This window comes from Lysinibacillus parviboronicapiens (assembly GCF_003049575.1).
GTDB classification, from domain to species: domain Bacteria; phylum Bacillota; class Bacilli; order Bacillales_A; family Planococcaceae; genus Lysinibacillus; species Lysinibacillus parviboronicapiens.
Genome location: NZ_PYWI01000007.1, coordinates 1 through 57671, shown reverse-complemented (window position 1 = coordinate 57671; position 57671 = coordinate 1). Strand labels below are relative to the sequence as shown.

At 38.2% G+C, this 57671-nt stretch carries 56 protein-coding genes and 1 rRNA gene; 34 read left to right on the top strand and 23 right to left on the bottom strand.

What is annotated here, in order from left to right:
- Nucleotides 1-52 precede the first annotated feature (52 nt).
- Entirely contained in the window at nucleotides 53-289 is a 237-nt protein-coding gene (locus C9J35_RS08345) for a YuzB family protein (RefSeq protein ID WP_054767608.1), read from the bottom strand.
- Between the two features lie 175 nt (nucleotides 290-464).
- Between C9J35_RS08345 and C9J35_RS08340 the strand changes: the two genes are divergently transcribed.
- A complete protein-coding gene (locus tag C9J35_RS08340; protein WP_054767609.1) occupies nucleotides 465-1532 on the top strand; it encodes an NAD(P)/FAD-dependent oxidoreductase in 1068 nt (355 codons plus the stop codon).
- A 75-nt stretch (nucleotides 1533-1607) separates the two neighbouring features.
- On the opposite strand, the gene C9J35_RS08335 is transcribed toward C9J35_RS08340, so the two are convergent.
- Nucleotides 1608-1943 (bottom strand): YuzD family protein, encoded by a 336-nt coding sequence (locus C9J35_RS08335; protein ID WP_054767610.1) that lies wholly within the window; start codon nucleotides 1941-1943, stop codon nucleotides 1608-1610.
- A gap of 84 nt (nucleotides 1944-2027) precedes the next feature.
- Here C9J35_RS08335 and C9J35_RS08330 point away from each other — a divergent pair, with 84 nt between their 5' ends.
- Nucleotides 2028-2264, top strand: a complete 237-nt coding sequence (locus C9J35_RS08330) for a NifU family protein (protein ID WP_024364841.1) — start codon at nucleotides 2028-2030, stop codon at nucleotides 2262-2264.
- A gap of 45 nt (nucleotides 2265-2309) precedes the next feature.
- Here the strand turns inward: C9J35_RS08330 and C9J35_RS08325 are convergent, their stop codons facing one another.
- Nucleotides 2310-3002: a DUF2225 domain-containing protein gene (locus tag C9J35_RS08325; protein ID WP_107924145.1), complete on the bottom strand. Its 693-nt coding sequence runs from the start codon at nucleotides 3000-3002 to the stop codon at nucleotides 2310-2312.
- 184 nt (nucleotides 3003-3186) lie between these two features.
- On the opposite strand from C9J35_RS08325, the gene C9J35_RS08320 reads away from it, so the two are divergent.
- Together C9J35_RS08320 and C9J35_RS08315 are read left to right on the top strand one after the other, a co-directional pair.
- Entirely contained in the window at nucleotides 3187-3561 is a 375-nt protein-coding gene (locus tag C9J35_RS08320; RefSeq protein ID WP_107924144.1) for a HesB/IscA family protein, read from the top strand.
- A gap of 521 nt (nucleotides 3562-4082) precedes the next feature.
- Entirely contained in the window at nucleotides 4083-5168 is a 1086-nt protein-coding gene (locus tag C9J35_RS08315; protein WP_107924143.1) for an SH3 domain-containing protein, read from the top strand.
- A 391-nt stretch (nucleotides 5169-5559) separates the two neighbouring features.
- Here the strand turns inward: C9J35_RS08315 and C9J35_RS08310 are convergent, their stop codons facing one another.
- Nucleotides 5560-6051, bottom strand: a complete 492-nt coding sequence (locus C9J35_RS08310; RefSeq protein WP_167395936.1) for a CarD family transcriptional regulator — start codon at nucleotides 6049-6051, stop codon at nucleotides 5560-5562.
- 144 nt (nucleotides 6052-6195) lie between these two features.
- Here C9J35_RS08310 and C9J35_RS08305 point away from each other — a divergent pair, with 144 nt between their 5' ends.
- The 6 genes from C9J35_RS08305 to C9J35_RS08280 all read left to right on the top strand — a co-directional run bounded on the left by C9J35_RS08305 (nucleotide 6196) and on the right by C9J35_RS08280 (nucleotide 12455).
- Nucleotides 6196-6654 carry a MarR family winged helix-turn-helix transcriptional regulator gene (locus C9J35_RS08305; protein WP_107924141.1) on the top strand — a complete coding sequence of 153 codons (459 nt, stop codon included), beginning with the start codon at nucleotides 6196-6198 and terminating at the stop codon, nucleotides 6652-6654.
- Nucleotides 6655-6919: 265 nt separating this feature from the next.
- Entirely contained in the window at nucleotides 6920-7417 is a 498-nt protein-coding gene (locus tag C9J35_RS08300; RefSeq protein ID WP_107924140.1) for an NUDIX hydrolase, read from the top strand.
- A 24-nt stretch (nucleotides 7418-7441) separates the two neighbouring features.
- Nucleotides 7442-9193: a sensor histidine kinase gene (locus C9J35_RS08295; RefSeq protein WP_107924139.1), complete on the top strand. Its 1752-nt coding sequence runs from the start codon at nucleotides 7442-7444 to the stop codon at nucleotides 9191-9193.
- 4 nt (nucleotides 9194-9197) lie between these two features.
- Nucleotides 9198-9944 carry a LytR/AlgR family response regulator transcription factor gene (locus C9J35_RS08290; protein ID WP_107924138.1) on the top strand — a complete coding sequence of 249 codons (747 nt, stop codon included), beginning with the start codon at nucleotides 9198-9200 and terminating at the stop codon, nucleotides 9942-9944.
- A gap of 118 nt (nucleotides 9945-10062) precedes the next feature.
- Nucleotides 10063-11856: a carbon starvation protein CstA gene (gene cstA, locus C9J35_RS08285; RefSeq protein ID WP_107924137.1), complete on the top strand. Its 1794-nt coding sequence runs from the start codon at nucleotides 10063-10065 to the stop codon at nucleotides 11854-11856.
- Nucleotides 11857-12125: 269 nt separating this feature from the next.
- Nucleotides 12126-12455 carry a YuiB family protein gene (locus C9J35_RS08280; RefSeq protein WP_010857490.1) on the top strand — a complete coding sequence of 110 codons (330 nt, stop codon included), beginning with the start codon at nucleotides 12126-12128 and terminating at the stop codon, nucleotides 12453-12455.
- An 89-nt stretch (nucleotides 12456-12544) separates the two neighbouring features.
- On the opposite strand, the gene C9J35_RS08275 is transcribed toward C9J35_RS08280, so the two are convergent.
- Nucleotides 12545-13027, bottom strand: a complete 483-nt coding sequence (locus C9J35_RS08275) for a divergent PAP2 family protein (RefSeq protein WP_107924136.1) — start codon at nucleotides 13025-13027, stop codon at nucleotides 12545-12547.
- A gap of 125 nt (nucleotides 13028-13152) precedes the next feature.
- Between C9J35_RS08275 and C9J35_RS08270 the strand changes: the two genes are divergently transcribed.
- The 7 genes from C9J35_RS08270 (at nucleotide 13153) to cysI (ending at nucleotide 20455) form a co-directional block, all read left to right on the top strand.
- Nucleotides 13153-14661: a leucyl aminopeptidase gene (locus tag C9J35_RS08270; protein ID WP_107924135.1), complete on the top strand. Its 1509-nt coding sequence runs from the start codon at nucleotides 13153-13155 to the stop codon at nucleotides 14659-14661.
- A gap of 67 nt (nucleotides 14662-14728) precedes the next feature.
- Nucleotides 14729-14941 (top strand): uroporphyrin-III methyltransferase, encoded by a 213-nt coding sequence (locus C9J35_RS08265; protein WP_107924134.1) that lies wholly within the window; start codon nucleotides 14729-14731, stop codon nucleotides 14939-14941.
- A 270-nt stretch (nucleotides 14942-15211) separates the two neighbouring features.
- Nucleotides 15212-15988 (top strand): uroporphyrinogen-III C-methyltransferase, encoded by a 777-nt coding sequence (cobA, locus tag C9J35_RS08260; RefSeq protein ID WP_107924133.1) that lies wholly within the window; start codon nucleotides 15212-15214, stop codon nucleotides 15986-15988.
- Between the two features lie 12 nt (nucleotides 15989-16000).
- A complete protein-coding gene (locus C9J35_RS08255; RefSeq protein ID WP_107924132.1) occupies nucleotides 16001-16723 on the top strand; it encodes a sirohydrochlorin chelatase in 723 nt (240 codons plus the stop codon).
- A gap of 23 nt (nucleotides 16724-16746) precedes the next feature.
- Nucleotides 16747-16896 carry a YezD family protein gene (locus tag C9J35_RS08250; protein ID WP_107924131.1) on the top strand — a complete coding sequence of 50 codons (150 nt, stop codon included), beginning with the start codon at nucleotides 16747-16749 and terminating at the stop codon, nucleotides 16894-16896.
- Between the two features lie 30 nt (nucleotides 16897-16926).
- Complete coding sequence (locus tag C9J35_RS08245) at nucleotides 16927-18717, top strand: assimilatory sulfite reductase (NADPH) flavoprotein subunit (RefSeq protein ID WP_107924130.1); 1791 nt, start codon at nucleotides 16927-16929, stop codon at nucleotides 18715-18717.
- 16 nt (nucleotides 18718-18733) lie between these two features.
- On the top strand, nucleotides 18734-20455 hold the full coding sequence (gene cysI, locus C9J35_RS08240; protein WP_107924129.1) for an assimilatory sulfite reductase (NADPH) hemoprotein subunit: 1722 nt from the start codon (nucleotides 18734-18736) through the stop codon (nucleotides 20453-20455).
- 330 nt (nucleotides 20456-20785) lie between these two features.
- Here the strand turns inward: cysI and C9J35_RS08235 are convergent, their stop codons facing one another.
- From C9J35_RS08235 to C9J35_RS08220, 4 genes are read right to left on the bottom strand one after another with little or no spacing between them, the layout of a single operon-like run.
- Complete coding sequence (locus C9J35_RS08235; protein WP_107924128.1) at nucleotides 20786-21856, bottom strand: sulfate/molybdate ABC transporter ATP-binding protein; 1071 nt, start codon at nucleotides 21854-21856, stop codon at nucleotides 20786-20788.
- Between the two features lie 16 nt (nucleotides 21857-21872).
- Nucleotides 21873-22748 carry a sulfate ABC transporter permease subunit CysW gene (cysW, locus tag C9J35_RS08230; protein ID WP_107924127.1) on the bottom strand — a complete coding sequence of 292 codons (876 nt, stop codon included), beginning with the start codon at nucleotides 22746-22748 and terminating at the stop codon, nucleotides 21873-21875.
- A 12-nt stretch (nucleotides 22749-22760) separates the two neighbouring features.
- The gene (gene cysT / locus C9J35_RS08225; RefSeq protein ID WP_107924126.1) at nucleotides 22761-23594 is read right to left on the bottom strand and encodes a sulfate ABC transporter permease subunit CysT; all 834 of its coding nucleotides are present in this window, start codon (nucleotides 23592-23594) and stop codon (nucleotides 22761-22763) included.
- A gap of 11 nt (nucleotides 23595-23605) precedes the next feature.
- On the bottom strand, nucleotides 23606-24658 hold the full coding sequence (locus tag C9J35_RS08220; protein ID WP_107924125.1) for a sulfate ABC transporter substrate-binding protein: 1053 nt from the start codon (nucleotides 24656-24658) through the stop codon (nucleotides 23606-23608).
- 865 nt (nucleotides 24659-25523) lie between these two features.
- Here C9J35_RS08220 and C9J35_RS08215 point away from each other — a divergent pair.
- The 4 genes from C9J35_RS08215 to cysC are packed head-to-tail and all read left to right on the top strand — an operon-like array spanning nucleotide 25524 to nucleotide 29073.
- Nucleotides 25524-26225, top strand: a complete 702-nt coding sequence (locus C9J35_RS08215) for a phosphoadenylyl-sulfate reductase (protein ID WP_107924124.1) — start codon at nucleotides 25524-25526, stop codon at nucleotides 26223-26225.
- 12 nt (nucleotides 26226-26237) lie between these two features.
- Entirely contained in the window at nucleotides 26238-27302 is a 1065-nt protein-coding gene (cysP, locus tag C9J35_RS08210; protein WP_107924123.1) for a sulfate permease, read from the top strand.
- A gap of 41 nt (nucleotides 27303-27343) precedes the next feature.
- The gene (gene sat / locus C9J35_RS08205) at nucleotides 27344-28483 is read left to right on the top strand and encodes a sulfate adenylyltransferase (RefSeq protein WP_107924122.1); all 1140 of its coding nucleotides are present in this window, start codon (nucleotides 27344-27346) and stop codon (nucleotides 28481-28483) included.
- Nucleotides 28480-29073, top strand: a complete 594-nt coding sequence (gene cysC, locus C9J35_RS08200) for an adenylyl-sulfate kinase (RefSeq protein WP_107924121.1) — start codon at nucleotides 28480-28482, stop codon at nucleotides 29071-29073. Before sat ends, cysC begins: the two co-directional genes overlap by 4 nt.
- A 75-nt stretch (nucleotides 29074-29148) precedes the next feature.
- Here the strand turns inward: cysC and mnhG are convergent, their stop codons facing one another.
- Genes mnhG through C9J35_RS08165 form a run of 7 tightly spaced genes read right to left on the bottom strand, consistent with a single transcriptional unit; the run spans nucleotide 29149 to nucleotide 34907 of the window.
- Nucleotides 29149-29517 (bottom strand): monovalent cation/H(+) antiporter subunit G, encoded by a 369-nt coding sequence (gene mnhG / locus C9J35_RS08195; RefSeq protein ID WP_054767615.1) that lies wholly within the window; start codon nucleotides 29515-29517, stop codon nucleotides 29149-29151.
- Nucleotides 29501-29782, bottom strand: a complete 282-nt coding sequence (locus C9J35_RS08190) for a Na(+)/H(+) antiporter subunit F1 (protein WP_054767616.1) — start codon at nucleotides 29780-29782, stop codon at nucleotides 29501-29503. The genes mnhG and C9J35_RS08190 overlap by 17 nt, the downstream gene beginning before the upstream one ends.
- On the bottom strand, nucleotides 29779-30258 hold the full coding sequence (locus C9J35_RS08185; protein ID WP_107924120.1) for a Na+/H+ antiporter subunit E: 480 nt from the start codon (nucleotides 30256-30258) through the stop codon (nucleotides 29779-29781). The genes C9J35_RS08190 and C9J35_RS08185 overlap by 4 nt, the downstream gene beginning before the upstream one ends.
- 4 nt (nucleotides 30259-30262) lie before the next feature.
- Nucleotides 30263-31750, bottom strand: coding sequence for a Na+/H+ antiporter subunit D (locus tag C9J35_RS08180; protein ID WP_107924119.1), 1488 nt, complete (start codon nucleotides 31748-31750; stop codon nucleotides 30263-30265).
- Nucleotides 31743-32084, bottom strand: a complete 342-nt coding sequence (locus C9J35_RS08175) for a Na(+)/H(+) antiporter subunit C (RefSeq protein ID WP_010857512.1) — start codon at nucleotides 32082-32084, stop codon at nucleotides 31743-31745. Before C9J35_RS08175 ends, C9J35_RS08180 begins: the two co-directional genes overlap by 8 nt.
- Nucleotides 32084-32506 carry a Na(+)/H(+) antiporter subunit B gene (locus tag C9J35_RS08170; protein WP_054767617.1) on the bottom strand — a complete coding sequence of 141 codons (423 nt, stop codon included), beginning with the start codon at nucleotides 32504-32506 and terminating at the stop codon, nucleotides 32084-32086. Before C9J35_RS08170 ends, C9J35_RS08175 begins: the two co-directional genes overlap by 1 nt.
- The gene (locus tag C9J35_RS08165) at nucleotides 32493-34907 is read right to left on the bottom strand and encodes a Na+/H+ antiporter subunit A (RefSeq protein ID WP_107924118.1); all 2415 of its coding nucleotides are present in this window, start codon (nucleotides 34905-34907) and stop codon (nucleotides 32493-32495) included. Before C9J35_RS08165 ends, C9J35_RS08170 begins: the two co-directional genes overlap by 14 nt.
- A gap of 155 nt (nucleotides 34908-35062) precedes the next feature.
- On the opposite strand from C9J35_RS08165, the gene C9J35_RS08160 reads away from it, so the two are divergent.
- A complete protein-coding gene (locus C9J35_RS08160; protein ID WP_054767618.1) occupies nucleotides 35063-35626 on the top strand; it encodes a DUF5366 family protein in 564 nt (187 codons plus the stop codon).
- A gap of 132 nt (nucleotides 35627-35758) precedes the next feature.
- On the opposite strand, the gene C9J35_RS08155 is transcribed toward C9J35_RS08160, so the two are convergent.
- Complete coding sequence (locus C9J35_RS08155; protein WP_107924117.1) at nucleotides 35759-37609, bottom strand: transglycosylase domain-containing protein; 1851 nt, start codon at nucleotides 37607-37609, stop codon at nucleotides 35759-35761.
- Nucleotides 37610-37911: 302 nt separating this feature from the next.
- Between C9J35_RS08155 and C9J35_RS08150 the strand changes: the two genes are divergently transcribed.
- Both C9J35_RS08150 and C9J35_RS08145 read left to right on the top strand, forming a co-directional pair.
- Nucleotides 37912-38499, top strand: coding sequence for a peptidylprolyl isomerase (locus C9J35_RS08150; RefSeq protein ID WP_107924116.1), 588 nt, complete (start codon nucleotides 37912-37914; stop codon nucleotides 38497-38499).
- A 24-nt stretch (nucleotides 38500-38523) separates the two neighbouring features.
- Nucleotides 38524-38736 carry a hypothetical protein gene (locus C9J35_RS08145; protein ID WP_107924115.1) on the top strand — a complete coding sequence of 71 codons (213 nt, stop codon included), beginning with the start codon at nucleotides 38524-38526 and terminating at the stop codon, nucleotides 38734-38736.
- A gap of 311 nt (nucleotides 38737-39047) precedes the next feature.
- Here C9J35_RS08145 and C9J35_RS08140 read toward each other — a convergent pair whose 3' ends face one another.
- Complete coding sequence (locus tag C9J35_RS08140; RefSeq protein ID WP_054767620.1) at nucleotides 39048-40481, bottom strand: magnesium transporter CorA family protein; 1434 nt, start codon at nucleotides 40479-40481, stop codon at nucleotides 39048-39050.
- 303 nt (nucleotides 40482-40784) lie between these two features.
- Nucleotides 40785-41954, bottom strand: a complete 1170-nt coding sequence (locus tag C9J35_RS08130) for a MalY/PatB family protein (RefSeq protein WP_107924114.1) — start codon at nucleotides 41952-41954, stop codon at nucleotides 40785-40787.
- 72 nt (nucleotides 41955-42026) lie between these two features.
- Between C9J35_RS08130 and C9J35_RS08125 the strand changes: the two genes are divergently transcribed.
- Nucleotides 42027-42287, top strand: coding sequence for a DUF1871 family protein (locus C9J35_RS08125; RefSeq protein WP_107924113.1), 261 nt, complete (start codon nucleotides 42027-42029; stop codon nucleotides 42285-42287).
- 93 nt (nucleotides 42288-42380) lie between these two features.
- Here the strand turns inward: C9J35_RS08125 and C9J35_RS08120 are convergent, their stop codons facing one another.
- On the bottom strand, nucleotides 42381-43718 hold the full coding sequence (locus tag C9J35_RS08120) for a sodium-dependent transporter (protein WP_107924112.1): 1338 nt from the start codon (nucleotides 43716-43718) through the stop codon (nucleotides 42381-42383).
- 289 nt (nucleotides 43719-44007) lie between these two features.
- Between C9J35_RS08120 and C9J35_RS08115 the strand changes: the two genes are divergently transcribed.
- The 3 genes from C9J35_RS08115 (at nucleotide 44008) to yugI (ending at nucleotide 46652) form a co-directional block, all read left to right on the top strand.
- Nucleotides 44008-44556 carry an RNA polymerase sigma factor gene (locus C9J35_RS08115; protein ID WP_054767623.1) on the top strand — a complete coding sequence of 183 codons (549 nt, stop codon included), beginning with the start codon at nucleotides 44008-44010 and terminating at the stop codon, nucleotides 44554-44556.
- Nucleotides 44549-46186, top strand: coding sequence for a hypothetical protein (locus tag C9J35_RS08110; RefSeq protein ID WP_107924111.1), 1638 nt, complete (start codon nucleotides 44549-44551; stop codon nucleotides 46184-46186). Before C9J35_RS08115 ends, C9J35_RS08110 begins: the two co-directional genes overlap by 8 nt.
- A gap of 88 nt (nucleotides 46187-46274) precedes the next feature.
- On the top strand, nucleotides 46275-46652 hold the full coding sequence (gene yugI / locus C9J35_RS08105; protein ID WP_107924110.1) for a S1 domain-containing post-transcriptional regulator GSP13: 378 nt from the start codon (nucleotides 46275-46277) through the stop codon (nucleotides 46650-46652).
- A gap of 94 nt (nucleotides 46653-46746) precedes the next feature.
- Here the strand turns inward: yugI and C9J35_RS08100 are convergent, their stop codons facing one another.
- Nucleotides 46747-48054 carry an AAA-type ATPase lid domain-containing protein gene (locus C9J35_RS08100; RefSeq protein ID WP_107924109.1) on the bottom strand — a complete coding sequence of 436 codons (1308 nt, stop codon included), beginning with the start codon at nucleotides 48052-48054 and terminating at the stop codon, nucleotides 46747-46749.
- 148 nt (nucleotides 48055-48202) lie between these two features.
- Here C9J35_RS08100 and pruA point away from each other — a divergent pair, with 148 nt between their 5' ends.
- The 4 genes from pruA (at nucleotide 48203) to C9J35_RS08080 (ending at nucleotide 53828) form a co-directional block, all read left to right on the top strand.
- A complete protein-coding gene (gene pruA, locus C9J35_RS08095) occupies nucleotides 48203-49747 on the top strand; it encodes an L-glutamate gamma-semialdehyde dehydrogenase (protein WP_054767627.1) in 1545 nt (514 codons plus the stop codon).
- Nucleotides 49748-49874: 127 nt separating this feature from the next.
- The gene (locus C9J35_RS08090) at nucleotides 49875-51068 is read left to right on the top strand and encodes an ornithine--oxo-acid transaminase (protein ID WP_107924108.1); all 1194 of its coding nucleotides are present in this window, start codon (nucleotides 49875-49877) and stop codon (nucleotides 51066-51068) included.
- A gap of 83 nt (nucleotides 51069-51151) precedes the next feature.
- Nucleotides 51152-52396, top strand: a complete 1245-nt coding sequence (locus C9J35_RS08085) for a Glu/Leu/Phe/Val family dehydrogenase (RefSeq protein ID WP_107924107.1) — start codon at nucleotides 51152-51154, stop codon at nucleotides 52394-52396.
- A 268-nt stretch (nucleotides 52397-52664) separates the two neighbouring features.
- Nucleotides 52665-53828, top strand: a complete 1164-nt coding sequence (locus C9J35_RS08080; RefSeq protein WP_107924106.1) for an iron-containing alcohol dehydrogenase — start codon at nucleotides 52665-52667, stop codon at nucleotides 53826-53828.
- A 457-nt stretch (nucleotides 53829-54285) separates the two neighbouring features.
- Here the strand turns inward: C9J35_RS08080 and C9J35_RS08075 are convergent, their stop codons facing one another.
- Nucleotides 54286-55278: a cation diffusion facilitator family transporter gene (locus C9J35_RS08075; RefSeq protein WP_107924105.1), complete on the bottom strand. Its 993-nt coding sequence runs from the start codon at nucleotides 55276-55278 to the stop codon at nucleotides 54286-54288.
- Between the two features lie 15 nt (nucleotides 55279-55293).
- Nucleotides 55294-56016 carry an MgtC/SapB family protein gene (locus C9J35_RS08070; protein WP_107924104.1) on the bottom strand — a complete coding sequence of 241 codons (723 nt, stop codon included), beginning with the start codon at nucleotides 56014-56016 and terminating at the stop codon, nucleotides 55294-55296.
- Nucleotides 56017-56150: 134 nt separating this feature from the next.
- Between C9J35_RS08070 and C9J35_RS08065 the strand changes: the two genes are divergently transcribed.
- On the top strand, nucleotides 56151-57050 hold the full coding sequence (locus C9J35_RS08065; RefSeq protein WP_107924103.1) for a DMT family transporter: 900 nt from the start codon (nucleotides 56151-56153) through the stop codon (nucleotides 57048-57050).
- A gap of 273 nt (nucleotides 57051-57323) precedes the next feature.
- A 16S ribosomal RNA gene (locus tag C9J35_RS08060) occupies nucleotides 57324-57671 on the top strand; the annotation flags it as partial.

Below are 57671 nucleotides of genomic sequence, written 5' to 3'. Positions count from 1 at the left end.
CGACATAACATCCTTTTTCTATGTTTAAAAGAATTGATTTTAGTAAATAAAATTACCATAATGGATTTTCTTCGATAAATTGATAAATGGCTTTTGTTAGCTCTTGCGGAGAATCAGCCTCTACTAATTCACCATTAACGATGGCGTAAAAGGATTCTGAGCACTTGGTGCAATAACTAAGACAGCCATATTCCAAAACGTCGATATTTGGGTCGCGTTCGAGTATTTCATAGGTTTCTTGTGAGCCATTTGCTAAATTACTTACACAAAATTCAACCATAGGATTCATACGTGTCACCTCACCATTGTAATGCTACTCGCTTTTGAAACGTTCGTCAACGATTGATTTTGTGAAAACTTTCACAAATTTGCATTCTTATATTGTGAAACATCTCACAATCGGTTATACTCGTTTGTGGATACTTTGTGAACAATTATTATTCGTGATATAAAAGGAGACTATTATGGGGAAATTAGTACTTTTAGGTGGCGGCTATGGCAATATGCGTGTCATGCTTCGTCTATTACCAAATAACTTACCTTTAGACACGGAAATCGTGCTAGTAGACCGAGCACCTTTCCATAGTTTAAAAACAGAATTTTATGCATTGGCAGCAGGGACATCGACAGACAAAGAAATTCGTGTAAGCTTCCCAGAGCATGAACGTTTAACGGCTGTATATGGAGAAGTCGTTGACATCAATCGTGCAGAAAAAGTAGTCCTACTAGAAGATGGGCAACGAATTGAATATGATGATTTAGTCATTGGACTAGGCTGTGAAGATAAATATCATGATGTACCAGGTGCAGAAGAGTACACTTATAGCATTCAAACAATGGCAAAATCACGTGCAACATTCCAAGCGCTTTGTGGTTTACCAGCAGGTTCTACAGTCGGTATTGTCGGTGCTGGTTTAAGTGGTATTGAGCTTGCTAGTGAGCTACGTGAAAGTCGAGCAGATTTAAAAGTGAAACTATTTGACCGCGGTCAACGTATTTTAAAGGACTTCCCAGAGAAGCTAAGTAAGTACGTAAAAGATTGGTTTATCAAGCATAATGTAGATGTAATCGCAAATTCTAATATTACGAAAGTGGAACCAGGTAAAATTTTCAATCATGAAGATGAAATTCCACTTGATGCAGTAGTTTGGACAGCTGGAGTACAGCCTGTGAAAATTGTACGTGATTTAGATGTTGAAAAGGATCGTCAAGGACGTCCAATCGTAACACAATACTTTAATGTGCTTGATGATGAGCATGTATATGTTGTAGGGGATTGTGCCTCTTCAGAGTTTTCTCCAAGTGCACAATTAGCTGAGGAACAAGCGGAACAAATCGTTAAAGTACTGCGTATGCGTTGGAAGGGCGAGCATTTACCAGAGAAAATGCCGGATATTAAATTAAAAGGATTCATGGGCTCTCTAGGTAAAAAACAAGGATTTGCTTATTTAGCAGATACAACTGTTACTGGACGTATCGCGCGATTGATGAAATCGGGATTATTATGGATGTATAAATATCAAAACGATTAATCACACAGTGGAAATACTGCCATTGGAAAAGGGATTGATTCAAAGGTTAACTTTGAACAATCCCTTTCAAATTGGTTAAACAGTTTCGTCTGGCGTGAAGCCTAAATCTTCGAGTGCAGTAAAGACGGGTTTTAATTGCACATAGCCTTCTCCTACGACTTCATTATTAATAAGGACAAGTGGATAGAAAAATTCATCTTCTTGGATACGCGTTGCGTAATCTTGGTCACGTTCATTCTCAATTGGGCCTTCTATATCGACATAGCGAATATCATATGCTTGGTTTGGATATTTACGATCAATCGCAGCTTGTAGCCATTCATATGTATCTTTAGAAGATGGAGCATTGACACAGCTTGCGCAAATGACAGCTGTACCATAAATTTCGATAATCGGTTTTGTGTATTCCATAGTATTTCTACTCCCCCGTGATTCAATATTGGATTTTTTCTGTTGCTAACATTATAATCATTATAAGGAAAGGAGTCGAGACAAATGGCAGAAGCAACAATTAACGACCAAGTTCAAGAAGTATTAGATAAATTACGTCCATTCTTACTACGTGACGGTGGAGACTGTGAATTAGTAGATGTAGAGGATGGCGTTGTAAAATTACGTTTATTAGGAGCCTGCGGTAGTTGCCCAAGTTCTACGATTACACTAAAAGCAGGTATTGAACGTGCATTATTAGAAGAAGTACCAGGTATCATTGAAGTAGAACAAGTATTCTAATGATGATTAAAAAGTTCTAGCCGATAAGGCTAGAACTTTTTAAGTTTATACTTGTCGCGCTTGTTCTTTTTCTTTACGAATAACGGCCCATTGCTCTTTAGCCATATCGATAACCTTTGCTTCGCCACCAGTGCTTTGCTTTTCGATAACTCTTGAAAAGAAGCGTGTCGCATTTTCTAAATCACCAATGCGTCGGGATAATTCTGCAATCATATACATAATACGTACATCGGACATTTGCGTAGAGCTATAATCCTCAGTAGAATAAGATTCCATATAATGGTCTCGGGAAATTTTCATAAAACGTTGCTCTTGCCCTTCATTTTTTAGCGAACGATACAGCCATGCAAGACGCAATGCAAGACCTGCTGTTGCAACGAATCTTTCTTTTTTTATGGTCCCGCAAAGAAAGGCTAGTTTATAAGCTTGAATTGCTTGGAATACGGTGCGTTCCCCTTTAAAATCATGATGTACCCATTTTTCGGTAATTTGACGACGAATATCATCTTGTACGCCAGGTGCGAAATATCTGGTAAAGTCTTCTGTAAACGAGAAGCCACAATGCTCACAGACCAATACATTGTAGTATAGGGCATTGACATTATCTGCATAAATCGGGTGGAAGTCAGTGTCGGTATGATCTACCTTTATGAATTTAGAGCGTACTTTTAATGTTGGAAATTCTTTCTTACAATTAAGACATTGGATTTTTTTTTCGTAATACGGTGAAATCTCCATAATTTATACCTCTTTCATCGACGTTATTATAACTATTATACCAATTCATTTGTTATGTACATGAATAAAAAATACTAATTAAGTGAATAAAAAGGGAATATTGCTAAAAATACACTTGAAGCTGAATGTTTGTCATACAATGGTCAAAATTGATATGATAATGGATAAGAAAGAAGGTGAAGGGATGACAAGTTTAAAGCAAGTAATAGAAGTGACTGAAGCGGCAGTCTTTCATATTAATGAAATGATGGAGCATAATGAAGAGCAAGGTTCTTTTTTACGCGTCGTTGTGAATGGTGGCGGATGTAGTGGCCTATCGTACGGTATGCATTTCGATAAAGAGAAAAAAGATGAGGATTTCGAAGATGTACAGCATGGTTTAACTATTCTTGTTACCCGCGAAGATGCGCCTATTTTAACGGGAACGAAAATTGACTATAAACAATCGCTTATGGGCGGCGGGTTCACCATCGATAATCCAAATGCTATCGCATCGTGTGGCTGTGGCACAAGCTTTAAAGCGGCAAAACGTGAAGGTACGCCTGAGGTTTGTGATTGATTGAATATTTTGGGAATATTGAATTAGGGTCGTAAAACAGTAGAAATTGGTGTGTAAACAATCCTGAAAATGTGTAAACACAACCCTAAAATGATGTATTTAGGATTGTAGTTACTAAGCCTTTTTGATTTGTATGTTGCGAAAACATATCAAATTGAGGAGGCTTTTTTTGTATGGTTTTAAAAAAGAAGAAATGAACAGCTATCGGTAAGGTGGCAATGGAGAAGGAATATCCAAAGATTTTTTCTAGCTCTATATTTTAGAAGAAAACAGTTCTTGAAAGATAAGAATCCCCGGCGAATGTCACGGATTTAGAAGAGGATTTTTTCGAGCGAGTTCGAAAAAATCCAGACACATTCTTTATATGCGCCTCAGCAGCAATTATGCTGAGGCGTAATTGTTACCATTATATGTTTTATTGGTCATTACAAACTTAAAATTTAGTAATAGATATTATGGAAATATATACAGTCAATAGGATAAATGGTAGAATAGTGAAAATATATAAGGGGGTAAATTGATTGAATATACTCAAGAAATGGTTTGTTGCAGTTTTTGTACTCGTGATGCTATTTAGCATACAGCACCAAGTAGCAGATGCGGCTGATTATCGAACAGTGAAGGTTGTAAGTGGCTCAACCTTGCTTGTGAGAGAGTCGCCGAATGATACAGCCAATTCCATTGGTAATCTAGCTAAGGATGAATTTGTAATAGAGTTTTCTTCTTCAAATGGTTGGTCTCACATTCAAGCAGGAGATGTAAAGGGATATGTTACTTCTTCTTTTTTAAGTATTCCACCTTCCACCATTAAAATCGCAAAATCTAAAAGTGGTCTTGTTGTGAAATCTGAGCCATCTCCTTCAGCGCCAACATTAGCTACATTAAAGTATAATATGATTGTGGAAGACTATGGATCAGTAGGGAATGGTTGGTCATTTGTGCAATATGGCAATGTGGTAGGCTATGTTAAATCCGATTTTATTGGGCAGGCTAAAACAACGACAAAGTACGTTAATACTGGTAGTGGGGTTATTGTTCGAAATATTGCTAGTCAATCTGGAGCTTCAGTAGGCTCATTAAGTAATGGTACACAGGTAACTGTACATGCTACATTAGTAGGTTGGTCTTATGTGACCGCTGGCGATATCAAAGGATACGTAGTAGATGCATTTTTATCCACAAAGAAACCTGTTGTGCCTTTCAATAATATTAACTTTAAATTGACTATTCGTGATGTAGAGAAAAATGAAAAATCAAAGTTAATACAAAAACTTCAAGATGGTAGAGAGACTTATTTAATCTATGAAACAACAAAATATGGCTATTCAGCAGAGTTGACATACATTTTTTTGGGTGGGCAATTAGAGTATATTAGCTATGATTTTCTTCCTGAACAAGATAGTTATCACACATGGGATCAAATGTCTACTTTACATGACCGACTACATAGACAAGGGGTTACAGAATTTGGTAATTACTATCAATTTACCTATACAAAATATAGCAGTTTACATTCAAACTGGGAAAAGAATGGCTACACAGCTTTGATCACTGTGAATGATGACAATCTTTATACATCAGCAAGATTAACGTATTATCGTAAATAAAATTTCGCTCTAAATGAACACTTTCTAACAAGTACATAGAGATTTGTGTGCACTGCTTGAATAGTTGGAAGGACTTTATACTTGATGAACTTGATTTGAAGACGTAGAGAGCAGAGCATTAAACCGTTTCATATTAAAGGGTACATGTAAGAGAGACAAAGAGTAGCTAATGAGGTCAGCGATACGATAAGCAACAACCTCGCTTCCAATATCTTGTTGATAAGAATTTATTGATGAACCAGATAATCCTATGAGGAGAATAAAGAATCTCAAAGAAGAAGAAAACGGTAGCAGGTACGCCATAGGTCTGGTTATATTGACTATGAAAAGAAGCCACGATGATTTCTTGAGAGAAACAGTCGTGGCTTCTTTATGTACCGTCAATAAATTGTTAATTAAGTTGTGTTAATACATATTCATAAATTTCATCTGATGGTTTATCGAGGGCAATGGAGAATTCGGAAAATATAATTTCTTGTAAAGATTGAAGTAATTTTTCTTCTTGATTTGGGAATTTTTTATCGTTTGCCTCATATTCTAACTTTTTACGAAGCAAAGTGTTTAAGAGGTTTGCTTGTTTTTGTCTATCGCCGGTTTTAATGATTTCTACATGGAATCTCATGCGATGAGTGTTTTGTTCAATCCACTCCACGCCGGGAGACGTAAACGAATGTAAAATTTCAATTGCTTCTTCTTTTTCAATAATATTTCTAAGCTGTTTTTTTGCATTGTTAGTAGGGGTACGAATTGTTAATTTTAAATCGTTGAATGGTTGTAAAACGTAATAAGTTTTTGTAATGTCGCTAAAGGTTTGTTCACAAATATCTTCAATTGAACAAAGTCCATGTGATGAATAAATGACTACATCGCCAACATTGTACATGTATATTCCCTCCATCAAACATTATTGTCAACTAAGTTGACTAAATTAATTGTAAGCAATTAAATGACTTTTGTCAACTTAGTTGACGAATGTGCTTTTTTTTTGTATAGTGATTACGAAAAATATGGAATGAAGGTGAACTAGTTGAAGGACGAATTGCAAAATCGAGATGTAATTGATTTGTTGAGCGAACGTCACGAAGTACTTCGACGACTTGCTGAAGATAAGTGGAATCATAATCATAATATTTATATCTCTAATTCAGAATGGTGTATTTTGGGGAGGATTTATAAGAATCAACCGACGATTTCGGAAGTAACGAAAGACGTTGATTTTTCTCGACAAGCCACGCATAAATTTATAAAAAGTTTAGAAGCAAAAGGCTTGGTGGAGGTTAGCAATGCCGAGCATAGTAAAAAACACAAAGTGATACGTATGACGGAATTTGGTGAAGTTTGCTATGAGAAAAATGAGCATTATAAATCGGAAATCGAACAGCAACTGGTCGACACAATTGGAGAAGAACAAGTGACAAACTTAAAAAATATACTAAACCTTAATTGGAGTATTGAGCATTTAGAAGCGAAACATCCAATTGCTTAGTCTTGCATTGTGTTTTGGTACCGCTCTCGAATGAAGTCTAACTATAAATTAGTGTGGGTAAGAAAAAGGTATACATAATAATGCGCTATTTTTAGTTGGTTGACATCATGCTGCTATAGAAAAATTTAAAAGTCTCTGTCGTTTTTACGGTAGAGGCTTTTTAGTGTGGAAAGGAGTATGAAACATTAAATATCTAATAATTCAAAATTAACGCTTCAAACACTAGAAAATGAAAAGTTATAATAAGGACATAGAGGTGAAGGATATGAAGAAAGATAGAGGAAAAGTTTGGCTAGGGGTAGCGGGGGTCACTGTTAATCAGCTTGGACAATGGCTTGTTGTTAAAAAAGCATATAGTGGTTTACATGGACGTTGGTCATTACCTGCTGGTTTTGTCAATGCAGGTGAAACAATTGATGAAGCAATTGTACGAGAAATAAAAGAAGAGACTGGGATCGACTGTTTAGTATCGGGCTTAATTGGTTTCCGAACAGGAGTCATCCGAAATGACATCAGTGATAATATGGCCATTTTTTATTGTAGGATGAGTGATGAGCAACAAGCATTATGTATTCAGGAAAATGAATTGCTAGAAGCGAAATGGCTGTATCCAAAAGAGCTTGCACAAGATGAAATGACTTCTGTGATGCTGAGGGAAATGGTGTTCAATCAATTTGAAAAACATCGACTGGACGCGATAGAGGGTATTAATCCAGGAGATGTATTTGGTTACTCATCCTATAAATTGTTCTTTAAAAAGTAAATGCGATAGCGGAGGGGACCTATGATGGAACTTTTTTTGTTTATGTTGGAGCGGGTAGGGCTGATTATCGTCTTTGCCTTTTTAATGTCAAGGTGGCGACTCTTCAGAGATATGCTATTCCAAGAACAAGGATTGAAAGAAAAAATATGGCTTGTCCTTATTTTCAGCGCATTGAGTGTCGTTAGCAGTTATACGGGTATCAAAATCGAAAGTGGTACAATTCATCCACTAAATCAGATGATACATAGTACTATAAATGCGGAAGAAGCCATTGCGAATACCAGACTAATTGGTGTTGCGATTGCTGGAATATTTGGAGGGCCCTTTGTTGGCGTCTGTGTGGGTATTATTGCTGGAGTTCATCGAATTACACTTGGCGGTTTTACTGCGATTGCCTGCGGTGTCTCAACAATATTAGCCGGATTCATCACAGGTGGTTTAAGTCAGCAGTTAAAAATCCGTCAAACTTTCTCCTATAAAAAAGCTGTTATGATAGGGATTTGCGCAGAAACCCTGCAAATGATTGTTATTTTAGCCATCGCAAGGCCATTTGAACAGGCATTACAATTAGTTTCGTTAATTGCGATGCCCATGATTATGATGAATGCTTTTGGAATTTTTATATTTTTTATGATTATTAAAACGTTTATTGACGAGGAAGAGCGTACAAAGGCATTACAAACACATCAAGCCTTTTCGATTGCACAACTTACAATTGAGCATTTTCGCAAAGGTTTAAATGAAGAATCGTGCCAAACGGTTGCAGAAATTATCAAAAGAGAGATAAAGGTCGATGCAGTCGCCATTACGGACACCAATGGAATTTTAGCGCATGTGGGTGTCGGTGAAGACCACCATTTAATACATCGTGAAATCATGACGTCGCTTACGAAGCGGGTTTTAGTAGAGGGGCATATTATTACAGCTACATCTGCAAAAGAAATCCATTGCCCACATCACGACTGTCCGTTAAATGCAGCAATCGTATTACCATTAAAAGTACAGCAACACACGGTAGGCACGTTAAAGCTCTATTTTATGAATGCAACTTCTTTAACAGGAGTTAAGAAGGAGCTAGCAGAAGGACTAAGTCGACTATTCTCATCACAGCTTGAATATGCTGAAATTGAAAGACAGAGGAAATTATTAAAGGATGCTGAAATTAAAGCACTTCAAGCACAAGTACATCCACACTTTTTCTTTAATAGCCTCAACACGATTTCAAGCTTAATTCGTACAGATGCAAATGAAGCGAGAGCATTACTGTTAAAACTTAGCACATTTTTCAGAAGTAATTTACAAGGAGCGCGTCAAATGCTCATCCCGTTAAAAAATGAAATTGACCATATTGAAGCTTATTTGGCGATTGAGCAGACCAGATTTCCTAATCGCTATAATGTGCAATTTCAAGTAGATGCGTCACTTTTCGATGTGCACATTCCCCCATTTACCTTACAGCCACTTGTTGAAAACGCAATTTACCATGCTTTTAAAAATCGCAAGGAAGGCAAAATTTTTGTGCAGGTACAACGAGTCGATAATAAACTCTTACTATTAACTGAGGATAATGGTTGTGGTATGAGAAAAGAGCAGGTTAAACAGCTAGGAAAAAGCATTATGCAATCTGAGCAAGGAACAGGTACTGCCTTGTGGAATATTTATCAGCGTATACATGAAATTTATGGAAAAGAAGCAGATTTTCAAATTTTAAGTACGTTAGACGTGGGGACGAAGATTAAAATTCAACTACCTTTAAAAGCTACAAGATGGGAGTAGACACATGTTAAATGTATTTATTGTAGATGATGAACCTTTAGCAAGAGCTGAATTACGTTATTTACTAGACCAAACCAAGCTAGTGCATATCACAGGAGAAGCCGATAATATAGAAGAATTATTAAAGAATTCTCAGTTTGGACAAATAGACTGTGTATTTTTAGATATTGAGCTAGGTGTTGAAAATGGTCTAGAGTTAGCAAAAAAACTTGAGCAAATCGTACATAAGCCTGAAATTATTTTTGCAACGGCCTATGACGAGTTTGCATTACAGGCATTTGAAGTGAACGCATTCGATTATATATTAAAGCCTTTTGAAGCAGAGCGTGTACAACATGCAATGGAAAGGTTAATGGCAAAAAGAAATGCCACCCAAGCCAAAACAATGGAAGCGTTAAAGTATTTGCAATTAGACAAGCTTGATAAGCTGACAGTGTATGTAAACGATCGAATTTTACTCATTAAAATACAGGAAATTTTGTATTGTACTTCTGAAGATAGTAAGACCATTATTGTCACTGACAACGGCAGTTATTTTGCCTCCGAATCATTAGTGGCGCTTGAGAAAAAGCTTGCTTTAAAAGGTTTTGTACGCGTGCATCGTGCGTTTATCGTCAATTTAGAGCATATTGTGGAGCTAGAGCCTTGGAGTAGTTCTAAATATAATTTGATTTTGCATAATAGGCATTCTATTCCAGTGAGTCGGCTATACATGAAGGATGTACGTAAGATTTTTGATTTAACAAAGTAGTTGCATTTCAACCGAAGAATATATCCTTTCAACTTTAATTTCTGACATTTCAGTGAATTTAACGAATATTTGTTTATTTCATTTGCTATGATGTGAAAAAAGTAAAAGGAGTGATTTGATGAATGCGATTACAATTGTAATTGGCTCCATTTGTGTACTGATGATTAGCTATCGTTTGTATGGCATATTCTTTACTAAGAAAGTATTAAAAATTACAGATGATACACCCACCCCAGCGCACACTATGGAGGATGGTAAAGACTATGTGCCGACGAATAAATGGGTAACATTTGGACATCATTTTGCGGCAATTGCTGCAGCAGGCCCGTTAGTAGGACCGATTTTAGCAGCACAGTTTGGTTATTTACCAGGACTACTTTGGTTATTGATTGGTGCAGTGATTGGTGGTGCAGTACATGATGCTGTTGTGTTATTTGCCTCTATGCGCCATGGTGGTAAATCATTATCTGAAGTAATGAAAGAGGAGTTAGGTCCTGTCGCAGGTTTTTGTACAGGACTGGCCATGCTATTTATTATTACGATTACAATGGCTGGGTTATCAATGGTTGTCCTTGGAGCGTTAGAACGCAATCCTTGGGGAACTTTTGCGGTAGGGATTACGATTCCGATAGCGATGCTAGTCGGTATCGCCTATCGAAAAACCGGAAATCTACTTGTCACGTCAACGGTTGGCTTTATATTGCTCATGATTGGTGTATTTATGGGCCCAATGATTCAAGGGACAGCCTTAGGTGATTTTTTAACATTTGATCGTGATATTTTAGCTATTATTCTACCTATCTATGCATTTTTTGCGGCGGCTTTACCTGTGTGGCTATTATTAGCGCCGCGTGATTATTTAAGTAGCTTTATGAAAATCGGCGTATTTATTGCTTTAATCATCGGTGTTTTCTTCGTAAATCCAATGATTCAATTCCCGCCAATTACAGAGTTTATCCATGGGGGTGGTCCTGTCATTGCAGGTCCAGTGTGGCCATTCGTCTCAATTACTATTGCTTGTGGCGCGATTTCGGGTTTCCATGCCTTCGTTGGTTCAGGGACAACACCCAAAATGATTAATCGTTGGGAAGATATTCGTATCGTTGGTTTTGGTGCGATGTTAGTAGAATCCTTAGTAGGAGTCATGGCATTAATTGCTGCAACAGCTCTTCATCCTGCAGATTATTTTGCTATAAATTCAGCACCAGCTGTCTTTGCAACATTAGGTATGGAAACAGTACATTTACAAACATTAGCGCAGAGCATAGGAATGGATTTAGAGGGGCGAACAGGTGGTGCAGTGACCCTTGCTGTTGGGATGACTGATATTTTTACAGGTATTCCTTGGTTCGCAGAAATGTCCTCTTTTTTCTATCAGTTTGTCATTATGTTTGAAGCGGTCTTTATTTTAACAGCCATTGATGCGGGGACACGTGTAGCACGTTACTTAATTCAAGATTTTGGTGGCAATGTTTATAAGCCGTTAAAACGTACAGATTGGATTCCTGGTACAATTGTCGCGAGTGCATTAGCATGCTTTATGTGGGGGTACTTATTGTATTCTGGGGATATTAGCTCCATTTGGGTTTTATTTGGTGTGTCAAATCAGTTAATGGCATCAATTGGTTTAGTATGTGGTGTAACAATAGTGTTAAAAGTGGCAGACAAGCGAATATATGCGCTAACATGCTTTATTCCATTAGCTTATTTATATGTCACTGTCAATGTAGCAGGTTATTGGATGATTAAGAACGTTTATTGGAATTCGGCAGCTGCTGGTTACAATGTGCTAAATGGTGTATTGTCAATCATTATGCTGATTCTAGGTTTAATAATTGTTATTACGGCCATCAAAAAGTGGGCAGAACTTTGGAAATCGCCAAGGTTCTTATTAACGCAAACTTCATCCTAATTATAGAATAAGGCTATTGAAAACTAGTTTTGTACTAGTTTTCAGTAGCCTTTTGTTGAGATGCATGGCCATAAGCTTACATTTTGGCGTTATGGATAAGCTTGTTTTATGTGAGCAAAAAACAGTGGAATAAAATTAAACATCTTATAATGCCCGAAATCTTCTTCCTCATTTTAAATATGACAAACAAGCGAAATCAAGGACTTGTTCATTGAAAGCATTGTTGTTATCAGGTAAACTAATGAGAGGAAAATGGAGGTTATACATAGATGGATGGTCCAGTTTCATTAGTACAGTTAATCATTTCAATTGTGTTATTTTTCGTCATGTTTTTTGGTATCGGATTCTTATTGAATATGTTACTGCGTATGACATGGTTAATGGCGGTTGTGTATCCAATTGTAGTTGTCTTTATTGTAGATGATGTAAGCTTTTTAGATTATATTTTCAAACCAGGTACGGCATTTCCAGCCCTTTTAGATAAATTGCAAGCACTACAAGTTGTAGATATTTCAATTTTAACAGGTGGATTTGCAGGTGCAATTGTCGCAGGGATTGTGATGATTTTTTTACGTAAAAATGGCTATCGCATGTTTTAACGTTATTTAATTGCGCAACCGAGCCCTAATTATGTCAAGGCAAAAACAAGAAAGGAGTTGACTCGAAAATTGAGTTAACTCCTTTTTCTTTATTGAATGAATTGATAGATGATGATGGCAATCAAAATACCAGTTAGTGCCCCGAAAAATACCTCACTACGCTTGTGTCCAAGTAATGTTTTTAACTCTTCCATTTTTTCTTGTCCATCCATTTGTGGCCATTCTTTAATATCTCGTATCAGTGTTTCAAAATCTTTGCGGAGTTGATTAAGGACTACAGCGTGTTGACCAGCTTGATAGCGAACACCGCTAGCGTCATACATGACGATAAATGAAAACATGGCGGCAACAGCAAAAACAGGAGAGTTGAGCCCAGCTTCGTAGGCAATAGAGGTTGTTAGCCCTGTGACGGATGCGGAGTGTGAACTAGGCATTCCCCCAGTTGACGTAAAAAGGCCCCATTTAATTTGTTTTGTCATTAAAAAATGAATAGGAATTTTTACAAATTGTGCAAAGAGAACACAAAAAAGGGCGACCAGTAAAGGGGTATTTTGAAGTATACTCACACACATCACAACCTTCGCTTAATAGTACATTTATTATAACATTCATTATTTTCTAAAAGAAGAAATAGCCAAATATTACGCTCTTTTTTGAAAGTTAGGTATAATGGAAATATTGAAATGGAGGAATTGATATGCATATTGTAAAAGAAGCAAAAACATTTGAAACGATTTCTACTGAAGTACTGGTTGTAGGGGTCACAAAACATCGTGAACAAATGCAGGATTGGACAAACTTTTCAACATTTTATGGAGCATCACTAGACACTTGGTTAAGTGTAGGAGACGTATCAACAGAGCTGAAAAAAATTACTAAATTACCATTCGTCAAGGAGCACACAAAGCTAAAACGAATTTTATTTGTTGGGTTAGACGAGCGTAAAAACTTAACAGAAAGCGATTTACGTACTGCATTTGGTTTAGTGGGTAAAGAGCTGCGCGCTTTAAAAGTAAAAGAATATTCTATCTGGCTTGAGTCTTTTACAACAGATACTATTTCTGTAACAGATGTTGCGTTTTTAGCTGGTGAAGGTACAGGACTTGGTTACTATGCAATTCCTCATTATAAAACAACTTCTAATGAAGTAGATCGTCGTATAGATGCAGTTCATCTTGTAACAGCAGCAGAAGATATAGATGTGGTTGTTGCTAGCTATGAAGTAGGTATTATTTATGCAGATGCTGTAAATGAAGCACGTAGTTTAATTAATCTACCGCCTAATTTATTAACAGCAATAGACCTAGCAAATTATGCAGAGTCACTAGCTGCTGAATATGATTTTGAGGTTGAAATTTTAGATAAAGCGCAATTAGAGGAGCTTGGTATGGGTGGTATTTTAAGCGTGAATCAAGGTTCAGTTGAAGAACCTCGTTTAATCACTTTAAAATATAAAGCAACCGATGATTTTGCTGATCCAATAGGTCTTGTTGGTAAAGGTGTTACATATGATACAGGTGGCTATTCTTTAAAACCAAAAGATTCAATGGTCGGGATGAAGGGTGATATGGGAGGTGCAGCTGCAGTCCTTGGTGCTATGAAAATTATTGGCGAATTACGCCCTAATAAAAACGTAGTAGCGGTGATTGGTTCTACTGACAACATGGTATCAGGTCTTGCCTTTAAACCAGATGACGTCATTACGATGTATAGTGGTAAAACGGTAGAGGTATTAAATACAGATGCAGAGGGACGTTTAGTACTTGCAGATGCTACTACCTATGCCAAACAGCAAGGTGCTACAGCATTGATTGATGTGGCAACATTAACGGGTGGTGTGATTACAGCGCTTGGTATGGATAAAACCGGTGCACTAGCTAATGATGATGAATTTTTTGCTGCTTTCATGGAAGCTGCTCAGGAAACAGATGAATTTGTATGGCGTATGCCGTTAACAGAAAGTGATAAAAAACGTATTCGTAAGTCAGATGTTGCAGATTTAAATAACTCACCAGGCCGTGACGGTCACATGATTTTCGGTGGAGGTTTTGTTGGTGAGTTTGTCGGTGATACACCTTGGATTCATTTAGACATTGCAGGAACATCAGATGCGGTGGCTACACATGATTTAGGACCAAAAGGTGGTACAGGTGTAATGGTACGTACATTGGCTAACTTTGTGCAACGTCTAGGAGAAGAAAAATAAGGTAGGCAATAAACACGTGGGTTATGTTCCCTCTTTACATAAGATAGAGTAAAAAGGGAGGTAGCATATGCGAAATTTCGGAGGATATCCAGGGGGCTTTGGGGGTTTCTTATTGCCGTTTGGTGCGCCATTTTTTGGAGGGTTTTTAGGAAGTTTAATTGGCTCACAATTTAATCAGTATCCTTACTATCCATATTATCCAAACTATCGTCCATATCCACCACGTCCACCATATTTTCGACCTGGTCCACCATTCCCACGTTATGGAAGGCCATATTAACTCAATATGACAGACGTAATAAGTAATCAACCAGTTATCGATAATGAATCGGTGACTGGTTGTTTTTTATGAAGGACAATTAGCAAGTACTAAATTAACTGTTGACAGAATATACTAAATTATTTATTATTCTTATTATATTACTAAGAATTAAATGCGAAGCTGACTAGCAAACTAGAGGCTCCTATTATTCACGGCATTGCTATGCCCATGGATGATATGGGCCTCTTTTCTTTCTCAACGAAGAATGCAGAAAAAGGAGGGGATTAAGTGGTAAAAGTTCATATTGTAGGAGCAGGACCTGGAGATGTTGACCTCATTACAGTAAAAGGACTACGTTGCATTGAAACAGCAGATATCATTTTGTATGACCGACTCATTAATAAGGAGTTGCTAACATATGCCAAAAAGGGTGCCAAACTGATTTTTTGTGGCAAGTTACCTAGTCGACATGCCATGATTCAAGAGCAAATCAATCGTGCACTAGTTAACTATGCCCAACAAGGCTTGAATGTAATCAGATTAAAGGGTGGTGACCCATTCGTTTTTGGAAGAGGTGCTGAGGAAGCAGAGGTGCTTGCACAGCATAACATACCGTTTGAAATTGTACCGGGTATCACCTCTGGTATTGCAGCACCAGCTTATGCAGGAATTCCTGTTACACATCGTGACTTAAGTTCAAGTTTTGCGATGGTTACTGGGCATATGCAAGAAGGTAAGGATGATAGCATTCAGTGGGAAAGCTTAGCAAAGGGTATTGATACGATTGCGATTTACATGGGGGTTGGTAATCTACCTTACATTCGTCAGCAATTGCTCAAATACGGCCGAGAAGAAAAAACACCCGTCGCACTTATTCAGTGGGGAACATTTGCGCAGCAAAAAACTGTAACAGGTACTTTGGCGAATATTGAAGAGGTAGTCAAAAAGGAAAACATTCAAAATCCTAGCATAATTGTTGTCGGGGAAGTGGTGACACTGCGTGAAAAAATTCAATGGTTGGAAAATGTTAAGCCAGAACCCCTAATAGAAGAAATATCTGTGTAAGGAAGTGTTTTCATGCAGGCAATTTTATATATTGCACATGGTAGTCGGGTTAAGGCTGGTGTGGAGCAAGCCGTTGCATTTCTTCAGCGAGTGCAACAGGAAATTGAACTACCGATTCAAGAAATTTGTTTTTTAGAATTAGCTGAACCAACAATTGCTGAAGGTATAGAGTGCTGTATCCAACGTGGAGCAACAGCCATTGCCATCATGCCAATTTTATTATTAGCCGCCCAGCATGCAAAGCACGATATTCCTCTAGAAATAGAACAAGCAAAAATACAATATCCTACTGTAAGGTTTACATACGGTAAGCCACTCGGTGTACACGAACTATTGATAGACACGTTACAAGCACGCATTTTAGATACTCACTACACTACTGATCAAGCAAATGTTTTACTCATAGGACGTGGTAGTAGTGATCCTGCAGTGAAGCTCGATTTAGCAAAAATCGCGACAAGATTGCGTGATAAATATGCATATGTAGCAGTAGATACGTGTTTTTTATATGGAACGGGTCCGACCTTTGAAGAGTGGTTACAGCAAAAGCAAGATAACGACAACCGTGTTTTTATTGTGCCTTATTTATTGTTTACAGGCATCTTACGTCAGAGTATTACAAAGCGTTTGGTGAGTTATGAGGAAAAGAACATTATTTTATGTGAAAGCCTTGGCTATGACGACAATGTAAAGAAAGCTTTAGTGGAACGTATTCATGAATTATTACAACTTTAAAATTTAAAGGAAGGTGTTTCGTAATGGTAGATAAGAGGACGGAAAATATAAATCTAGCATTAGATAATGTCCGACAAATTTTAAATACTGTGAACCACGGATCGATTACATTGATTGTACAAAATTCCTATGTGGTCCAAATTGAAAAGAAAGAAAAAATACGTCTTAGATAACTTTTAAAATAATACGCGAGGTGGCAAAGTTTGAAACTGCAAGTAATAAATAGTCCATTTAGTGAGGAGCAGGTAAAGCTATTAAATGAGCTTCTTCCTAAATTAACAGTAGAACAGAAAATCTGGTTAAATGGTTATTTAAGTGCATCACAAGCAGCCGTAAATGCAGTTGTAGAGGAAGCACCACTAACAGTAACACCAACTACTAAAGCAGTAACCGTTTTATATGGTTCACAAACAGGTAATAGTCAGGGTTTAGCTGAGAAATACGCAGCAATATTAAAAGAAAATGATGTGGAAGTAACCATCTCTTCCCTAGCGAGTTTTAAACCAAATAATTTAAAGAAAACAACGAATCTATTACTCGTTGTTAGTACACATGGCGAGGGAGAGCCACCAGATCAAGCGATTCAGTTTTATGATTTTCTGTATAGTAAGCGAGCACCAAAATTACAACATCTTCATTATTCAGTGCTGGCATTAGGGGATAGTTCCTATGAATATTTCTGTAAAACAGGTAAGGATTTTGATGAGCAGTTCGAGAAGTTAGGAGCAACACGTATCGCTCCACGTACAGATTGCGACTTAGATTATGATGAACCGGCTGCTCAATGGTTCACAGCTGTACAAGAGGCCTTACTTCGAAGTACAGCTACAGCAACTATAACTAACAATGGTGAAGTAGATGTAAAGGGAGCTAAATCTTCTTATTCTCGTAAAAATCCTTTTTATGCAGAAGTATTAGAAATTCTAAATCTTAATGGACGTGGTTCGAACAAAGAAACATATCATGTGGAGCTTGCTATTGAAGGAGCTGACTTTCATTTTGAACCTGGAGATAGTATTGGAATTCAGCCGGAGAATGATGAATCCTTAGTAGATGCTTTGTTGACAGCACTGCAATTAGAGGGGCAATCAAAAGTAACTGTATTGGAAGAATCATTAACCTTAAAAGAAGCATTACAGAAAAAGCTAGAAATTACAGTTTTATCGAAACCTTTATTACAAAAAATTGCTGCTTTTACAGTAAGTGAGGATTTTGATGCTTTACTTAAAGATGATACAGCATGGAAGAGCTATGTAAAAGGCCGTGATTTACTAGATATTGCCGAAGATTACGCACCGTTTTCATGGGATGCACAGCAATTTGTTTCGTTGTTACGCAAAATTCCTGCGCGCCTTTATTCAATTGCTAGCAGCCAGAAGGCAAATAGTGATGAGGTACATTTAACGATTGGCAAGGTTAGCTATGAAAACAATGGTCGAACACGACTTGGGGTATGTTCAGGCAGTATTGCTGAGCGAATTCAGGTTGGTGACCCATTGCCAATTTATGTTCATAAAAACCCGAATTTTAGATTGCCAGAGCAAGAGGAAACACCAATTATTATGATTGGTGCAGGCACAGGGATTGCCCCTTACCGTGCATTTTTAGAGGAACGCGAGGAATTAGGCTTAGAGGGTAAATCATGGCTATTCTTTGGCGATCAACATTTTGTAACCGATTTTCTGTACCAAACAGATTGGCAACGCTGGTTGGCTTCAGGGACATTAACAAAAATGAATGTAGCTTTTTCTCGTGATACGGATAAAAAAGTTTATGTTCAGCATAAAATCGAGGAAAATGCAGAGACCTTCTATAAGTGGCTTGAGCAAGGCGCTGTAATCTATGTGTGCGGCGATAAAAAATCAATGGCGTCGGATGTTGATCGGACAATACTTCACATTATTGAACAGCAAGGGCAAAAAACGGCTGAAGAAGCAAAAGCCTTTGTAAAAGAGTTAAAACAACAAAAACGCTATCAACGTGACGTTTATTAATCAAGGAGCGATAAGAATGACGAAAAAAATTGTATTGCCACCGCAACTCGGTACACCTAGTGATGTTGAACGTATTAAAACGGAAAGTAATTATTTACGTGGTTCGCTTGAACGGACAATGAATGATCCATTAAGTTCAGGAATTCCTGAAGATGATAATCGCCTGATGAAATTCCATGGTAGTTACTTACAAGATGACCGCGATCTGCGAAATGAACGGCAACGTCAAAAACTTGAGCCAGCCTATCAATTCATGGTGCGCGTCCGTGCCCCTGGAGGCGCAGCAACACCAGCACAGTGGCTTGTAATGGATGAAATGGCAAGGAAGTATGGTAATGGATCGTTGAAATTAACTACACGACAAGCATTCCAAGTGCACGGTATTTTGAAATGGAATGTCAAAAAATATATGCAGGAAATCAATGATGTACTCCTGGATTCTCTCGCTGCGTGTGGGGATGTCAATCGAAATGTCATGTGTAATGTCAATCCAAATCAATCAGCATTACATGAAGAAATTTACAATTGGTCCGCAAAACTTAGTGAGCATTTACTGCCAAGAACACGTGCGTATCATGAATTGTGGTTAGATGGTGAAAAGATAATTGATAGCCAGGACGAAGAGGTTGAGCCGATTTATGGAGCACAATACTTACCGCGTAAATTTAAAATCGGTATCGCTATCCCACCGAGTAACGATGTAGATGTTTACTCGCAAGATATTGGTTTAATCGCAATTGTTGAACAAGACAAACTAGTAGGCTTTAACGTAGCAGTCGGCGGAGGCATGGGGATGACGCATGGGGATCAGGAAACATATCCTCAACTTGCTCGTGTCATAGGATTTATCACGCCTGATAAGCTATTGGAAACAGCAGAGAAAATTATTACGATTCAACGTGATTATGGAAATCGTTCCGTGCGTAAAAACGCGCGCTTTAAATACACAATTGATGCCAGAGGACTTGAGTGGTTTACGACGGAATTACATCGTCGCCTTGGTTGGGAAATGCAACAGGCGCGCTCGTTTACCTTTGAACGTACAGGTGATGAATTCGGCTGGATTAAAGGGGCAGACGGCAACTGGCATTACACATTATTCATACAAAATGGACGCATTAAAGATTTTGAGGATTATCAGCTGTTAACAGGCTTACGCGAAATTGCAAAAGTGCATACAGGTGATTTCCGTTTAACGCCTAATCAGAATTTAATGATTGGTAATGTAGCACCACAGAAAAAGAAAAAAATTGCAGCCCTTATTGAGGAGTATCAGCTAACAGATGGCGCATACTACTCAGCGTTACGCCGCAATTCAATTGCCTGTGTTTCTTTACCAACTTGTGGTCTAGCGATGGCGGAGGCAGAACGTTATTTACCTGCACTCATTACGAAGATTGATACTATTATCGATGAAGCTGGTCTACATGACACAGAAATCGTCATACGTATGTCTGGCTGTCCTAATGGCTGCTCGCGTGCAGCAATGGGGGAAATAGGCTTTATCGGTAAAGGACCCGGAAAGTATAATATGTACCTAGGTGCAAGTTTTACTGGTAATCGTTTAAACAAGATTTATCGTGAAAATATCGGAGAAGAAGAAATTTTAGCAGAGCTTCGTCCAATACTTTTACATTATGCGAAAGAGCGTGTGCAAGGCGAGCATTTCGGTGATTTCGTTATTCGACTAGGCTATGTAGAAGCAGTATTTGACGGGCAACAATTCCATAATAGTTAAGATAAACATTAAAAGACTATGCAAAAAATATTATTTTTTTGCGTAGTCTTTTGTGTTTGCATGAGAATGAAACTAAGTTGAAATCCTTTTCGTAGTCTTCTGTATTTCGTAAGCGTGGAAAAAGGGAAACGTTGGCCACAGGAAAAGTACGGAAACCCAGCAGATGGGCGGCGAAAATCGTCATGTCTATGAGCGCTAGCTGCACAAATGCGGTGAGCTGGTAAGCAACGTAGCACACACCGATACAGCTTCGTTCATTCCCGTAATAAATGAAAAGGAACTTTCCCCTATGAAAAATAGTAAATTTAGATTTAGGTAGCCCCTTATTTATTAAATCGAGAAATCCTCTGGGATAAATACTTTTAATTCCTTTGGTTTTACAAATACTTCATCACCAACCTTGAGCTGAAGTGTATGGTATTGTTCTTTTGAAAGTTCCGCCTCTAAATATTCATCCACATCCTTACGCCGTAACTCAATCTGCACGATTGGCCCCAGTAAATGAATATGGCTTACTTTGGCAGGAACAGTCCCCGATACAGCTGTTTTTTCAATTTGAATATTGTGTGGACGGACGTATCCAACTGCATCCTCTTGCGTATGAGCATATGAGTCAGGGACAGCAATAGTAAATTCGCCATGTGTCAAGTGACCGTTATGTAAACGTCCCTTAAAAAGATTGACATTCCCTAAAAAATCATAGACGAATGGACTCTTTGGATGTGTGTATACTTCATCTGGACTACCGATTTGCTCGATTTGACCATTATTCATCACGACGATGCGATCAGCCACATCAAGCGCTTCTTCTTGGTCATGTGTCACAAAAATACTTGTAATGTGGAACTCATCATGAAGCTTTCGCAACCATCGCCGTAGCTCTTTACGCACCTTGGCATCGAGTGCGCCGAATGGCTCATCTAATAGCAATACCTTGGGCTCGACTGCAAGGGCTCTGGCAAGTGCTACACGCTGACGTTGTCCACCAGACAGCTGTGTTGGATAACGCTCTGCAAAATTTTCAAGCTTTACAAGTTGCAGTAGTTCCATTACTTTATCCTTTATCTTTTCCTTCGAAGGCCTTGTTTTCCGCGGACGTACCTTAAGTCCATAAGCAACATTATTAAACACTGTCATATGGCGAAATAGTGCGTAATGTTGGAACACAAATCCAACATTACGCTCCTTTGGATGGCGATTTGTAATGGTTTGACCGTCAAACAAAATGTCGCCGCCATCAGAGGCTTCAAGCCCTGCTATAACTCGCAGTAGTGAAGTTTTACCAGAGCCAGAAGGGCCAAGTAATGCGATTAGCTCTCCCGATTGAATATCGATGGATACATCCTTTAAAGCTTGAAAAGAACCGAATCTTTTAGAAACATTTTGAATTTGAATGCTCATGCAGGTAATTCCCCCATTAAACTGATTTTGATTTCCAAGCGACGATATCTTTGATAATGAGTGTTAAAATTGCAATCACACTCATGAGCGAAGCAACGGCAAAAGCTGCCGAGAATTGATATTCATTGTATAAAATTTCAATATGGAGCGGCATCGTATTCGTCATGCCACGAATATGGCCAGAGACAACGGAAACAGCGCCGAATTCTCCAATGGCACGTGCGTTACATAATATCAGGCCATAAAATAATCCCCATTTAATATTTGGTAGTGTGACATACCAAAATGTTTTAAAGCCATTTGCACCGAGTGAGATAGACGCTTCCTCTTCGGATGTTCCCTGTGCCTGCATGAGTGGAATGAGCTCTCTAGCAACAAAGGGTAAAGTTACAAAAATCGTAGCCAGCACAATACCGGGCAATGCGAAAACAATTTTGATGTCATTAGCAAAAAGCCAATCACCGAACAAACCTTGTGCTCCGAACAATAAAATAAAGACGAGGCCTGCAATAACAGGGGACACTGCGAACGGTAAATCAACAAGTGTCAGCAGAAGATTTTTCCCTTTAAAATTGAATTTTGTCAGTGCCCAAGCAGCCATTACACCAAAAATTGCATTTAAGGGAACCGCTATAGTGACAACGATTAAAGTCAGTTTGATAGCGGATAAAGCATCTGCATGCGTTATGGCCGCGAAATACACGGCCGCTCCTTTTTGAAAGGCAGTAATAAAAATTGACACGAGCGGCAACACGATAAAAAAAGCTAAAAAGGCTAATGCAATAAATGTCAAACTGTAGCGTATAAAACGTGGTTCTTGTAAGGCAGCAGACGTCGAAGCGACCGCATTTTTGGGAGGAGTGGCCTGCTCATTTGAGGTAGATTGTTCCATTAAAAAACCCTCCTAATGTACAAAGCGACGATTTGCCAGCCATTGTATCAGATTAATGGTGAATAATAGGACGAAGGAAGTGACAAGCATCACGACTGCAATAGAAGTAGCACCTGCATAATCATATTGTTCAAGCTTCGTCATAATGATTAATGGTGTAATTTCGGTTTTCATTGGCATATTTCCGGCGATAAACACAACCGATCCATATTCCCCTAAAGCACGTGCAAAGGCTAACGAAAAGCCTGTTAATATTGCAGGTAAAAGTTCTGGGAAAATAACTTTAATAAATGTTTGAAGACGTGTGGCGCCGAGACTTGCAGATGCTTCTTCAATTTCAGCACTAATATTTTGCAAAACTGGTTGCACAGTTCGTACAACGAATGGTAATCCGATAAATGTCAGGGCAATTATAATACCAAGTGGCGTAAAGGCAATTTTAAAATCAAAAATCCGCCCAATCCAACCATTTGGAGCATATAAAGAAGTTAAAGCAATCCCTGCAACTGCGGTAGGTAAGGCGAATGGTAAATCTACTAGTCCGTCAATAATACGTTTGAACGGAAAATGATAGCGCACAAGTACCCAAGCGATAATGGTGCCGAATAGTACATTGAGCAAGCCAGCAGCAAGCGCTGTGCCGAAGCTAAGTTTATAGGAGGCAACGGCACGTGGGTTGCTTACGATACTGGTAAACTCTGACCAACTTAAGGTCATCGTATGAATAAAAATCATTGCTAACGGCAGCAGTACAAGCAAACTAACATACAACATTGTGTACCCCAGCGAAAGATGGAAGCCGGGAATTATATGTGCTGGCTTCTTTTTTAATGTTAGGCTATTCATGAAATGCCTCCTTACTGTGGAACGTAAATTTCATCAAATGTTCCACCGTCTTTAAAATGTGTGTATTGTGCCTTTTCCCAACCGCCAAAGTCTTCAATCGAAATGAGTTCAAGAGTAGGGAATTGATCTTGATATTTGGCAAGTATGTCAGCATTACGTGGACGATAGTAATTTTTAGCTGCAATTTCTTGCCCAATATCACTATATAAATGTTTTAAATAAGCCTCGGCCACTTCACGCGTACCTTTTTTATCTACAATTTTATCGACAATCGCAACAGGGGGTTCTGCTAAAATACTTAAAGAGGGTGTAATAATGTCAAATTCATCCTTACCTAATTCATTCAATGATAAATAGGCTTCGTTCTCCCAAGCGATTAAAACATCGCCAATTTCACGTTCAACAAATGTAGTTGTTGAGCCACGTGCGCCGGAATCTAGGACCTCTACATTGCTATACAATGCCGTCATAAATTCTTTTATCTTCGCTTCATCCTTGTTATACAGCTTTGCTGCATATGCCCAAGCAGCTAAGTAATTCCAACGAGCACCACCTGATGTTTTAGGATTGGGTGTTATTACGGAGACATCGTCTTTTGTGAGGTCATTCCAATCTTGTATCGCCTTTGGATTCCCTTTGCGTACTAAAAAGACAATTGTCGAAGTATACGGTGTAGAGTTACTTTCAAATTCTGATTGCCAATCTTTGTTTAACAATTCACGCGTTTGAGCGATTTCATCAATATCATAGGCAAGAGCTAGCGTTACTACATCAGCTTCGAGACCGTCAATGACTGCACGCCCCTGTTTGCCAGAGCCGCCATGCGATTGTTGTATGGTAACATCCTGACCTGTTTCGGTTTTCCATTTAGCGATAAAATCATTGTTAAATTCTTGATAAAGTTCACGAGTTGGATCATAAGAAACATTTAATAGTTCAACAGATTTTTTTGTTTCCCCAGTGCTTGCATCTTCGTTGGAAGAACTCGTGTTGCATCCTGTTAAGGTCAGTGTTAATGCACCTAATAGTGCCAACGATTGAAAAATATGTTTTCTTTTCTTCATAAAAAACCTCTCCCTTTTTGTCAAAAAACGCAAAAGACCATCTATCTCACTTACAGTTGTAAGTCTTTGGATAGATGGCCTTCAGATTCTCTGATCAGCTTTTTATTTATTTGTTTGCAATCATAGTTCTACATTAAACATATATTTCCTATTAGTCAACAAGGAATTGAAATAAAAAAGATAATTTAGAAAAGTGTGCTAATTGCTGGTGTATTGAATAGTACTCGGCCTATTCATTGTTCAACTGTTGTTTCTTCAATAGTATCAAGACGCATGGCTTTATCTTTCATAATTGTATGATACATTATGAATTTCGGCTTTTTTAGGCATATAGGTTAATAAAGCGTGAAGGTGTATGTAGCAAAAGACAGCTATTATGAATAAAATAGTTCGTAAACATGATTCGTGACATATAATGTATAAGAGAAGAGCGAGAAAGATTAGGATGTAATTGAAAATAAGTTTATTTTTTTCAAAAAACCTAGTTGACTACTAGGTGAAATATAGTTTATATTAAAATATAATAAGTGTGATAGTTGTATGGGGTGTGAATGACCAGTACACAATTACCAATAAGAGCTGGCTAGTCAAACTAGAGGCGTTTTAACGTAGGCATGTAGTATTTTTGTGCCTATTGTTAGAACGCCTTTTTATGTTGATTTAGCGGGGCGTCCAAGCGCTAACTATATTAGCAATTCTTTGGCCCAATAAGTCGTCGTTGTGGATATACGGAAATTTTATGCATCGTACAGGCCAACGTACAATTCAAAAATTGTAAATTAGTTTCGTTGCATGAAGAGAAGTGAAAACAAGGCGACAAGTACGATTACGCAGAGACGTAGTTGATTTTTATGAGGGGGATTACATGTTAACGTATGAAACTTGGCAAGAGCCAACAATCGTCTTTGAACAGGATGAGACATATAAGGCTGCGCTTGAGGTTTTACGCTGGAGTTATGGAGAATATGGTGAAGAAATCGTCTATGCCTGTAGTTTTGGGATTGAGGGGATTGTTTTAATTGATCTTATCTCTAAAGTGAAGCCAACCGCAACCATTGTCTTTTTAGACACAGATGTTCATTTTAAGGAAACATATGAAACGATTGATCGGGTAAAGGAAAAATATCCACAGCTTAATATTATTTTAAAAAAATCAGCACTTACACTTGAGGAACAGGCAAACCAATTTGGTCATGAATTATGGAAAAAAAACCCAAATAAGTGTTGTGAAATTCGCAAAACGCTACCTTTAAATGAGGCGCTAGCAGGTGCAAAGGCATGGATATCAGGATTACGTCGTGAGCAATCCCCAACACGAATGAATACAAACTTTATTAATCGCGATGACAAATTTAAGTCCATTAAAATTTGCCCACTTATTCATTGGACCTGGAAGGATGTATGGCGTTACGTTTCAAAACATAATTTGCCATATAATCCATTGCATGATAAAGGTTATCCAAGCATTGGCTGTGAGCACTGTACACAACCAGCATTTAATATGGATGATCTGCGTTCAGGCAGGTGGCAAGGATCTGGCAAAACTGAGTGTGGGTTACACGAATAAGGGAGTGTTGCCATGCTAGAATATATTGCCATTGCCATTAGTTTATTTTTTGCTATGAATATTGGCGCAAGTGGTGCTGCTGCGTCAATGGGGGTTGCTTACGGTGCAGGTGCGATAACAAAGGCTTGGCAAGCGCTGTTGATTTGTGCAGTAGGTGTTTTTGCTGGAGCAGTGCTTGGCGGTGGTGAAGTTGTCAAGACGATAAGCGCAGGCATTATGCCGCAGGAGTATATTACCGTAAAGATTGTGATTATTATTTTAATCTCTGCAACGAGTTCTTTATTCCTTGCCAATCTGTTAGGTATTCCGTTATCGACCAGTGAAGTAACAGTGGGTGCTGTTGTAGGAGTAGGGATTGCCTACAAAGTGCTTTACGTTAAGTCTTTGCTAATCATCGTGTCCTTTTGGGTGCTTGTGCCTATCATCGCATTTATTGTGGCACTGTTCTTTGGAAAATTGCTGTATAAATTAAAAAACAGAGGGTGTTTAAAAAACCGACCAATACTAACAGTTTTGTTAGTGTTTGCGGGATTTTTTGAAGCCTTCTCAGCAGGAATGAATAATGTCGCCAATGCAGTTGGTCCACTTGTTGGTGCTGGTATGATGACTGTGACAAATGGCATTTGGCTTGGCGGGGCCTTTGTAGCACTCGGTGCAATGCTTCTCGGCAAGCGGGTACTAGAAACAAACGGAAAAAAAATTGTGCGTTTTGAAAAGGCAGAGGGCATTCTTATTTCAACTACAGGTGCAGTGCTAGTAGGTATAAGCTCTGTATTTGGGCTGCCAGTTCCCTTAACACAAGTTACATCCTCCTCTATTATTGGAATGGGGATGGCTAAAAACGGAAAGCAAATTTTCCATAAGCATATTGTAAAAAAAATTATTCGTATTTGGATTGTGTCACCTATCTTGTCATTGGCGATTTCTTATGGCCTTGTCCAACTTTTTATGGAGAAGGATTTATATGCCATTGTTTTAATGGGAAGTATAATTGTCGGAACGCTTGGTGCGATTAGTTTAGTACGTACAGTGCGTGAAGAGGAACGAGCAATATATAATGCAGGTGAAGGTATTTAATATAAAACAAAGTAATTTAATTAGTCTAGGAGGAAATTCACATGAGCTTACAACCACATGGCGGTACATTAGTGCAAGCCTATAATCCACAAAAGACAATTACACATATTAAGAAGGAAATTGACATCGATGTGATGGCATTGAGTGATTTAGAGCTTATTGCAATTGGTGGTTATAGTCCAATTGATGGTTTTTTAACAAAGGAAGATTATGAATCTGTTGTAGAAAATACTCGTCTAGCTTCTGGTATTGTTTGGAGTATTCCTATTACACTACCTGTTTCGAAAGAAACTTCTGCAAGCCTGCAAGTGGGGGATGAGGTGAAGTTAGTACATGCTGGTGAGGCTTATGGTGTCATAGTTATAGCTGATATTTATGAGCCAGATAAGCACAAAGAGGCGTTACTTGTTTATGGTACAAAGGATTTAGCGCATCCAGGTGTTAAAAAATTGCATGATCGTCCAAGTATTTATATTGGTGGTAAAGTCATACTTATAAAGCGACTTGAGAAAAAATTCCCAGCTTATTCATTCGATCCGCTTGAAACACGTCAGCTATTTGCAAAGAAGAACTGGCATACCATTGTCGGCTTCCAGACACGTAATCCTGTCCATCGGGCACATGAGTACATTCAAAAGGCGGCGTTGGAAACAATCGATGGTTTGTTTTTAAATCCATTAGTAGGTGAAACAAAGTCAGATGATGTATCTGCAGCCATTCGTATGGAAAGCTATGAGGTTTTACTAAAAAATTATTATCCAGAGCACCGTGTACAACTCGGAGTATTCCCAGCGGCAATGCGCTATGCAGGACCAAAGGAAGCTATTTTTCATGCATTGGTGCGTAAAAACTACGGCTGCACGCATTTTATTGTTGGACGTGACCATGCAGGGGTTGGTGATTACTATGGCACCTATGATGCACAAAAAATCTTTGAACAATTCACAGAATCTGAACTAGGGATTGTCCCATTAAAGTTCGAACACAGTTTTTATTGTAGTAAGTGTGAGGGCATGGCAACAACGAAAACTTGTCCACATGACAGCACCTCACATGTGATTCTATCGGGCACAAAGGTACGTGAAATGTTACGAAATGGCGAGGTACCCCCAAGTACATTTAGTCGAGCAGAGGTTGTTGAGGTGCTGATTAGAGGAATGCGTAAGGAGGTACTCAATTGACTTCAAATATCGTTTGGCATAAGTCTTCAATTTCAAAGCAGGAGCGTCGTCAACAAAACAAACACCAAAGCTTTATTTTATGGTTTACAGGTTTATCTGCTTCAGGAAAATCATCCGTCGCGAATGCTTTTGCACGCACCTTGTTTGAAAGAGGCAATCAAGCTTTCGTATTAGATGGTGATAATGTGCGTCATGGCTTAAATAATGATTTAGGCTTTGGAGAAGCAGATCGCAAAGAAAATATTCGACGTATCGGGGAAGTCTCTAAACTCTTTGTAGAGAGCGGTCAAATTGTTCTCACGGCCTTTATATCACCATACCGAGCAGATCGACAAATTGTTCGTGATTTAATGGGAGAGGGAGAATTTTTAGAGGTCTATGTAAAATGCTCAGTGGAGACATGTGAAAAACGTGATCCAAAAGGTCTTTATAAAAAAGCACGCAATGCGGAAATTCCAAACTTTACAGGTATTAGTGCACCGTATGAAGAACCACATCATCCAGAAGTGATGTTAGATACTGAGCAACATTCTATTGAGCAATGTGTAGAACAGTTAACTGCCATTTTAACAGACAAAGGCTATATCTAGAAACATAAAAAACGACAATCCATTGCATTACAACGGATTGTCGTTTTTATGTTGAAATATATAAATGTTAGTGGTTTATTTAATTCCTTGCTCCTTTTTCATGTTGTCGATTTCAGAGGCAAGGTCATCACGTACTGTTCCTTTCCAAGGCTTAACACCTGCAATATAAGAGGAACGGGTCATAATATGTCCACCAACAGGACCTGTGATGAATAGAAATAAAATGCCTAATAAAATACGGGGATTAAAGTGATCTTCAATAAGCCAAAAGTGAAAGAAGACGCCAATCAGCACACACATGACACCAAGTGTTGCACTTTTAGAAGCAGCATGGGCGCGAGTGTACAAATCAGGTAGACGAATTAGCCCAATGGCTGTCACAACAATAAATAGTACCCCGACAGAAATGAAAAAGATAACTAAACTATTAGCGAGAATTGTCACGTTTAATGATATCTCCCTTCTCTATAAATTTAGAGAAAGCAACAGTACCGATGAACGATAAAATCGCTAACAATAACACAATTTCCAAGAAGAAGCTTGTTTCAACCAATATGGAAAACAGTCCGATTAACGAAATTAGTGAGACACCAAGTGAATCCAGTGCTACAACACGGTCAGATGCAGAGGGTCCCTTAACCATACGATAAATCACTGCAATCATTGATAAGCAAATCACTACAATTGAGGCCATGATAAACGTCATCATGATTTACTCACCTCCAAAATGGCTTTTTCAAATGAATCCCGAATGGAAGCAATGGCATCATCGACATCACTAATATCAATTGCATGGACATACAATGTTTTTGCATCATCCGATACATGTACCACTACCGTCCCAGGTGTTAGTGTAATAAGACTTGATAATAAAGTAATTTCCCAGTCCTCGCGTAAAACCGTAGGGTAAGCAAAGAATGCAGGTTGCATATCCAATTTTGGCCTTAAAACAACTTGTAGTACTTGGATATTGGCTAATATTAATTCTTTTAGAAAGAGAATAGTGAGCTTGATGATTGCCCATATTCGGAAAACATATAGTCGCGATGAAAAAAATCTGCGCATGATGACTAGTAGGATAATACCGAGTATGAAGCCAACTAGAAAACCAGTTGCTGTGTAATTAGATGATAGGAACATCCAAACGAAGGCAAGAGCAAAATTTAATATGATTTGAAATGCCATAGCTCTAATCCTCCTTCATTACAGCATCTATATATATAGATGGATCATTTAATAATTTAGCAGCATCGTCCATAAATGGTGTCAGCCATTCTGTACCAACACCGTATGCTACTGTAATTAGCACTAACAGCACAGTAGGCACAAATAGTGTAGTATAGACTTTTTTATCGACAGTGCCCTTCGTTTCCTTTTCCTCACCCCAGAAGGCATAAAGGAAGATACGAATAACAGAAAGCAAGACAAGCAGAGAGGAAGCTAAAATGAAAATACTACTCCACATGCTACCAGCTTCAAAGCCCCCCTGGACGATTAACAATTTCCCGACGAAACCACTCAGTGGAGGTATCCCTGCTAAACCAAAAGCAGCGATTAAATAGAACCAGCCTAGTGCCGGATACTTCTTCATAAGACCACCCATTTTACGTAAGTCGGATGTGCCTGTAATGTAAATCACAATGCCAATTAGCATAAAGAGCGCCGCTTTTATCAACATGTCATGAATTAAATAAAACATCGCACCTTTAAGGGCAGTTTCATTCATTTGAGATACGCCGAATAAAATGACGCCTACGGCAATGACAATGTTGTAAATAATAATGAGCTTAACATCGAAATAAGCAAGTGCCCCAATACAGCCTGCAATAATAGTAGCAATTGCTAATGCCATTAGTAAATCATGTGTATACGATAAATCATAGACGAAAAACAACGTATAGGTACGCGTAATTGCGTATATTCCAACCTTCGTTAGCAATGCACCAAATAGAGTTAATACAGGAATTGGTGCTGCAGCATAGGATGTTGGGAGCCAGAAGTACAACGGGAAAATCGCCGCTTTAAGCCCAAATACCATTAAAAACAATACAGCAATGACTGTTACAATACCTGGTTGGTCAATTTCACCGATTTTCACCGCGATGTCTGCCATATTCAACGTACCAACAACGGAATATAGGAAGGCTACGGTAATCACAAATAATGCTGATGAAATAACATTAATTAAAATATACTTGATAGAGCCCATAAGCTGTTGCTTTTCGCCACCCAATACAATCAGTAAGTATGATGACATCAACAGTACTTCAAAGAAGACGAATAAGTTAAAAATATCACCTGTCGTAAAGGCGCCATTTACACCAGTTAAAATAAACATAATACCAGGATAGTAGAAGAAGCGTTCACGTTCTTTTGTGATTGAGCCAAAGCCATACCACACGACAAAAAGAGTAATCAGAAGAGTCGTTGTGACCAGTAATGCAGATACCATATCCGATACCATAGTAATGCCGTAAGGAACAGGCCAATCACCAAATGTGACCTTTTGTATCCCATCATTTTTTACTTTTATTAGTAGTGCAATCGCTGATACGAGAGCCAGTCCAATACCGAGTAACGCAAATGTACGTTGGTATTTTAAATTTTTTTGACCGAACATTAAAATCATGCCGAAGAAGAACGGGATGATGATCGGTAGCAGAAGGAAGTTATTCATCCTCATCACTTCCTCTCATTAAACTAATATCATCCGTTTCAAGCTCCTGATAGGAACGGTATGCAAGCACAAGGAAGAAGGCCGTTACGCCGAAGCTAATAACGATTGCTGTTAAGATGAGTGCTTGTGGTAACGGATCGGCAAATGTTTTTGCACCTTCTGTTAAAACAGGGGGTGCTTCTCCTCCAAGACCACCCATTGTTAAAATAAGCAAATGAGCCCCATGACTGAGTAGCCCCGTACCTATAATAATGCGCAATAAACTTTTAGATAAAATTAAATAAACTGCTGCCATGAACAAGAAGCCAATAACAAACGCCATAATTATTTCCATTATTCATCCTCCCCAATCGTTTGAATAATGGTCATCGTAACGCCGACAACAACCAAGTAAACGCCGCCATCAAAGAGCATTGCCGTGTGTAATGACTGTTTGCCAAGAAGCGGTAAATCGAAATAATCAAAGAAGTGAGTGAAAAACGGCTCTCCAAGAAACATTGGAAACGCTGCTGTTGAAAGTGCTAATAATAAGCCAGTTGCCGTTAAGTACGTATAATTAAAAGGTAATACAGTGCGTACTGTTTTTAAATCAAAGGCAAGTACCAATAATACAATGGCACTGGATGTTAAAAGTCCACCGACAAAGCCGCCTCCTGGTGTATAATGTCCAGCCATAAAAATATGAATGGAGAAGAAGAAAATAATGAAGAACACAATTTTTGCTGTGAATTGAAGAATCACATCATTTGTTTTCATGTGCTTTCTCCTTTCTATTCATGCGAAGCTTAATCATAGCTAAAATAGCCATACCTGCAATGCTTAATACTGTAATTTCAAACAACGTATCGAAACCACGATAGTCTACTAAAATAACGTTGACGATGTTCCCTCCACCTGCTAAAGAATAGACTGTTTCCTTGTAATATTTTGAAATGGACGGGATCAGCTTTTGCGAGTGAGCTGATAATGCTATCAACGTTACCATTACACCAACTGCGATTGATATGATTGCACGATTTAATTGAAAGCGCATACGTTCTTCACGTTTCCCAAGCTTTGGAAGATGATAAAACGCCAGTAGGAATAATGCGACAGAAATCGTTTCAATGACAAGCTGAGTTAACGCTAAATCAGGAGCATTAAAAATAACGAAGAATAATGCTACTGTATAGCCAACTGAACCGAGACCAATTATTGCGGTCAAGCGTGATTTTGCTAATATCGTTGTCGCAGTGCCGATAACTAAGACGATTATTAGAATAATTTGATAGGACCGAATTGGTGCTGCCCCTTCAAAGGAAATTGAAAAAGCATCTTTCACAAATAAAGTACCAAGCACGATTGCTACAATACCGCTAAACATATAAAGTAAGTAATGGCGCATTGAGCCGGTCATATAAAGACGGGAGATACGATATAAACCAACATCTAATCCTTGCATAATTTTGTCGTATGCATTATTAAATGTGAGTGAACGTGGGAATAAATTGTAAAGGCCCTGCCATTTCGGTAAGGCTACAAACAATAAAACGCCTATAATCACAATACCTATTGTCATAAACAATTCAGGTTGTAAGCCATGCCAAGCTGAGACATGGATATCGATAGCACTAGGTGAATCATATAAAAATGGCTGAATAGCTTGTACAGCCGGCTTTACAAAAGTGTCACCAATTAGATTAGGAATGAAGAATATAATGACAACGAATGCTGCTAAAATCATTGGTGAAATCAACATACCAATTGGTGCCTCATGTGGTTTACGCGGGAATTGTTCTGGTTTATATTGTCCAGCGAATGTTCTAAATACAAAGTAGAAACTATAGATAAATGTAAAAATACTTGCAATCCAAGCTACAATCGGGAAGAGTGCTCCCCAAGTATCAAAGCCGAACAATTCGAATTCATTAAGAGCAAGCATTGCTGATAAAAACATTTCTTTACTCAAGAAGCCATTGAATGGTGGCAAGCCTGCCATCGAAAAGCTTCCTATTGCTGCCACTGTAAAACTGAGTGGCATAATACTCATTAATCCACCGAGCTTCCGTATATCGCGGGTACCAGTTTCATGATCGATAATACCAGCAATCATGAATAAGCTACCTTTGAATGTTGCGTGGTTAATCAGGTGGAAAATGGCTGCGAAGGCTGCGAATTTAAACACTAAATCAGCTGCACCATTCACATGAAACGCCACTGCGCCTCCGCCCAGTAACGACATAATCAGTCCAAGTTGGCTGACAGTAGAGAACGCAAGAATCCCTTTTAAATCCGTTTGTTTCAAGGCAAAGAAAGAACCCCAGAATAACGTTAATAAACCTACGCCTGTTACAAGCCACACCCAAAGTTCTGAAACGGCAAAAATTGGTGTAAAGCGAGCAACTAAGTATAAACCAGCTTTGACCATTGTTGCGGAGTGTAGGTATGCACTAACTGGTGTTGGCGCTTCCATTGCATCTGGTAACCAAATGTAGAATGGGAACTGCGCAGATTTCGTAAATGCACCTAATAGCAATAATACTAACGACCATGTAAACAATGGATGCCCCACTAAATCTGGTGCAATGACAATGAGTTCACGAATTGAATACGTTCCACCCATTATAGAAAGAAGAATAAATCCCCCTAACATCATTAAACCGCCGCCAACTGTAATCATCATGGACTTCAGTGCACCGAAACGAGAAGCATCACGAGTGTACCAGTAGCCTATTAGTAGGAACGAAGATATCGACGTTAATTCCCAGAAGAAGTACAAAGTAATTAAATGGTCAGATTGCACAACCCCTAGCATGGCAGACATAAATAGTAATAAGTAAACATAAAAATTATGTAGTTTTTCTTTATGTTTATCTAAGTAGAAAATCGAGTAAAGCACAACAAGTGAACCGATCCCCGTGATAAGTAACGAGAACAGCAAACTAAGTCCGTCTAAATAAGAAACGACAGAAATATCAAGCGATGGAATCCAAGGAAGTTCAGCTTGGAATACTTCACCCTTTGCAACTTTTGCAATATAAGAGGCATAAATAATCACGAGAGTAGCAGGTACTGCAAGAACGAACCAGCCTGTATGAATATTTTTTATGCTCTTATATAAGAATGGTACTAATATCGCAGCAAGCATAGGGATGAAAATATAAAGTACTTGTAACAAAAAAATCCTCCTTTATGCAAGTAAGTATAGTAATTATAACGTACTTTCAAAGGTAATGCATATGCACCATTGGGATTTAGCTTGCGAGAACGGAAGAATTTTCGCTATATTATAAATAGGAAGTTATCAACTGAAAAAGAGGAAAAAAATTTTTTATGAGGAATCCTTATATCTATGGTTATTTACCATTAATTACAATTTCTTTATTTAGTTTAACATTTGGCATGTATGCAGTAGGAGAATCGCTGCGGATATTTCAGTCCATTGGGGTATATTCTGGCATGCGCGAATTTTTATCGGATTTTGAGCTGCGTATTTTATTACTAATTGTCTTTGCAATGATTTTTTTTATGATGTTTTCAGCATTAAAGCTAATCGGAGAGACAATTCATGAGCTCGGCATGTTATTTTTCTCAAAAGATAGTGAAGGCACGACGGTGAGCCAGGCACGGGGTGGCTACGTCATCCTATTTATTGGCGCCATGTGTTCCGCGTTTGCTATTCAATCGATTTATGTTTTAGTCGGTATATTTATCCTCACTGTCTTTGTTTATTTTATATACCTAATCTATAAAATGAGTCACTTTATATCAATGGGTGGAACGATGGGCTTACTAGTATTTGAGCTTCTTATGTGGACATTATTATTATCGCTAGTAGTTTATGTGATTTTGAAATTGTATAACGGTATCTTGGCCAGCTTACCGTTTGCTAAGTAATAAAGTATCTATTAAATATGTAACTATTAGAAAATTAAAGTTACATAGATGCTTTTTGCTGCTCAATTTCTAGAAGACAAAAAAGTATGCTAGGAGACCTCCCAGCATACTTTTTTTCTGTTGGTTCAACCCTTAATCTAGCAGTACATTAAAAAGTTGATGATGAATTTTGTAAGCTTCTAGCTTCTCCATGGACTGTGGTTTGTCGTAGCCAAGCCAGACAGCTGCTGTGTATTTACTGTTTAAGCCCGCAAGCCAGTAGTCACGATAGTCATTCGTGGTACCCGTTTTAGCGCCAATATAGTCACTAGTGCTATACACCCCTTGCCCTGTGCCATTTGCAACAACATCTGCTAACAATGCACGCATATACTTTACCGTTTTTGGAGACCAAATTTGATCGCGCTCGGTATTCCAACTATATAGCTCTGTTCCATCATTTGCGGTTACTTTACGAATGCTATGAGCAAGAACATAAGAGCCATCAATAAAGCTCGTATAGGCATCTGCTAGTTCTAAGGCAGTAACACCATAAGTTAGCCCTCCTAGTGAAGTTGCATAGTTATGATCCTCTGCAACGATCGAACGGAAGTGGAAACGATCTAGGTAACTAAACGAATTCTCAACACCTACTGTATTGTATAGACGAAGAGCCGAGGTATTGTAGCTGTGCCGGAATGCAGTACGAATTGGCACATCTCCGTATAAGTAGCCACCGTAATTTTGGGGACAAAATGAACCAACACAATAACGTCCACCATTGACGGTGGAATCGGGTGTGTGGGTTGTTGTTTCAAAAAAAGGCGCGTATACGGCCAATGGCTTAAAGGCAGATCCTGGTTGGCGCACACCTTGATAGGCACGATGATAATCATATTTTGCGTAGTTTTTACCAGCATAAATACTGACGACTTCTCGTGATGCATTATCAATGACTGTACCAGCTGCCTGTAATTGTCCTGTACCTAAAATTGCTGTCATGCGTTCCTCATCAAGAGCTTGTTTGTGAGGATCCAATGCGGTGTGAATTGTTAAACCATTTTGAAATAACGTCTTGAGACGATTATCTAGCTGGACTTGTATTTGTTTCTTTTCTTCCTCACTTTGCGTGTTAGTAAGACGATCAGCATAGCCTTCCTTCTCTGCAACAAGCCAACGTAGTTCCTGTAAAACATATGTGCTATACATTGGATAACTTTGAATTTTATGTTTAACATTCAAAGTAATTGTTTCTGCTTTATAGGCAGTGGCATCAGATAAGGTAATAGCACCGCTTGCTGCAAGGTTATCTAAAAGACGTTCCTGTCTCTCTTTTGTATGATGAAAGTTTTTCAAAGGGTTATAGAGTGATGGATTGTTTGGGATTGCTGAAATAAAAGCAATCTCGGCAACCGATAATTCTTGGAGTGGCTTTTGAAAATAATATGTTGCCGCTGCCCCAATACCATAAACCTGATTACTAAAATAGGATTCATTTAAGTACATCGTTAAAATGGTTTCTTTGTCAAATTCCTTTTCAAGCTCATAGGCATAAAAAAGCTCAGTCAATTTTCGCTCATACGTTTTTTCTTCCGATAAATAGCGCATGCGTACAAGTTGCTGTGTAATTGTACTACCACCCTGAGAAGTAGACTTTGCATTAGAATTGACTACTATGGCTCGAATGATGGCACTAAGGTCAAAGCCAATATGCTCATAAAAGTCTACGTCCTCACTGACGATAAAAATTTCCTGGGCAATTTGTGGAATCTCTTGTATTGTTAGTGGCTGTCGCCATTCGACATATTCTTCACTAAATGTTTGTCCATTCCGGTCAATAAGAATAACGGGAAGTTGCGCTTGTACTGCTGGTAAATGGATAGCATTTTCGATCTGTTCTTCATGTGCTTTAGCAGTACCCAATTCTGTCCGTATATTTGTGCTAATCCACCAAAGGAAGGGTAGACATAAAATAATAATAATAACACCAAAAGCCTTTTTCATGGATGCCTCCCGTCCTAAATAAGTCCTTCAACAGAATAACATAATTTGGATGGTTTCCAAATACGCGTTCGGACCTATTTCTACGCCAATAAACTATTACAATTCATTGTAGTGAATGCGTCTGCCCACTGTGAATAGAATTTATAACATTTTTCCTATGTGATGTTAAAAGTGCAAAAATCGTCAATACTTTGGTGAAGAAAACCTTTAGGAAGTGTGTTAGACTAATATGAGGTCAGAAATGATTTAATGTATGATCATTTCCGTTGAAACTGAAATTTTACTTTAAAGGAGAGACTCCCATGTTTCCACAATTAACAAAAGAAGTACAACCAGGCGAAGTACTAGTAGAAATGACGACAACTTTAGGTGCCATCAAAATTAAATTATTCCCAAAACAAGCACCTAAAACTGTTGAAAACTTCTTAGGCCATGCAAAATCAGGTTATTATAACGGCATTATTTTCCACCGTGTTATCCAAGACTTCATGATTCAAGGTGGCGACCCAACTGGAACAGGCATGGGCGGTGAATCAATTTGGGGTAACTCTTTCGAAGATGAATTCTCTGATGAATTATTTAACCTACGTGGTGCACTTTCAATGGCGAATGCTGGTCCAAACACAAACGGTTCTCAATTTTTTATCGTACAAATGAAGCACCTTCCAAGTGATATGCTACGCCAACTACAAGGCGCTGGCTTCCCAGAAGAAATTATCGAGGCCTATGCTCAAAATGGCGGTACACCTTGGTTAGACCATAAACACACTGTGTTCGGTCATGTTGTTGAAGGTATGGACATTATTGATAACATCGCGGATGTAGAAAAAGACGGCCGTGATAAGCCATTAGAAGATGTGAAAATTGAGTCAATTACAGTTTTTGAATAATAATTGTAAGGACGTGTAGAGAACATGGAACAATTAATGTATCAATTTTTATATTTCCCTGAAGATAAATCAGGCTATATTCCTGCAGCATTTGAATTTTTATTGATGCTCATTTTATGTACAGTGGTGTTTATAATTTTCCGTAAAATTTCTAAAAAGCAAGAAATCAAATCAAAAGAAATCGAAGCACGTATTTTAGCTGATAAAAAAGATAGTGGCAATCGCCAAAATATTTAATAAAAAAAGCACTCTCAATGTAGAGTGCTTTTTTTTAGAATAAATAGTAAAAAACCTGATTACCGTTTCAAGCGCTTCCTTTTGCAGACGGCTCCAATGCGGTAGTTCGCCGCAAAATTAGATCTTCCTGCACATGCTGTTCCTGATCGCGCCTGCCACTCCAATAGCTGCGATAAAGCACAGGGTCTACAAAGCGACAGCAGCACAGTCCTTCGTGACTAGCACCTGTGGCTTATACCTTGCTCATAGAAGCGAAGTGGATTTTTACTATAAAGGATATTGTTTGAGGGACTTTTTAGATAGCCCTTGTTCTATGGCTGATTTCGCTTGTATCGACGAAAATGATTTCTAAAAGTTGTGAAAATTGAATAACAAACGAGTACAAGTGATAAACCTATACCGCTGAGTGCGATGATAAGTGCAAGCCACTCAAAAGCCGTATAGCCAAAAATACTTTTCCAATTGACAGTGCTATCCCATTCTTCGATAACTAAGTTCATGCCGTAAATACCAGAAACGACAGTAAACACCGTTAAGATGAACAGTAATCTATTATTGCGATTATCAGAGCGATCCTCCAATGTCCGATATAAGCTTTCTAAAGTCGCTTTCGTCTCAATATAATGCTCATTAATCCGGAAAAATTTCCGCAGTGCTTGAGAGATTTCTTTTCCCTCTGTACGGACAACAACCTCATCAAAATAATAACGTGCCGAAAACTTAGTTATTAACTCAATGAGCTCATCCACCACAAGCTTGTCCTTACTCCAACTTATTTCACTATACTCAAAAGATACTTTTAGGAGCATCATTTTATAAAAGTAATGTATAAACAAATTATAATAATGTGTGCCCATAAATTCCTCAATGCTATGTTTTGATTCCTTAAAGGAAAGGTTAGAAATTGCTATTTGTGCCTGAGCTGAGGTGACAATATAGCTGTTTGGTGCCCAACGCGTATGCGTATGTTCTTTGACATAATCAGCAATGTAATGTGGATTTGTACTAGAAATAAAAGGGTTTCCATCAGGTTTTTTCCCATCAACTTGTCCTAGGCGAAACAAATGCTCATCTAAAATTTTTTCTCCTTCCTTACAGAGTAAAAATGCGGAAGAAAACATACGTTCATCCTCAAAAAATGGTAAACCGTCATATGTATCTGCCTGCTGATACGGTAGATAGGGAAGTAAATAGGGAACAAAATGTTTGAATAATAGATCACCAGTTGATGAAAAATGGCCAAAGGGAAAATGATGACTTGCGCCTTTTTCTTCCCAGAGCTTAGCCTCTAACACACGAAAATAATGTATAAAGTTTAATACATCACTAAAGTCATGTGCAGAATCCGTCATCTTTGTCCTCATTGTAATAATGCCATTACCGAATGGGCAAAGTGTAATATCGATGCTAACTATTTCATATGCAAAGGTATCTTCTCGATACTGTAATGAACCTTCGGCATGAAAAGCTTTTGAAAAACGGATAAAATCATGACGGTCTGAGTTATCAGGGAATAGTTTGTCTTCGATAAATGGATAGAAAAATTGAGCTAATTCTTCATGCGAAATCGAGATGGATTCTCCATAGAATGCATCTTCTAATGATTTGTTTTGCAGGGTGAAGAATGAAAAATTTTCTTTTGTTAGCTCATTACAAAGCTTGTCTCTACATTGCATATGGTAAGCAAAGGGGAATAAGAAAGTCATATAAGCACGTTCAATCGTTAATGGAGCTAACGATGCCATTTAATACACCTCACTTTTGTATAGAAACTCTTACCTTTTTAACTCGTTTCTAAACATAAGGAGGGTATCAGTGGACAAACATGAAATAATATCGGGGATGTCGACAGTCTTTTCTCGGCGACCCGCCGCAAAAGGGGGGTGCTTGGAAAGGAATCAATATAAAGTAAAAAGACCGTCGACAAACACAAAATTTCTTAGAGTTTGTCGACAGTCTTATTGGATATCTCAAGTACTTGAACTATCTTTAAAAGTGTCCTTAGTAATCCTTAGTAATCCTTATGAATAATGCGTACACTTGTGAGATTATAATAATGCGCGTTTAAAGCGGCTTACGCCATCTTTTACAGTTTCAAAAGAACAAGCAACATTCATACGAAGGAAACCACGACCTTCTTCCCCGTACTTTGTACCAGGTTCTAATGCAAGCTGACCAATTTCCAACAAACGTTGCATCATCACTTTCTCATCAATTGCCATGTCGCGGTAATCAATCCATAGTAAATATGTGCCCTGAGGTTTCGCAATACGAATGCCAGGTAATTGTGCTAACTCGGTAATCACATATTCCATATTTTTAGAAATATAAGTAAGTAATTCATCTAACCATGATGCACCTGCTGAGTATGCAGCTTGCATTGCGATAGGGGCGAAGCTATTTAGTGAGCCGTGACCACTAGCCATGTTGAGTGCTTCTAACTGCGCCCGTTTTTGCTTATCTGTGACAATCATATAAGCAATTTGAATGCCAGCTAGATTAAAAGTTTTTGTTGGTGCCATACATGTAATAATCCGATCGACTTCATCTCCTGCAACCTTTGCAAGAGGTATGTGTACTGCCCCATCTAACATTAAATCCGAGTGAATTTCATCAGAAATAATAAGAACATCATATTTTGTACATAGACGAACAATTTCTTTTAATGTAGCTTCATCCCATACATAGCCACCTGGATTATGAGGATTACATAATATGTAGGCTTTCACATCTTGGGCAAGTGCTTGTTCAAAGGCTACAAAATCATAGACAAATGTGCCGTTTTTCACCACTAAAGGGCAAGTAACAACTTCTCGGCCATTACTTTTAGGGATGTTAAAGAATGGCGGATAGACGGGTGTTGAAATAAGCACCTTATCTTCAGGGTGAGTAAGTGCTACTATAACATTTGCCAATGCAGAAACGACACCGTTATTGAATAAAATAGATTGTTTGTCAATGTGCCAACCATGGCGAGTTTCCTGCCAGTCTACTATTGATTGTAGTGCTTGCTCACTGACAAAGCTATAGCCAAAAATAGCGTTACTAGCTTGCTCTTGCAATGCCTGTGACACAGCTACAGGAGGCGCAAAATCCATATCAGCTACCCACATCGGTAATATTTCAGAAGCATCTTTTAACCCATATACTTTTTCCATTGCGTCCCATTTTACAGAGTTGGAATGGCGACGATTAATAGTATTATCGAAAATAGACAAGCAAATCACTCTTTTCTTTTTTATTTCCTATGGTATCATACGAGTATGATAAAAGGATAATAGGTGAGTATTTTGGAAAATATTAAAATGAATCAAGCAGCCGTGCATCTGCTAGAGGAATGGGATCCATTCCACTTAGGTCCAGACCATTATGATACGGAAACAGCTGATGTCGTAGCAGCACTGCAGGGGATTGATGACCCTTCAGTACTAGCAAAGGTTATTCAAGAAACATATGAACACTCGTTTGAACAATGGATTCCATTTGAAGATTGTGTATCCATTTCGTACAAACTCATTGCCATTAAATTTGAAGCTAAGTGTATTATTTAATATAAAAAGTCACCGCTATTTTAGGCGGAGACAATAATACTAATTTTAGATAATAATCCTCGCGCCTAGAACGGTGCGAGGATTATTTATTTATTAAAATAATGGAAGTATACCTTGAATGAAAATAAGCAATATCGCAATAGGTGATACATAGCGAATCAAAATATACCAAATGTTAAACATTAAACTCGATGAAGCAAGCTCCCGACGAGAAATATCTTTTGTATAGTAGTAGCCTGCAAAGATGGAGATAAGTAGAGCGCCAATTGGCATACCAACACTATTTGTCATAAAGTCAACAAAATCGAAGATAGAACGATCTAAAATTTGCACATCGGATAAGATACCAAATGACAAGGCACTTGGAATTCCGAAGATAAAAATAATGATCCCACCAATCCAAGCAATTTTTTTGCGTTTTTCAGGCTTGTCTCCAATCGCTATTGCAACAACAATTTCAAGCATTGAAATAGAAGAAGTGACTGTGGCAAATAGTAAAAGGATAAAGAAAATAGTTAAAAACAAGCCGCCAAGCGGTAATTGCTGAAAGACAGCTGGCAAGATGATAAATACCAGACCAGGCCCTTGATCGGGTGTATAGCCAAGTGCGAATACTGCAGGGAAAATCACAAGGCCTGCAAGTAGCGAAATGATGATATTCATTGAGGCGACATTTATCGCTGAATTACCAATTTTCTCAGTTTTTGAAAGGTAAGAAGCATAGGTGATCATGACCGCAATACCGACACTTAACGAGAAGAATGCTTGTCCGAGTGCCTTTAAAAATGTTTCGGCATTCAAGTAAGACCAGTCAGGGACGAACATGAATTTAACGCCTTCCATTGCACCGTCAAGTGTTAATGAGCGCACAACTAATACGATGAAGAAGATGAATAATAGTGGCATCATCCACGTACTAGCTTTTTCAATACCGCCTTTAATGCCCCCAGAAACAATCGCTATGGTTAATAGCAAGAATAAGCCTTGCACAAGCACCGCTTCAAAGGGGCTAGAGATAATACTGCCAAACAAATCAGCGTAGTTAGTATCATTGCCACCATTATTTAGTTGAAACGTTATTGAACGTCCTAAATAACTTAAAATCCAACCGCCAACAACGCTATAGAAAGATAAGATTAAACCAGCAATTATCATGCCGCCCCAACCTATCAAATACCATGGTTTTCCTGGCGCTTGCTCTTTGAATGATGTCACGGCATCCTTTTGTCCACGACGTCCAATCATAAATTCAGCAATTAACACCGGTAAACCGATAAAGAACGTACATAAGATGAATAGCAGAATAAACACACTTCCGCCATTTGTCCCCGCCATATAGGGGAATTTCCAGATTGCTCCAAGCCCGATGGCACTGCCAGCCGCTGCTAAGATAAATCCAATTTTAGATGTAAATTGATCTCTCGATGACACGAAAATAAAGCCTCCTTATACTAAAGTTTTATTTTACCGCAAAAATTTCATAACACAAGGCAAATATCAGAAAATTGACTATAAATTGAACTACTTTCTATGCTAAAAGGTTCAAGTAGCACAACAGGCTACACCAAAAAAGCGATACGACAATTCTAACGGGCTACCAGCCCCAGCAATCAGCATTTCTACCAACTTTCCCCTTATGGAAGCCAGATTCATATAAATATGTAACAATTAGGAGAAATACTTCGTTCCATACATACCAAGTAAATAAGGGGGGAGAACAGTGACTGAATTTGAATTAATTGAACAGGCACAGCAAGGCGATAAAGAAGCCTATATCGAACTTATTCGTATCCACCAGCGAACAGTTGAAAAATTTGCCTTTCAATGTGGTGTACATAACTGTGATTTGGCAGATGTTTCACAGGAGGTGTTTGTAAAGTTATATCGCTTTTTGCATCAATTTAAGCACGATCGTTTTACCACATGGCTCTATAAAATTACCCTAAATGCGACACGGGATTATTATCGAAAGGAGCAACGGGAGCAAGCAAAAGAGGAGTTGCTGAGCGCACTGCAACATATTCCTAGTGCTTCAGCGGAAAAGCATGTCCTAAATTTTGAGGAAGACAGACTATTACATAACGCCATTCAAACACTCGATGAAAAATATCGTTATCCGCTTGTATTATTCTACTTTCACGAACTAAAGTACGAGGAAATTGCTGAGGTGCTAGGCATTTCATTGTCAACAGTGAAAGTTCGTATTTTACGGGCAAAGGAAAAACTTAAAGAAGTTTTGTTAGAGGAAGGGAGTGTTGAAAATGGATGAGCAACAATTTGACAAACGTATGGCGCTCTTAAAAAAATCATACGACCGCATAGAACCCCAATTAGATCCAGTAGATGTAGTCGTGCAAATTGAAGCAGAGGAAGTCGCCTCAACTAAGGAAATAGTCTCCTTACCACAAAAGAACCCTAATAAATGGAAAAATCCAACTGTTTGGGTAGCGAGTATTGCAAGTGTGCTCATAGTTGGAGTATTAGCAACATCATATATAATCGGTCCACCTACCACTGTGCAAACAACAGAAATTGAACAGTCTATAAACTATGAAGAATGGCTAGTAGACTTTACAAAAAAGTACGAAGAAAAACGTGAGGAAATGCGGATTGAGCTTGATATGCCTGAGGAAGAGTTTAATAAGTTATCCACTGTGCAAATGGCAAGTAGTAGCTTAAATCATTTGAAGAGTAGAAAAGCAGAATTTTTAGAGAGTCAGATTATAAATGATGACTTCACTCAAAGTATGGAGTGGAGTGTAATGAATTATTTAATGACACCAAGTGAGATTTTTAAAATGTGGGAAGATAGTAGTGTAGGTAAACATTTACCCTTTAGTGATTCATTTGATTATTTTAAACTTTACGCAAATACAGCAAATGAGATTGCCAGTTATTATACGTCACGATTAACAGACTATAGCAAAATTTTAACGACCGATTCTAATCACTTCCCAAAAGAATTAAAACATTTGATATCAACCGCAAATAAGCAATATATTGAACTGCAAAGTGATGGTCAATTTCGACCGAATCCTTTATTTGGTGAGCATGCTTCTTCCTATAAGGACAATATTCATCCGGATATAGTTGGTTATTTTAAGCATTTAGCAACTGGCTCCTTGCTTGTAGGTGGTGACTTACGATTAACTGCAAGTGAAACAGCAGCTATTTTAGTAATGTACGAGCAAACACTGCTCGCAGATTCATTTACAGATTCTCCAGAGTATATGGTCTTGAAGGGAGAATATGAAAACACATGGCTAGCTTTATTGAAAGGTACAGAATCTTTTTCTACGCATACGCTAGATGGTCATATAACTGAAGAGTATAAAGCGTTTATCATGCGCGTTGCCGAGGGGGAATTTGGTATGGTGATGCAAGAAACAGCACAAACAATAGTGAATGAGCTGAAAACAGGGAAGTCATTAACGCTCTTTCAGCTTACGGCATACGATGTGTGGATGGGCGTACTAAAAAAACGTTATAATCCTGAAACCAATACACAATATGGCGCAACCGAAGTAGCATTAGATGAGTACTCGATACAGTTAGCACAGCAGATTTATAACACATATAAGCAAACAGGGGATATGACGGTGTTAAACTCATTGCAACCATTAAATGTAGTGAGCTTATATATTTATGCGTTATCACAACAGGATTATAAAGTAGCACAGCAACTGGTAATGGATGAAGTTGTGGGAACAGAAATACCGAAATTTAGTGACATGCTTATTTTTAGCGATCTGAGTGAGACAAAAGGAGCAACAATTACAATTAAAGCTACCGTGAAAGAGGAGGAACAGAGGATATTTGGACAAAGTATCCTTTTTAGAATTGATACAATGACAAATGATTTAGGGGAATCCCAATTCCGAATTGCAGCAATTAATTGATAAGACGAATTTTTGCTCCACTTATTTACCTATGTTATAATTTAACGTGATATATACGTAGCAAACATATAGAAAGTGGGCAAAGGTTATGGTAAAAAAATATGAATTAGGAGACGTGTTAACCGGAAAAGTTACAGGCATTCAACCGTACGGTGCATTTGTAGCGCTTGATGAAGAAACACAAGGGCTTGTGCATATTTCCGAAATTACGTACGGCTTTGTCAAAGACGTGAGTGAATTTTTATCGGTTGGGCAAGAAGTTGAAGTAAAGGTGCTTGAAATCGATGAAGCGGCCGAAAAAATTAGTTTATCGATCCGAGCTTTACAAGAACGCCCAGCAACGTTACGAAAAAAAGATGCACCACCACGTAAATCATTACAGGACCGCGTAGATGAGTCTGATGCTAATGGTTTTAACTCCCTAAAAGACAAATTACAGGACTGGATCGAACAGTCAGGACATTAAAGAAATGAGGATGCTTCTATGTGAAGTCATCCTCATTTTTTTTTTGAACATATCCAATTATGATTTAACAATGGGCAACAATAGTTAAACGAAGCTATTGTTTCTTGATTTTTCGTAAACGATATTGTAGGTTTTGTCGACTCATACCAAGCGCACCGGCTGCTTTTGTAATATTGCCCTCATATAAATTCAATACATTTTGCACATAATAGGATTCGGCTTCCCGTAAATAGGCATCAAGCGGCATGACATCATTTTGTTGCTGAAACATAAAATACTCTGGCTCTCGATCGGATGCGTCTTGTTGTTGTACTTTAAAACGGAAATGAAGCGGCAATAAATCATGGGTAACTGTTGTCTCAGTTGTCATGAACGACACAATTTCATCCAGTAATAATTCAAGTTCCTTCAAATTCCCGGGCCAATCATATTGTAAGAACAATGTTTGCACATCAGGTGCAAGCTCAAGCACGTTCGATGCGAAACGTTCGCGGTGTCTGCTAATATAATCATCAACAAACGGCAGAATATCTTCTTTTCGGTCTGTTAAATTGGGGATTGTAATAGCCATGGTCGCGAAAAAATAGTACAGCGATTTTGAAAGTTTCTTCTCTGCAATTAATGTAATCGGGTCACTGCCAACGCTACCAATCAACATGTATTTTGACTGAGGAAGGGACTGTAGTACCTCTAATAATTGTTCTTGTAAGTCGAGGCTTAAAAAATCAATGCGCTCAAAGAAAAATGTATATGCCTTGTCATGTTGTAAAAGCTCTTTCACTTTATCAAGAACTGACTGCGCAGAACGGCGACTAAATAGGGTTATAAATGCTTCAGGATCAGGCGACGCAGCATGGTGAATACCTTCTGCTACTAAATCCTTTCCAGTACCAGACTCCCCTATTAGTAATACGGGTAATTTAACGGCCGCTGCTTTTTTGGCATTTGCGATAACCTGCTTCATTGTGTCGGAAACAGCAGTAATCATATCAAATGTTAAAGGTTCATCGTAGCGACGCAGTGGCTGATACACTAATTTTTCGAGTGATGTAATATCACGTGCAAATTCGATGGCGCCAATGAGTTTGTTCTTCTGAAAAAGTGGAAAAGTATCATTAATCGTTGTGATTTCATGTCCATTTTTATTCCAGTAAGTTTGCTTTACGTTTATTTCTTTCATACCCGTTTGTAAAACACGCATTAAAGTACTTTCATGTTGACGAAAAGAAAACAGTTCAATAATTGAGCGATCTGCTAATTCATCAAAATGAAATCCCTCAATTTCTTTCATTTTTGTATTATAGATAATTGTTTTTCCAGTCACATCAATCGCATGAATACCAACGGATACATTAGTTGCAATAAAATCATAAAAAGGGAGTAAAGGTTCTGAATTTTTCATAAAATTTGCACCTCAAAAATTTTTTACTTGAAATATGCAACGAAATTTTGCATTATAATAAGTGTAAGAATATTCTATACGCAAAGAAAATTTGCGTCAATGTTTTTTGCACACTAACTTTAACATCTCACAAAGGGAGGATTTTAGTATGATTCCATACAAACATGAACCATTTACAGATTTTTCTCAAGAGGCAAACTACAATGCTTATCTAGAAGCATTAAATAAAGTAGAAGGTTATTTAGGGCAAGACTATCCACTAATTATTGGTGGAGAACGTATTACAACTGAAGATAAAATTGTTTCTTATAACCCTGCAAAGAAAACAGAAGTGATTGGTCGCGTATCTAAGGCCAACCAAGAATTAGCTGAAAAAGCAATGCAAGTAGCAGATGAAACATTTAAAACATGGAAAAAGGTAGATCCAGCAGTTCGTGCGGATGTTTTATTCAAAGCGGCAGCAATTATTCGTCGACGTAAACATGAATTCTCAGCACTATTAACAAAAGAAGCAGGTAAACCATGGAATGAAGCAGATGCTGATACAGCAGAAGCAATCGATTTCTTAGAATACTATGGTCGCCAAATGTTACGTATTAAAGATGGCCAACATGTTGAAAGCCGTCCAGGCGAATACAATCGCTATGACTATATTCCTTTAGGTATTGGTATTGTGATCTCACCTTGGAACTTCCCATTTGCAATTATGGCAGGTACAACAGTAGCGGCTCTAGTTACAGGGAATACAGTATTATTAAAACCAGCTTCAACAACTCCTGTTGTGGCATATAAATTTATCGAAGTATTAGAGCAAGCTGGTCTTCCAGCAGGTGCAGTAAACTATGTACCAGGTTCTGGTGCAGAAGTGGGTGATTACTTAGTAGATCATCCGAAAACACGCTTTATCAGTTTCACAGGATCTCGTGATGTAGGTTTACGCATTAACAAACGTGCTGCGACACATAACGATGGACAAATTTGGATTAAACGTGTAATCGCTGAAATGGGCGGTAAAGACACAATCGTAGTAGATAAAGAAGCAGATTTAGAGCTTGCTGCTCAATCAATTGTAAAATCAGCATTCGGCTTCTCTGGTCAAAAATGTTCAGCATGTTCTCGTGCAGTAATCGTAGAAGATGTTTACGACACTGTAGTTGATCGTGTTCAAGAGCTAACTAATGCATTAACAGTTGGTGATCCAACAGACTTCAGCAACTTTATGGCAACAGTTATTGACCAAGCAGCTTTCAATAAAATTACAGAGTATATCGAAATCGGTAAAAATGAAGGTCGCCTTGTTTCAGGTGGTACAGCAGATGATTCAGTTGGATACTTCGTTCAACCAACAGTGTTTGCAGACGTAGATCCTTCAGCACGCATCATGCGAGAAGAGATTTTTGGACCAGTCGTAGCCATTGCTAAAGCAAAAGATTTTGACGAAGCAATTGCAATTGCAAACGACACTGAATACGGTTTAACTGGTGCGGTTATTACAACTAACCGTATGAACTTAGAAAAAGCTCGTGAAGATTTCCATGTAGGTAACTTATACTTCAACCGTGGTTGTACAGGTGCTATCGTTGGCTACCAACCATTTGGTGGCTTCAACATGTCAGGTACTGACTCTAAAGCTGGTGGCCCTGACTACTTACAACTGCATATGCAAGCTAAAACAACTTCAGAAATGCTTTAATTTTTAACGCTATAAAAGAAAGTTTTCTAAAGGACTTCTATTGATGAGAAAGGCGGGCTTGTTAAAAGTCTTAGCCTGTCTCTCTTTTATAGAACTATTATCGTGAAGTATAAGGAGAGAATACTATATGACAAAATCGCAACTAGTTATTGAACAAACACAAAATTATGGTGCTGCAAACTATCATCCACTGCCAATCGTTATTGCAGAGGCTGAAGGTGCATGGGTAACAGATCCAGAAGGCAACAAATATTTAGATATGCTATCAGCTTACTCAGCTGTAAATCAGGGTCACAGACATCCGAAAATTATTGCTGCGTTAAAAGAACAGGCTGATAAAGTAACATTAACTTCTCGTGCTTTCTATAGTGAAAACCTAGGTGAGTGGTATGAGCTTGTTGGTAAATTAACAAATAAACAAATGGTATTACCGATGAATACGGGTGCAGAAGCAGTTGAAACTGCGTTTAAAGCGGCTCGTCGTTGGGCATACGATGTAAAAGGTGTAGAAGATGGCAAAGCAGAAATCATTGCCTGTAACGGAAACTTCCATGGTCGTACAATGCTTGCAGTATCATTATCATCTGATGAAGAATATCGTCGTGGTTTCGGACCAATGCTACCGAATGTGAAACTAGTAGATTATGGTAATTTAGAAGCGCTTAAAGCAGCGATTACACCAAATACAGCAGCATTCTTAATTGAACCAATTCAAGGAGAAGCTGGTATTGTCATTCCTTCAGAAGGTTTCTTAAAAGCTGCACGTGAGCTATGCCGTGAAAACAATGTGTTATTTATCGCTGATGAAATTCAAGCTGGTTTAGCACGTACAGGTAAAATGTTTGCTTGTGATTGGGAAGACGTTGAACCGGATATGTACATTTTAGGGAAAGCTTTAGGTGGCGGTGTATTCCCAATTTCTTGTGTGGCGGCAAACCGTGATATTTTAGGCGTATTCAACCCAGGTTCACATGGCTCTACTTTCGGTGGGAATCCTTTAGCGTGTGCAGTGTCAATTGCATCAATTAAAGTATTACTAGACGAAAAACTAGCAGAGCGTTCACATAACCTTGGCGAATATTTCAAAGGTAAGCTTCAAAATATTAATAACCCTGTTATTAAGGAAGTTCGTGGTCGTGGATTATTTATCGGAATGGAATTAACAGAAGCAGCTCGTCCATACTGTGAAAAGCTAAAAGAATTAGGTCTATTATGTAAAGAAACACATGATACAGTTATTCGTTTTGCGCCACCACTTGTTATTTCACAAGAAGATTTAGATTGGTCAATTGCTCAAATTGAAAAAGTATTTAAAGTTTAACAAAATGTTCACATTTTATTTCGGAAGTGTGTTACAATGATGCCGATATACTATCATTAATAAAAACAAAGAGGCGATTTAATATGTCTGAAAACTTAAATCTGTTCACATCAACTCAAGATGTCATTCAAGATGCTCTAAATAAACTTGGTTATGACGAAGCTATGTATGAATTATTAAAGGAACCACTTCGCATGCTTCAAGTACGTATTCCAGTGAAAATGGATGATGGTACAACAAAAGTATTTACTGGTTACCGTGCACAGCACAATGATGCTGTAGGCCCAACTAAAGGTGGCGTACGCTTCCACCCAGCAGTATCAGAGGAAGAAGTTAAAGCGCTTTCAATGTGGATGACATTGAAATGTGGGATTGTTGATTTACCGTATGGCGGTGGTAAAGGCGGTGTCATTTGTGACCCACGTCAAATGTCTATGGGTGAAATCGAACGCCTGAGCCGTGGTTATGTACGTGCTGTAAGTCAAATCGTAGGCCCAACTAAAGATATTCCGGCTCCAGATGTATTTACAAATGCACAAATTATGGCTTGGATGATGGATGAATACAGCCGTATGGACGAATTCAACTCACCAGGTTTCATCACAGGTAAACCACTTGTTCTTGGTGGTTCTCAAGGTCGTGACCGTGCAACTGCACAAGGTGTAACAATTGTTATTGAAGAAGCAGCGAAAAAACGTGATATTAACATTAAAGGTGCACGTGTTGTTATTCAGGGCTTCGGTAATGCAGGTAGTTTCCTTGCAAAATTCATGCATGATTTAGGTGCAAAAGTAATTGGTATTTCTGATGCTTATGGTGCTCTTCATGATCCTGAAGGTTTAGATATCGATTACCTATTAGATCGTCGTGATAGTTTCGGTACAGTAACAACTTTATTTGAGAACACAATTTCAAACAAAGAATTATTAGAGCTTGATTGTGATATTTTAGTGCCAGCTGCAATTGAAAACCAAATTACTGCTGACAATGCACATAACATTAAAGCAAACATCGTAGTAGAGGCAGCAAATGGTCCAACAACAGCTGAGGCAACGAGAATACTAACTGAACGTGGTATTTTACTGGTTCCAGACGTATTAGCATCTGCTGGTGGTGTGACCGTTTCTTACTTCGAATGGGTTCAAAATAACCAAGGTTATTACTGGACTGAAGAAGAAGTAGAAGAACGCCTTTACAAAAAAATGGTTGAAGCCTTCGATAATGTTTATACAACAGCGACAACGCGAAACATTAACATGCGCTTAGCTGCTTATATGGTAGGTGTTCGCCGTACTGCAGAAGCATCACGCTTCCGTGGATGGGTTTAATTAATAGATAATTACAAAACGAGTCATTCCTAATTAAAGGGATGACTCGTTTTTTTATTGTTATTTACTGAAAGCATGTTCAAACGCGTGGATAGAACCTCGGAAGTGATTGTGTAACGTACTATAAGCGTATACAGGAAAAATTAGCTGAAATCGGTGTAACTGTGGCGACATTTATAACGATTAATGTCCAGCGTATAGTTGGTTTTAAATCTTTGCTTTCCTTCTTATAAATATGAGAAAATCCAACTAGAAAGGGGCGATTTCCATGAATTCATTTACATTCTATAATCCAGTTAGATTACACTTTGGTGAAGAGGCGTTAGAAAAATTACCAAAAGAGTTAGCACAGTATGGTAGTAAGGTATTGGTAGTATATGGTGGAGGCAGCATAAAGAAAAATGGCGTATATGATGCTGTGATTGAAAAATTACAAGAAGCGGGTAAAACAATTTTTGAATTGAGCGGTGTTGAGCCGAATCCTCGAGTTGAGACAGCACGTCTCGGTATTGAGATATGCAAAAAAGAACATATCGATCTTGTGCTTGCTGTTGGTGGAGGTTCCGTTATTGATTGTTCAAAATTAATAGTGGCTGGTGCAAAATATGATGGTGATGCGTGGGATATTGTAAAGAGAAAGGTAATGGTAAAAGAGGCTTTACCATTAGGAACAGTATTAACGCTAGCTGCAACAGGTTCAGAAATGAATTCAGGCTCTGTTATTACGAACGCTGCTACCAAAGAAAAGTTAAGTTGGGGTAGTCCAGCAGCATTCCCGAATTTTTCAATTTTAAATCCAGCCTACACTGTATCAGTACCGAAAAATCATACAGTTTACGGAATGGTTGATATGATGTCACATGTATTCGAACAATATTTCCATAATGCTACGAATACGCCAATCACAGATGAAATGTGTGAGGGTGTTTTACGTACAGTAATTGCTACAGCTCCAAAACTACTGGAGGATTTAGAAAATGTTGCGTTACGAGAGACAATTCTATTAGCTGGAACAGTTGGTTTAAACGGCTTTTTATCGATGGGTTCTCGTGGCGATTGGGCATCACATGATATTGAGCATGCTGTATCAGCGATTTATGATATTCCACATGCGGGCGGTTTAGCGATTTTACAGCCACACTGGATGCGTTTAAGTGTGCCTATAAATCCTGAGCGCTTTGCTGGTATTGCAATACGTGTCTTTGGTGTTGATAAGACAGGTAAAACAACTGAAGAAGTTGCTTATGAAGGTATTGATCGTCTATCAGCATTTTGGACATCGTTAGGTGCACCAAGTCGCTTAGCAGATTATGATATTGATGATTCGAAATTTAATCAAATCGTTGAACATGCTATGCATAATGGACCTTTTGGTAACTTTAAAAAGTTACAGGAAGACGATGTACGTACAATTCTACAAAACTCCCTTTAATATTCAAACTGTGAGGCTGTGCAACTAGTCTCACAGTTTTTTTGTGGCAAAGGTTAAGAAAACAGGTGCTTTAAAACATTATTTGGTCGCCCTTCAAATGATGAATGAAGAAGATTCAATTGCTGAAGTACATGACCAATCAGAAGGATTCCTATGCTGGTAATTTTATTCTTGGGTGTCATCCAGATGACAGAGAGATTACCAACACTGAAGAATATGCCTTAGCAAATCGTGTGGCAACATAAAAATTCTCTAAAATAGTGATTCAACAACAAGGCGTGAAAAAATAAATCGCATTAAAAATGTTATTAACTTTTGTGGTTACAAATCATGTTTTTGTAAATAGTGAGGAAGTTTCTGATTACTTAAGTGCAATAAAAATCAAACGTGAACGGAGTGATTTAATACCCGTATAAAAAATAGCCAAGTGCCTGAAATAAGGCAATTGGCTATCGTTTTAATGTTTAGTAGTCGTGCTTGTTGGTTTATCTCCGACGTGTACCCAATTGAATAGACCATCATCTTCATCAAATAAAATGGCTACTTTTGATACGCCTTTTTGACTTAAAATAACTGCTGTTAAATGGTCGCGTACATCATCTAGGTAGGCAAGTGATAATTTAGCATCGGCTTCTGCAACTAGCTCGACATGCAAAAACTCACCTTCTTTAACAACCTCTAGACGTACAATGTCTTTAATATTTGGATCCTCCATCACGAGATGAGCGATATGATTAAGCATTTCCTCATCGGTTTCACCGATAACGCCACGAGCATTATCAAGAAATATCTTGCCCACTACATAGAACATCATACAGCCGATAATCATTGATACGAGGCCTTCAATTCTTGCCCACCCTGTAAAATGTGCAATTAAAATAGCCGCAAAAGCTAATACATTACCTGCTGTAGCTACTAAATCTTCCATAAACACTAATTTTGTTGCTGGTTTAGCACGATTCAAATAGGCGAATGCTTTCACAATAGAAGCCATACCAGCTTTTTCTTGTCCAGCCTCATGCAGTACTTCGACACCTGCTTTAGCAAGTACTGTGGCCTCCAACACAATCCCGATAAATAAAACTCCAAGTGCAATGAGCATTCCCTTTGACTCACCAGAAGGATGCATAAAATGGTGCCAGCCTTCTTTTACAGTTTCATAAGAAAGAATTGCTACAATAATAACGGCGAATAGACAAACCAGATTAACAATTCGACCAAATCCTCCTGGGAATTGCTTTGTTGGTGCTTTTTTCGAAAGAGCTGAACCGATATAAACGAATAATTGATTTGCTGCATCGCCAAGTGAGTGCATCATTTCTGCAAACATGGCAACATTCCCGGTGAGGGAAAAAGCAATACCTTTAATGATTCCTAAAAAGGCATTGACACATGCAGCCATGAGTGAAGGTTTATTACCTTCCTTTAATAGTTTCAATAAATCTGCCATAGAAGTTTCCTCCAACTAGTTTAAAATTTCCATTTCGATTTTTTCTACATAAGATAGCGCTCGCAATGAACGGTAAAACGACAGTAAGTTATCTGAGATAATTAATGACAATCGTAAATCTAATTCGTGTAAAACCGTCTCATTTCTTAGGGGAATATCTTTAATACGTATGTTTTCGATAATAATATTATTTTCCTTTAAAAACTGAAGAAAAGATTCCGCATGACAATCATCATCAATTTGAATTTTTAATGATATCTCTCTCATTCGGATGCGTTTTGGTCCGATTTTCATCAGGAATGGAGATAATACTTCAATACCAAAGACAATGATAATAACAGCTAATGTAGCATCCATATAGAAACCTGCGCCAACTGCTATTCCAATACCCGCAGCTCCCCATATCATCGCGGCGGTTGTTAAACCTGAAATACTATCGTTACCTCGTCTTAAAATAACCCCGGCTCCAAGAAAGCCGATGCCACTTACGACCTGTGCTGCTAAACGAAGTGGATCCATTGTGATATTAATATCTGCTCTTGGGGGTGTTGAGTATGCGGTCTCAATCGAAATAATTGTTAGTAGACAGCTGAACGTTGCAATAACTAAGCTCGTTTTCAATCCAACAGGCTTCTTTTTTAATTCCCTTTCGATACCGATTACTAAACTTAATGTGGCTGCAATAACTAATTTTATGCCAACCTCATATGTAATCATATTTTCTAATAGTGTTCCCATTCTCAACCCTCCACCGATATTTCGTATTGCTAAGAGATATGCAAGCTGTCATTATTATATGTACATTACTTTTTTGTATTGTACATCACAAAACTATTGATGTATAAGCAATTTTAAACAGGAGGTGGAATCCAATGGAACAACCAAAAATTCATCCATATCTCCCTATCTTTATCGGTGTTGTTTCGGTATCCTTATCCGCCATTTTTGTAAAGCTTGCGAACGCGGAAGCGGGTATCATTGCTTTTTATCGAATGTTGTTTTCGGTGATAATCATGGCACCCCTATTTTTTTGGAAATATACTGCTGAGTTAAAGCAACTATCGAAGCGGGATTGGTTGTTTTCTTCAATTGCGGGCGTATTTTTATCATTCCACTTTATATTGTGGTTTGAATCACTTAATTACACTTCTGTTGCAAGTTCCACTGTTTTGGTGACGCTACAGCCGATTTTCGCGTTTGTTGGTACATATTTTTTCTTTAAAGAGGAGATTACAGTAAAAACTATATTTGCAGGTGCGATAGCAATTATCGGAAGTGTATTGATTAGCTGGGGAGATTTTAAATTAAGTGGTACAGCATTTTATGGGGACATTCTGGCTCTTATCGCGTGTGCACTCATCACAGCCTACTTATTATTTGGACAAGATGTTCGTAAGAGGCTATCACTTGTTACATACACAATGATTGTTTATGTAGTAAGTACGATTACGTTGTTTTTATATGTAGTTATTAAAGGGGAGTCATTCGGTCCATACTCAACAATCGATTGGATATGGTTTATTTTATTAGCGATTGTACCAAATTTATTAGGGCATACATTATTTAATTGGTCTATTAAATACGTTAGTACAAATGTTATTTCAATAGCTATATTATTTGAACCGATTGGTGCGGCGGTATTAGCGATTTTTATTTTCCAAGAGTATTTAATAGCAACGCAAATCATTGGTGGATTAGTTGTTATCTTTGGTATAATCTTATTTGTGATAGATGATAAAAAGATTTTAAAGTATTTTTCAAAAAAAGCTTGATTTATAGTGAATGATATTATATATTATTACTTGTCCTTAACAAGAAGGATTGCTTGAGAAAAATATTTCGAAATAGTTGTTGACTTCTTGTTAAATACAAGTTATGATAATAAAGTCGCTAAAACAAAGCGGCAACAACATGAACCTTGAAAACTGAACAAGCAAAACGTAATCAATAACGTTTTTAGTAACTAACTTTCAGTTAGTGAACGAAACAAAATTTTGGACATCAAAATTGATGCCAGCAAAACAATTTGAGCTAATCAAATTTCTTTTATGGAGAGTTTGATCCTGGCTCAGGACGAACGCTGGCGGCGTGCCTAATACATGCAAGTCGAGCGAATGATGAGGAAGCTTGCTTCCTCTGATTTAGCGGCGGACGGGTGAGTAACACGTGGGCAACCTACCTTATAGTTTGGGATAACTCCGGGAAACCGGGGCTAATACCAAATAATCTCTTTTACTTCATGGTGAAAGACTAAAAGACGGTTTCGGCTGTCGCTATAGGATGGGCCCGCGGCGCATTAGCTAGTTGGTGAGGTAACGGCTCACCAAGGCAACGATGCGTAGCCGACCTGAGAGGGTGATCGGCCACACTGGGACTGAGACACGGCCCAGACT

Coding starts and splice junctions, on each gene's coding strand:
- C9J35_RS08160 (WP_054767618.1), top strand. CDS start 35,063: ATGAGGAATCCTTATATCTATGGTTATTTACCATTAATTACAATTTCT.
- C9J35_RS08185 (WP_107924120.1), bottom strand. CDS start 30,258: ATGGCATTTCAAATCATATTAAATTTTGCTCTTGCCTTCGTTTGGATG.
- C9J35_RS08330 (WP_024364841.1), top strand. CDS start 2,028: ATGGCAGAAGCAACAATTAACGACCAAGTTCAAGAAGTATTAGATAAA.
- C9J35_RS08310 (WP_167395936.1), bottom strand. CDS start 6,051: ATGTACAATGTTGGCGATGTAGTCATTTATTCATCACATGGACTTTGT.
- C9J35_RS08325 (WP_107924145.1), bottom strand. CDS start 3,002: ATGGAGATTTCACCGTATTACGAAAAAAAAATCCAATGTCTTAATTGT.
- C9J35_RS08255 (WP_107924132.1), top strand. CDS start 16,001: ATGCAGGCAATTTTATATATTGCACATGGTAGTCGGGTTAAGGCTGGT.
- C9J35_RS08235 (WP_107924128.1), bottom strand. CDS start 21,856: ATGAGCATTCAAATTCAAAATGTTTCTAAAAGATTCGGTTCTTTTCAA.
- cysP (WP_107924123.1), top strand. CDS start 26,238: ATGCTAGAATATATTGCCATTGCCATTAGTTTATTTTTTGCTATGAAT.
- yugI (WP_107924110.1), top strand. CDS start 46,275: ATGGTAAAAAAATATGAATTAGGAGACGTGTTAACCGGAAAAGTTACA.
- C9J35_RS08280 (WP_010857490.1), top strand. CDS start 12,126: ATGGATGGTCCAGTTTCATTAGTACAGTTAATCATTTCAATTGTGTTA.
- C9J35_RS08215 (WP_107924124.1), top strand. CDS start 25,524: ATGTTAACGTATGAAACTTGGCAAGAGCCAACAATCGTCTTTGAACAG.
- C9J35_RS08340 (WP_054767609.1), top strand. CDS start 465: ATGGGGAAATTAGTACTTTTAGGTGGCGGCTATGGCAATATGCGTGTC.
- C9J35_RS08265 (WP_107924134.1), top strand. CDS start 14,729: ATGCGAAATTTCGGAGGATATCCAGGGGGCTTTGGGGGTTTCTTATTG.
- C9J35_RS08290 (WP_107924138.1), top strand. CDS start 9,198: ATGTTAAATGTATTTATTGTAGATGATGAACCTTTAGCAAGAGCTGAA.
- pruA (WP_054767627.1), top strand. CDS start 48,203: ATGATTCCATACAAACATGAACCATTTACAGATTTTTCTCAAGAGGCA.
- C9J35_RS08090 (WP_107924108.1), top strand. CDS start 49,875: ATGACAAAATCGCAACTAGTTATTGAACAAACACAAAATTATGGTGCT.
- C9J35_RS08145 (WP_107924115.1), top strand. CDS start 38,524: ATGGAACAATTAATGTATCAATTTTTATATTTCCCTGAAGATAAATCA.
- C9J35_RS08220 (WP_107924125.1), bottom strand. CDS start 24,658: ATGAAGAAAAGAAAACATATTTTTCAATCGTTGGCACTATTAGGTGCA.
- cysW (WP_107924127.1), bottom strand. CDS start 22,748: ATGGAACAATCTACCTCAAATGAGCAGGCCACTCCTCCCAAAAATGCG.
- C9J35_RS08065 (WP_107924103.1), top strand. CDS start 56,151: ATGGAACAACCAAAAATTCATCCATATCTCCCTATCTTTATCGGTGTT.
- C9J35_RS08320 (WP_107924144.1), top strand. CDS start 3,187: ATGACAAGTTTAAAGCAAGTAATAGAAGTGACTGAAGCGGCAGTCTTT.
- C9J35_RS08295 (WP_107924139.1), top strand. CDS start 7,442: ATGGAACTTTTTTTGTTTATGTTGGAGCGGGTAGGGCTGATTATCGTC.
- C9J35_RS08180 (WP_107924119.1), bottom strand. CDS start 31,750: ATGAATAACTTCCTTCTGCTACCGATCATCATCCCGTTCTTCTTCGGC.
- C9J35_RS08140 (WP_054767620.1), bottom strand. CDS start 40,481: ATGGCATCGTTAGCTCCATTAACGATTGAACGTGCTTATATGACTTTC.
- C9J35_RS08175 (WP_010857512.1), bottom strand. CDS start 32,084: ATGGAAATAATTATGGCGTTTGTTATTGGCTTCTTGTTCATGGCAGCA.
- C9J35_RS08270 (WP_107924135.1), top strand. CDS start 13,153: ATGCATATTGTAAAAGAAGCAAAAACATTTGAAACGATTTCTACTGAA.
- C9J35_RS08170 (WP_054767617.1), bottom strand. CDS start 32,506: ATGAAAACAAATGATGTGATTCTTCAATTCACAGCAAAAATTGTGTTC.
- cstA (WP_107924137.1), top strand. CDS start 10,063: ATGAATGCGATTACAATTGTAATTGGCTCCATTTGTGTACTGATGATT.
- C9J35_RS08080 (WP_107924106.1), top strand. CDS start 52,665: ATGAATTCATTTACATTCTATAATCCAGTTAGATTACACTTTGGTGAA.
- C9J35_RS08300 (WP_107924140.1), top strand. CDS start 6,920: ATGAAGAAAGATAGAGGAAAAGTTTGGCTAGGGGTAGCGGGGGTCACT.
- C9J35_RS08335 (WP_054767610.1), bottom strand. CDS start 1,943: ATGGAATACACAAAACCGATTATCGAAATTTATGGTACAGCTGTCATT.
- C9J35_RS08275 (WP_107924136.1), bottom strand. CDS start 13,027: ATGTGTGTGAGTATACTTCAAAATACCCCTTTACTGGTCGCCCTTTTT.
- cysT (WP_107924126.1), bottom strand. CDS start 23,594: ATGAATAGCCTAACATTAAAAAAGAAGCCAGCACATATAATTCCCGGC.
- C9J35_RS08085 (WP_107924107.1), top strand. CDS start 51,152: ATGTCTGAAAACTTAAATCTGTTCACATCAACTCAAGATGTCATTCAA.
- sat (WP_107924122.1), top strand. CDS start 27,344: ATGAGCTTACAACCACATGGCGGTACATTAGTGCAAGCCTATAATCCA.
- C9J35_RS08110 (WP_107924111.1), top strand. CDS start 44,549: ATGGATGAGCAACAATTTGACAAACGTATGGCGCTCTTAAAAAAATCA.
- C9J35_RS08075 (WP_107924105.1), bottom strand. CDS start 55,278: ATGGCAGATTTATTGAAACTATTAAAGGAAGGTAATAAACCTTCACTC.
- cysI (WP_107924129.1), top strand. CDS start 18,734: ATGACGAAAAAAATTGTATTGCCACCGCAACTCGGTACACCTAGTGAT.
- C9J35_RS08155 (WP_107924117.1), bottom strand. CDS start 37,609: ATGAAAAAGGCTTTTGGTGTTATTATTATTATTTTATGTCTACCCTTC.
- C9J35_RS08190 (WP_054767616.1), bottom strand. CDS start 29,782: ATGATGACGTTTATCATGGCCTCAATTGTAGTGATTTGCTTATCAATG.
- C9J35_RS08345 (WP_054767608.1), bottom strand. CDS start 289: ATGAATCCTATGGTTGAATTTTGTGTAAGTAATTTAGCAAATGGCTCA.
- C9J35_RS08100 (WP_107924109.1), bottom strand. CDS start 48,054: ATGAAAAATTCAGAACCTTTACTCCCTTTTTATGATTTTATTGCAACT.
- C9J35_RS08150 (WP_107924116.1), top strand. CDS start 37,912: ATGTTTCCACAATTAACAAAAGAAGTACAACCAGGCGAAGTACTAGTA.
- C9J35_RS08250 (WP_107924131.1), top strand. CDS start 16,747: ATGGTAGATAAGAGGACGGAAAATATAAATCTAGCATTAGATAATGTC.
- C9J35_RS08070 (WP_107924104.1), bottom strand. CDS start 56,016: ATGGGAACACTATTAGAAAATATGATTACATATGAGGTTGGCATAAAA.